Below are 57,326 nucleotides of genomic sequence, written 5' to 3'. Positions count from 1 at the left end.
AGGAATAGCCGATCGGCAGCACGAAGGAGGCGATGCGGTTGCGCACGCCGAAACGCTCCAGGCCTTCCAGCGTTTTCGGATAGGCCGCTTCGCTCGACGCGGTGGAGAAGGCCAGCAGCGCCGGGCCTTTCAGTTCGCCCATCAGGGCAAAGATGCGGCGGCCCAGGAAGATGAAGCCGGCCATGATCAGCAGGCCCCACAGCACGCCTATGCTCAGGTAGAACTCGGCCATGAACACGCCGTAGGTGCCCAGCACGCCGACACCGCTTTTGGCGATGGTGCCTGCCACGGCCGCGAACACGGCCACCGGCGCAAAGCTCATCACGTAGCCGGTGACTTTCAGCATGATGTGGGCGATGCCGTCCACCGCGTCGATCAGCGGTTCGGCCTTGACGCCCACCGCAGCGGCGGCGGTGCCGAAGAACAGCGAGAAGATCACGATCTGCAGGATTTCATTCTTGGCCATGCCGTCCACGATGGAGGCCGGCACCAGGTGGGTGATGAATTCCTTCAGCGACAGGCCGGAAGCGGCGATGCCGGAAGGTGTGGTCACCGCAGGCAGGTGGCCCACCAGCGCGTCGCCCGGACGGAACAGGTTGACCATGACGAGGCCCAGCAGCAGCGACATGACGGAGGCGATGAAGAACCAGCCCAGGGTTTTCAGGCCGATGCGGCCCACTTCCTTGGCGTCGCCCATGCGCGCAATGCCGACCACCAGCGTGGCAAATACCAGCGGAGCGATGATCATCTTGATCAAACGCAGGAAGATGGTGGTCAGATAGGACATATACTCGGCAAAGGCGCCGGGATTGGCCAGGCTGACATTGGCGAAATACCCCACGACGATGCCCAGCACCAGGCTTACCATGATGTAGGTTGTCAAATTATTGCGTGTTTTCATAGGCGGGGTTTCCTGTGGTAGTGTCTCTAAACTGCGCGCCATTGGGTAAATGGCCGGTAGAATGTTGTTGGTCTGATTAATAACTGTGCAAGTGTCGCAGTATCCTTGCGCGCCTGATGCGTGTCAAGGCAACTGTGTCGCGCGGAGTACATCGCGCGCAATACTGCCTGCGGGGGCGAATTTTAAACGCAAAAAATGATAGCCATAAAAAATCTCAACAAATGGTATGGCCAGTTCCAGGTGCTCACCGACTGCAGCACCGACGTGGCCAGGGGCGACGTCATGGTGATTTGCGGCCCGTCCGGCTCGGGAAAGTCCACTTTGATCAAGACCGTCAACGGCCTGGAACCGTTCCAGCAGGGCGAAATCATCGTCGACGGCACCTCGGTCGGCGCCAAGGGCACGGACCTGCCGGCGCTGCGCGCGCGCATCGGCATGGTGTTCCAGAATTTCGAGCTGTTCCCGCATCTGTCGGTGCGCGATAACCTCACGCTGGGCCAGATCAAGGTGCTGGGCCGCAGCAAGGACGAGGCCAATGAGCGCGGCCTGAAATACCTGGACCGCGTGGGCCTGCTGGCGCAGCAGGACAAATTCCCCAGCCAGCTGTCCGGTGGCCAGCAGCAGCGGGTGGCCATTGCGCGCGCGCTGTCCATGGACCCGATCGCCATGCTGTTTGACGAGCCGACGTCGGCGCTGGACCCGGAAATGATCAATGAAGTGCTGGATGTGATGGTGGGCCTGGCGCAGGAAGGCATGACCATGATGGTGGTTACCCACGAAATGGGCTTCGCGAAGAAGGTGGCCAACCGCGTGGTGTTCATGGACCAGGGGCGCATCCTGGAGGACTGTTCGAAAGACGACTTCTTCGGCGCGCCGCGTTCCGAGCGCGCCAGGGACTTTTTGGCGCGCATTATTCATTAGGCGGCGCTGGCGGGTTACGCGCTCTGCGCTAACCCGCCCTACGGGCCGACATCTTGTAGGGCGGGTTAGCGCGCAGCGCGTAACCCGCCATTGTGGCGCCTCACGTTGTTGAACTTCTTACCGGAGGAATCATGACGTTGAAAACACTGCTGGCTATCCTGACATGCGCGGCTTCCGTTTCGGCCGCAGCGCAAGAACTCACCGGCACCCTGGCCAAGATCAAGCGCACCGGCGCCATCACACTGGGCGTGCGCGACGCGTCGGTGCCGTTTTCCTACCTGGACGACAAGCAGCAATACCTGGGCTACTCGGTCGACCTGTGCATGAAAATCGTCACCGCCGCGCAGAAGCAGCTGGGCCTGACGTCGGTGAAGGTGACCATGAACCCGGTCACGCCCGCCAACCGCATTCCCCTCATGGCCAACGGCACCATCGACCTTGAATGCGGCTCCGCCACCAACAACGCCGAGCGCCAGAAGCAGGTGGCCTTCGCGCCCACCATGTTCGTGGTGGCCAACAAGCTGCTGGTCAAGAAGGGCTCCGGCATCCGCAGCCTGGCCGACATGAAGGGCAAGACCCTAGTGGCCACCGCCGGCACCACCACGCTCAAGCAGATGACCATCCTGAACAGCGAGATGAACCTGGGCATGACCATCATGATAGGCAAGGACCATCCCGAGTCCTTCCTGATGCTGGAAACCGGCCGCGCCGCCGCGCAGGCCAACGACGATATCCTGCTGGCCGCGCAGGTGGCCGCGTCCAAGAATCCCGGCGACTACGAGATCACCAAGGAGGCGCTGTCGGTCGAGCCCTACGGCATCATGCTGCGCCGCGACGACCCCGCCTTCAAGCAGCTGGTGGACGCCACGCTGACGCGCTTCTACCAGAGCGAGGACTTCAAGAAGCTGTACGACAAGTGGTTCATGTCGCCCATCCCGCCCAAGGGCATCAACCTGAATTTCCCCATGCCGCCGCAGTTGCAGGCCGTGCTGGCCAAGCCGACGGATTCGCCCGATCCGGCCGCCTATGTGGCCAGTGCGGCGGCGGTGCCGGCCGCGCAGCAAGCCGCCGCCAAGAAGAAGAAATAAGCCGGCGCGGGCGTCCACAGCATGAACTATCACTGGAACTGGCGCATCTTCTGGGAGGACTCGCCGGACGGCGTCCACACCTACTGGGAGACGCTGGTGGACGGCCTGCAATGGACGCTGGCCGCGTCGCTGTGCGGCTGGATCATGGCGCTGGCGCTGGGCGTATTGATCGGCACCGCGCGCACCTTGCCGCCCACGCGCAGCGGCGCGCTGCTGCGCCGCCTCGGCACCGCCTACATTGAACTGTTCCGCAACGTGCCGCTGCTGGTGCAGATGTTCCTGTGGTACTTCGTCATGCCCGAGCTGGTGCCGGCCGATACCGGCGCCTGGCTCAAGTCGCTGCCGAACGCGCCCTTCGTCACCGCCGTGATTTCGCTCGGCTTCTACACCTCGGCGCGGGTGGCTGTGCAGGTTACGGCCGGCATCGAGGCCTTGTCCGGCGGGCAGGGCACGGCGGCGCTGGCGCTGGGCCTGTCGCGCTGGCAGGCCTACCGCTACGTGCTGCTGCCGCTGGCTTTCCGCATCATCCTGCCGCCGCTCACCAGCGAATTCCTCAACATTATCAAGAACAGTTCCATCGCGCTCACCATCGGCCTGATCGAGCTTACCGCCAGCGCGCGCGCCATCCAGGAATTCTCCTTCCAGGTGTTCGAGGCGTTTTCCGCAGCCACGCTGATCTACGTCACCGTGAACATCATCGTGGTGGGGCTGATGCACCTGGTCGAACGCAAGCTGGCGCTGCCCGGCACCTTGCAGTCCGGCGGGGGACGTTGAGATGTTCGCCGGCTTTGACTTCGACGTCATCGGCCGCTCCTGGGCCTACCTGTTCCAGGTCGGCATGCTGTTCACGCTGGAGCTCACCGTATTCGCCATGCTGGGCGGCGTGGTGCTGGGCACCCTGCTGGCGTTGGGGCGCCTGTCGTCCATCCGCGCGTTGTCCCTGCTGGCCGCAGGCTATGTGAACCTGATGCGCGCGGTGCCGCTGGTGCTGGTGATCTTCTGGTTCTACTTCCTGGTGCCCTATATCGGCGCCTGGATTATCGGCTCGCCCGAGCCGGTGAAGGTGGGCGCGTTCTGGTCCGCGCTGATCACCTTCATCCTGTTCCAGGCCGCCTACTACTGCGAGATTATGCGCGGCGGCATACAGTCCGTGGCGCGCGGGCAGATGCTGGCGGCGCAGGCGCTGGGCATGGGCTACTGGCAGGTGATGGGCCACGTGATCCTGCCGCAGGCCTTCCGCAATATGCTGCCGGTGTTGCTCACTCAAACCATTGTGCTGTTCCAGGACGTGTCGCTGGTGTACGTGCTGTCGGTGGCGGACTTCGTCGGCGCCGCCAGCAAGGTGGCGCAGCGCGACGGGCGGCTGGTGGAAATGTATCTGTTCGTGGCGGTGGTGTATTTCGTGGCCTGCAGCGCCCTGTCCTGGCTGGTGCGCCGCTTGCATCGCAAAGTGGCCATCATCCGGTAATATGCGCGCACTTGAATTTTTAGGGAGCCGCCATGCCATCGATGAAAACCCTCTCCGCCGCGCTGCTCGCGCTTGGCCTGCTCGCCAGCGCGCACGCCGCCGACAAGATCGCCGCCGACCTGGTGCTGACCCAGGCCACGCTGATCGACGTTGCCGCCGGCAAGGCCGTCAAGGGCAAGTCCGTGGTGCTCAAGGGCGACACCATCCTGGCCGTGGTGGACGACAAGGCGCTGAAAAACTACGCGCCGAAAAAGACCATACGCCTGCCCGGCAAATACCTGATGCCCGGCCTGTGGGACACGCATATGCACTTCGGCGGCGGCCCCGAGCTGATCGAAGAAAACAAACAGCTCATGCCGCTGTACCTGGCGCACGGCATCACGGCGGTGCGCGACTGCGCGGGCGACCTGGCGGACACGGTGCTGGACTGGCGCGCGCAGGTGGCGTCGGGCAAGATGAGCGGCCCCACCATCTTCACGTCCGGCCAGAAGCTGGAAGGCTACAAGCCGCTGTGGAAGGGCACCATCGAAGTCGGCACGCCGGCCGAAGTGAGCGCCGCGCTGGACAAGCTGCAGGGCCAGAAAGTGGACTTCGTGAAGATCACCGAAAACACCCTCGCGCCGGCCATGTACCTGGAAGCGCTGAAGCAGGCCAGGGACCGCGGCATGCGCACGTCCGGCCACATCCCCGTGCAGCTCACGCTGGGCACCATGTTCGACGCGGGCCTGGGCACGGTGGAGCACCAGTCCTACCTGCTGCGCGCCGCCACGCCGCGCGAAGCCGAGCTGACCGCGCAGGTGGCCGACGGCAAGCTGACCGGCCGCGAAGCCGTGAAACTGAGCCTGGAAAGCTACGACGAAGCTACCGCGCGCGCCGCCTTCAAGCGCATGGCCGCCGCAGGCACCGCCGTGGTGCCCACGCTCTACGGCTCCTACGTCACCGCCTACCTGGACAAGAACGACCATAGCAAGGACGCCTACCTGCAATACATCGGCAAAGGCCTGCGCGCCACCTACGACTGGCGCGTGCAGCGCGCCGCCAAGGATGGTCCGGAAGCCATCGCCCTGCGCCACGCCATCTTTGAAAAGTCCGCCTCGCTGCTGCCGATACTGGCGCAGGAGGGCGTCAGCATCGTCGCCGGCACGGACGCGGGCTTCCTGAACTCCTTCGACTACCCCGGCCAGGCGCTGCATGACGAAATCGGCCTGTACGTGAAATACGGCCTCACGCCGGCGCAAGCGCTGCAAAGCGCCGTCGTCGCCGGTCCGCGTTTCCTGGGCAAGCTGGACCGCTACGGCAGCGTGGCCGAAGGCAAAGCCGCCGACCTGCTGGTGCTGGACGCGGACCCGCTGCAAGACATCGCCGCCACCCGCCGGATCCGCATGGTGGTCAGCCGCGGCGCCCCCTACGACCGCGCCGCGCTCGACAAGATGCTGGCCGATGTGAAAGCCTGGGTGGCTGCGCAGCCATAAGCTGCGGCGGGTATTTCACGCCATGAACGGGTAAAATGGCGGCATTCCTCACTGAGAGCAGCCGCCATGTCCAACATTGCAACCCCAGACAGCATCACCATCATCCGCCCAGACGACTGGCATTTGCACCTGCGCGACGGCGCCACCATGGCCAGCGTGCTGCCGCACAGCGCGCGCCAGTTCGGCCGCGCCATCGTCATGCCCAACCTGAAGCCGCCGGTCACCACCGTGGCCGCCGCCGAAGCCTACCGCAGCCGCATCCTGGCCGCGCTGCCGGCTGGCGTGCAGTTCGAGCCGCTGATGACGCTGTACCTGACCAATAACACCGAGCCGGACGAAATCCGCCGCGCCGTCGACAGCGGCTTTGTGCACGCCGTGAAGCTGTACCCGGCAGGCGCCACCACCAACTCGGACGCCGGCGTGACCGACCTGAAAAACTGCTACAAGACGCTGGAAGTGATGCAGGAACTGGATCTGCCTTTCCTGGTGCACGGCGAAGTGACCGATCCGGACGTGGACGTGTTCGACCGCGAGGCCGTCTTCATCGAACGCGTCATGCGTCCGCTGCGCAAGGACTTCCCGGAACTGAAAGTGGTGTTCGAGCACATCACCACGCGCCAGGCCGCCGAGTACGTGGCCGAAGCGGAAGGCCCTATCGCCGCCACCATCACCGCGCACCATCTGCTGTACAACCGCAACGAGATCTTCAAGGGCGGCATCCGTCCGCACTACTACTGCCTGCCTATCCTGAAGCGCGAAGAGCACCGCCTGGCGCTGATGACGGCCGCCACCAGCGGCGACGAGCGCTTCTTCCTGGGCACCGACTCCGCGCCGCACCCGCAAGGCCTGAAAGAGCACGCCTGCGGCTGCGCCGGCTGCTACACCGCGCTGCACGCGATGGAGCTGTACGCCGAAGCCTTCGAGCGCGCCGGCGCGCTGGACAAGCTGGAAGCCTTCGCCAGCCTGAACGGCCCTGCCTTCTACAACCTGGAGCCGAACGCAGGCACCATCACCCTGCGCCGCGAACAATGGACGCTGCCTGCCACGCTGCCGCTGGGCGACCTGGAAGTGGTGCCGCTGAACGCGGGCGAAACCATCAACTGGAAGATGGCCTGAGGCCTGTAGCCAGCGTGTTTTCAGCAATCGACTGGGCGCGCCCCTGGCTGCATTCGGTGCGCGCCGCCGCTGCGGCGGCGGGCGTCGATACGGATTTTGAATCGGACTCCGGCGCGGCCAGCATCATCCCCTTCTTCAGCGCGCAAGCAAGCGCGCGAAAATTGTGCAATCATCAAGGGCTGCCGCTGGCCTTCGTGCCGCAGAGTGCGCTGCCGGAAGGCGTGGCCTACGAGGAGTTCATCGGCGCCACGGGCGGCGTACCCACGCGCGAAAACCTGCACGACTTCTTCAACGCGCTGGTGTGGCTCAGCTTCCCGCTCATCAAGCGCCAGCTGAACGCCCTGCAGGCCGCGCAGATCGCGCAGGACGGCGTCGGCAAATCGCGCGGCCCGGCCCGCGACGCCGCCACGCTGTTCGACGAGAACGCCGCGCTGCTGGTGGTGCGCGACTGCGAGCAGGGCAGGGCGCTGGTGCAGGCGCTGCGCGGCCACGAATGGCGCGCGGCCTTCGTCGAGCTGCGCGCGCTGTTCGGCACGGACGCGCAGGTCTGGCTGTTCGGCCATGCGCTGATGGAAAAGCTGGTGGCGCCGTACAAGGCCATCACCGCCCACACGCGCATCGTGATGGCGGACGACGGCTACTTCGCGCTGGACCGCGCCGGCCAGCAAGCCTGGCTGGACGCGCAAGTGGCGCAAGCGCTGGCGCAGGAAGGGCTGAGCAAAACGGGCTTCACGCCGCTGCCGGTGCTCGGCGTGCCCGGATGGTGGCCGCAGCAGGACGAAGAATTTTATAGCGACGCGGCGGTCTTCCGCCCGAAACGAAAACCGAACGAACACGGCGTCAAAACCGTACCAACACCGTAGGGCGGGTTAGCGCGCAGCGCGTAACCCGCCAAGCGCCGCCCGAGCGGCAGAAAGTGAAAAGACAATGGACAAGGTAATCCGCTGGGGCATTCTGGGCACGGGCAAAATCGCCAAGGCGATGGCTGAAGGCCTGCGCGACACCGATGGCGCCGAATTGGTAGCGGTAGCATCGCGCACCATGGAGGGCGCGCAGCAGTTCGGCGCCGCATACGGCGTGCCGCGCTGCCACGGCAGCTACCAGGCGCTGGCCGACGACCCGGACGTGGACGTCATCTACATCGCCACGCCGCACCCCATGCACTACGAGAACGCCATCATGTGCCTGAACGCGGGCAAGGCCCTGCTGGTGGAAAAATCGTTCACCATCACGCGCTGGCAGGCCGAGGAAATCGTCGCCCTGGCGCGCGCCAAAAAACTGTTCATGATGGAAGCGATGTGGAGCCGCTTCATGCCCGCCATCGTGGAAGCCAAGCGCATCGTCGACAGCGGCGAGATCGGCAAGCCCGCCGGCGTGACGGCGGACTTCGGCTTTGCCGCCAGCGCCGGTCCCGAGCACCGCCTGTTCAACCCCGAGCTGGGCGGCGGCTCGCTGCTCGACCTGGGCATCTACCCGCTGTCGCTGTCGGCCTTCTTCCTCGGCCCCGTGGCCTCGGTGCAGGCAGTGGGCGAACTGGGCGCCACCGGCGTGGACGTGCAGGCCTCGTTCACGCTGCAGCACGAAAGCGGCGCGGTTTCGTCCTGCCTCTCCAGCCTGCGCGCCGCCTCGCCGTGCGAACTGACCATCTCCGGCGACAAGGGCTATGTGCGCCTGAACTCCCGCTTCCACTACACCAACTCCATCACCGTGGGGTTGCTGGACGGCAGCAAGACCGAATTGCATATTCCGCGCAGCGGCAACGGCTACCCGCATGAAGCGGCCGAGGTGGTGCGCTGTCTGCGCGCAGGCCTGCTGGAAAGCCCGGTCATGCCGCTGGACGAAAGCGTAGCGCTGATGGGCATACTCGACACCATGCGTGCCCAGATCGGCGTGCGTTACAGCGCCGACTCGCAGCGCTAAGCACAACAGGTAGCACAACAAAAAACAACCAGGGGACCAGCCATGTTCACATCCGACCGCGCGCCGTCGCTCAAATCCGTGCTGCTTGCCAGCGGCGTCGTGCTGACGCTGGCCATGGGCGTGCGCCACGGCTTCGGCTTCTGGATGCAGCCCATCTCGGAGGCCAACGGCTGGACCCGCGAGACCTATTCGCTGGCGCTGGCCTTGCAGAACCTGATGTGGGGCGCCTTCGGTCCCTTTGCCGGCATGGCGGCGGACCGCTTCGGCACCATGCGCGTGGTGCTGGCCGGCGCGGTCAGCTATATGGCGGGCCTGGTGTGGATGGCGCTCGTTACGCAGCCCACGCTGTTCATCGTCGGCTCAGGCGTGTTCATCGGCCTGGGACTGGCCTGCACGGCGTTTGGCGCGGTCAGCGGCATCATCGGCCGCGTGGCGCCGGTGGAGCGGCGCTCATGGGCTTTCGGCGTGTCCGGCGCGGCCAGCTCCTTCGGCCAGTTCCTCATGATGCCGCTGGAGCAGTACCTGATTTCCTCGGTGGGCTGGCAGAGCGCCTTCTACCTGCTGGCGGCGGCGGTGATTATCGCCATGGTGCCGATGGCCTTCTTCCTGCGCGAGCCGCCGGTGGTCCACGCGGGCAGCGCGCAGCAGAGCATAGGCGAGGCTTTCGGCGAGGCGCTGCGCAACCGCTCCTTCCTGTTCCTGGTGGCGGGCTATTTCGTGTGCGGCTTCCAGGTGGTGTTCATCGCGGTGCACCTGCCGGCCTACCTGAAGGACAAGGGCGTGACCGATCCCAGGATCGCCGTGATGGCGCTGGCGCTGATCGGCCTGTTCAATATTTTCGGCTCCTTCTACGCTGGCAAGTGGGGCGGCATGGTGCCCAAGCGCTACCTGCTGTCCGGGATCTACTTCATCCGTTCCATCGTGATCACGCTGTTCCTGCTGGCGCCCCTGTCGTCCATATCGGTGTACTTGTTCGCGGCTGCGATGGGCTTTATCTGGCTGTCCACGGTGCCGCTCACGAACGGCATCATCGCGGGCATTTTCGGCGTCAAGCATATGTCCATGCTGGCGGGCGTGGTGTTCTTCTCGCACCAGATAGGCAGCTTCCTCGGCGTGTGGCTGGGCGGCTATCTGTTTGCCTTGCAGGGCAATTACAACGTGGTGTGGGGGATTGCGATCGCGCTGGGCGTGATGGCGGGGCTGGCGAATCTGCCGGTGGACGAACGCGCTCTGGCGCGCGGTGCGCTCAAGCCCGCGTAGCCTGATGAAAACCTGGCTGATACGGGCGGCGGTGGCGGGCGCGCTTGCGCTTGTGTTCCTGGCTTATTTGCGGCCGGACTTCTTGCTGGACTTGGGCGCGCGGTTCGTGATGTGCTTCTGAGACGAGGCCTTGGAGGATTTGGCTTTGTCGGATTTGCCGGTCTTGCCGGTTTTTTCCGTTTTGGCGCCTTTGCCCGATTTACCTGCCTTGCCGGCTTTGGCCGGCGCCACGTAGGGCGCTTTGGTGACAAAGCTGCCGTCGGTGGAGGTGTACTGCTTTGCGCTCAGCGCGGAGGGCAGTGCGGTTTCTTCCAGGCCGGCCAGCAGGTTTTTCGGATCGGTGCGGGCGCCGTTGTAGAACGCTTCCAGGTGCAGGTGCGGGCCGGTTGAGTGCCCGGTCTTGCCGGACTGGCCGATGGATTGGCCTGCCACCACTTCGTCGCCCACTTTCACGTCGCGCGTGTTCAGGTGCGCGTACAGCGATTTGAAGCCGTTCAGGTGTTCAATCACCACCACTTCGCCGTATTTCTTGTCGCCTTCGTAGCGGTTGGTGGAGGCCACCACCACGCCGCTGTCGGTCGCCTTCACGGGCGTGCCGACCGGGGTGGAGATGTCCACGCCGCCATGGGCGCGGCGGCCGCGCAACGCGCCGAAGAAGCTGCTCACGCGCGCTTTCGCGCTTTCCAGGGGCCAGAGCCATTTCGACTTGGCCGACTTGTCCGCCGCTGCCGGCGCCGGAGTTGGCGCCGTCACGGGCACAGGCACGGCGGCAGGGGCCGCTGCGCCGGCGGGGGCTGCCGACGGCGTGGCCGCCGCCGTTGTCATGGCCGCCGTTGCCGCGCCTGCGGCCTGCTGCTCTGCGTGTGCGGACTGGGCCAGCTGCAGGCAGGCTGCGGCTACGGCCAGGGACAGGAGGGAAGTGGAAATTTTGCGCATAAGGTGGGCGAGTTTCGCACAGCCTGTTCCCGCTTGCAACTTTTTACAAGTTTTACACTTTCAGGAATTCTTCCCGTCCGCCCAGCCACCGTTCCAGGTGGGTTTCCACGATTTCCGCGCTGCCCGGGTCGTGCAGCAGGGCGTGGGCGGTGTCGCGCGCCTGGTCCACCAGCCAGCCGTCGGTTTCCAGGTCGGCGAAGCGCAGCATGGCCTGGCCGCTCTGGCGTGAGCCCAGGAATTCGCCCGGACCGCGTATCTCCAGGTCGCGCCGTGCGATCTCGAAGCCGTCCGTGGTTTCGCGCATGGTCATCAAGCGCTGCTTGGCGATCTGGCCCAGCGGGCTTTGATACAGCAGCAGGCACACGCTGGCCGCCGAGCCCCGGCCCACGCGCCCGCGCAGCTGGTGCAGCTGCGACAGGCCGAAGCGCTCGGCGTGCTCGATCACCATCAGCGAGGCGTTCGGCACGTCCACGCCCACCTCGATCACGGTGGTGGCCACCAGCACCTGCATCTCGTTGGCGCTGAAGGCGTCCATGATGGCCTGCTTCTCGGCGGGCTTGAGGCGGCCGTGCACCAGGCCCACGTTCAGGTCCGGCAGCGCTTCGGCCAGCAGCTGGTGGGTCTCGGTGGCGGTCTGCAATTGCAGCGCTTCGGATTCCTCGATCAGCGGGCAGACCCAGTACACTTGCCGCCCCTCCTGCGCCGCCGCGTGCACGCGGGCCACCACCTCGTCGCGCCGGTTCTGGTCGATGGCGCGCGTGACGATGGGCGTGCGGCCCGGCGGCAGCTCGTCGATCACGGACACTTCCAGGTCGGCGTAATAAGTCATCGCCAGCGTGCGCGGGATGGGTGTGGCGGACATCATCAGCTGGTGCGGAATGGCGCCCTCGTTGCCCTTGTTGCGCAGCGTGAGGCGCTGGCCCACGCCGAAGCGGTGCTGCTCGTCCACGATCACCAGGCCCAGGTTCTCGAACCGCACCGTGTCCTGTATCAGCGCGTGGGTGCCGATTACCAGCCGCGCCTCGCCGGATTCCACCAGTTCGGTGGCCAGCGTCTTTTCCTTTTTCTTCAGGCTGCCCGTCAGCCACACCACCTTCACGCCCAGCGGTTCCATCCACGCGGCGATCTTGCGGAAGTGCTGGTCGGCCAGGATCTCGGTGGGCGCCATCAGCGCGGCCTGGTAGCCGCTGTCGATGGCTTGCGCTGCCGCCAGCGCGGCCACCACGGTCTTGCCCGCGCCCACGTCGCCCTGCAGCAGGCGCTGCATCGGGTACTGCTGGCGCAGGTCGGCGCGTATCTCGTCCAGCACACGCTGCTGCGCATTGGTCAGCTTGAAGGGCAGCGCGGCCTGGAAGGCTTTCGACAGCTGGCCCACTTTCTTTAGCGCGGCCGCGCCCTTGGAGCGGCGCGCCTGCTGCGCGCGCTTCAAGGACAGCTGCTGCGCCAGCAGTTCGTCGAACTTCACCCGCGTCCAGGCAGGATGCGAGCGGTCCATCAGCGCGTGCTCGTCCACTTCCGGCGTGGGGTAGTGCAGCAGGCGCACGGCGGGTTCAAAGTCGCTCAGGTGCATGCGCCGCACCAGCTCCGCAGGCAGGGTGTCGGTCCAGTCCACGCGCTTCATGGCGTCGGTGATGGCGCGCCGCAGGATGTACTGCGGCAGGCCTTCGCCGGACGGGTAGACCGGCGTGAGGGAGGCGGGTAGCGGCGCGCCTTCGTTGATGACTTTATAAACCGGGTGCACCATCTCGGCGCCGAAGAAGCCATGCTTCACTTCGCCGCGCGCCCGTATCCGCGTGCCCTCGGCCAGCTGCTTGACCTGGCTGCCGTAGAAATTCATGAAGCGCAGCTGGATGTCGCCCGTTTCGTCTGCGATGTGCACCAGCAGCTGGCGGCGCGGCTTGAAGCCGATTTCGTTCTTCGTGACCACGCCTTCCACCTGCCAGGTCTGCCCGCCGCGCAGGCAGGCGTCGGCGATGGTGAAGACCTGCGTTTCGTCCTCGTAGCGCATGGGCAGGTGCAGCACCAGGTCCATATCGGTGCGCAGGCCCAGTTTGGCGAGCTTGGCTTCGGCGTTGGCGGCGGTGAGCTTGCCGCCGCTTTTGCGTACGTTAGCTGGTGGTTTTTTGACAGGTTTTTGCGTCGGTACGGGCATATTTCAGATGCTTTGCGGGCTACTAGCGTAAAATAGAGGGTTGCCCAACAGTTTCAGAAGTGCGTCATGTATTCTCTATCAGATTTCGATTTTAACTTGCCACAGGAGCGCATAGCGCAATTTCCGCTGCCGGACCGCAGCGCATCGCGCCTGCTGCACGTGGACGGACAAGGCGCAGCCTTCGCGCTGCACGACCGCCAGTTCACCGATATCCTGGACCAGCTCCAGGCCGGCGACCTGCTGGTGATGAACGACACCCGCGTGCTGAAAGCCCGTTTCTTCGGCGTCAAGGACAGCGGCGGCAAGGTCGAGGCCCTGGTTGAGCGCGTGCTGGACACCCGCACCGTGCTGGCCCAGGTGCGCGCCTCCAAGTCGCCCGGCCCCGGCGTGAAGATACGCCTGGCGGACGCTTTCGACGTCACCGTCGGCGAGCGCGCCGGCGAGTTCTACACCCTGCACTTTGAAGACGACGTGTTCGAGCTGATCGAAGCGCACGGCCGCCTGCCGCTGCCGCCCTACATCGAGCACGCCGCCGACGAATTCGACGAAACCCGCTACCAGACCGTGTTCAACAAGGTGCCGGGCGCCGTCGCCGCGCCCACGGCCGGCCTGCACTTCGACGAAGCGCTGCTGCAAAAGCTCAGGGACAAGGGCGTGAACTTCGCCTACGTCACCCTGCACGTGGGCGCCGGCACCTTCCAGCCGGTGCGCACCGAGAACCTGGCCGAGCACAAGATGCACACGGAGTGGTACACCATGCCGCAAGCCACGGTGGACGCGGCCCGCGCCGCCCGCGCCGCCGGCCGGGACGTGGTTGCCGTGGGCACCACCAGCCTGCGCGCACTGGAATCGGCCTCGCAGGGCGGCGCGCTGGAAGCGGGCAGCGGCGACACCAACCTGTTCATCACGCCCGGCTACCAGTTCAAGACGGTGACCCGGCTGATTACCAATTTCCACCTGCCGAAATCGACCCTGCTGATGCTGGTGTCGGCTTTCGCCGGTTTTGACGAGATCCGCCTGGCCTACGCCCACGCGATCGCCAACGAATACCGCTTCTTCAGCTACGGCGATGCGATGCTGCTGACCACGCAAGCCCGAGCACACTAAGGATTACTATGCTGGAATTTAAACTCATCAAGACCGACACCACCGGCTTGACCAAGGCCCGCCGCGGCACCGTGAAACTGAACCACGGCGAGGTGCAGACCCCGATTTTCATGCCGGTCGGCACCTACGGCTCGGTGAAAGCCATGTCGCCGCTGGAGCTGAAGGAAATCGGCGCCCAGATCATCCTGGGCAATACCTTCCACCTGTGGCTGCGCCCCGGCAACGACGTGATGTCCAAGTTCGGCGGCTTGCACGGCTTCATGGGCTGGGACAAGCCCATCCTGACCGACTCGGGCGGCTTCCAGGTGTTCTCGCTGGGCGATATGCGCAAGATCACGGAAGAGGGCGTGCACTTCAATTCGCCCATCAACGGCGACAAGCTGTTCCTGTCGCCGGAAATCTCGATGCAGATCCAGCGCGTGCTGAACTCGGACATCGTGATGCAGTTCGACGAATGCACGCCGTATGAAATCGACGGCCGTCCGGCCACGGTGGACGAGGCGGCCAAGTCCATGCGCATGTCGCTGCGCTGGGCGCAGCGCTCCATGGACGAGTTCAAGCGCGGCGAGAACCCGAACGCGCTGTTCGGCATCGTCCAGGGCGGCATGTTCGAGAACCTGCGCGACGAGTCGCTGGCCAAGCTGGAAGAGATCGACTTCCCCGGCCTGGCCATCGGCGGCCTGTCAGTGGGCGAGCCCAAGGAAGACATGATGCGCGTGCTGGCCCACGTCGGCCCGCGCCTGCCGGCCAACAAGCCGCACTACCTGATGGGCGTGGGCACGCCGGAAGACCTGGTGGCAGGCGTCTCGAACGGCATCGACATGTTCGACTGCGTGATGCCGACCCGGAATGCGCGCAACGGCTGGATCTTCACCCGCTTCGGCGACATCAAGATCAAGAACGCGCGTTATAAAGAAGACACGCAGCCGCTGGACGAAACCTGCTCCTGCTACGCCTGCCGCAACTTCTCGCGCGCCTATCTGCACCATCTGCACCGCTCGCAGGAGATCCTGGGCGCGCGCCTGAACACCATCCACAACCTGCATTACTACCTCGACATCATGCGCCAGATGCGCGAGGCGCTGGACGAGGACCGCTTCCCGGCCTGGGTGGCGCAATTCCACGCCGACCGCGCCCGTGGCGTGTGACGTGGCGCGGAAGCTGCAAACTTGTAAAAACATTTATAGGCCCAACATAGCCCAAACGTCTAGCCAGGACCGGCCAGTGCTAGAATACAGCGCTATTTTTTCAAACTAATATATTACTGGAGTCCCTGTGTTCATTTCCAATGCCTACGCTCAAGCCCCTACCGACATGCTCGGCCTGGGTGGCAATCTCACCAGCTTCCTGCCGCTGGTCCTGATGTTCGTGGTCATGTACTTCCTGATGATCCGTCCTCAGCAAAAACGCGCCAAGGAACAGAAGGCGATGATGGACGCGCTGGCCAAGGGCGACGAAGTCGTCACCGCCGGCGGCATCCTGGGCAAGGTCTCCAAAGTGACCGATGTCTACGTGACCCTGGAAGTGGCCGCCGGCACCGAGATCGTGGTGCAAAAGCCATCGGTCACCACGCTGCTGCCTAAGGGCACGCTGAAAGCGCTGTAAACCACACCGGGCCGCCTATCCAGCATACGCGGCCCGTTTCAGTCTCTCTGGAACGCAGAATATATGAATCGCTATCCTGTCTGGAAGTACATCGTCATCGCCATTACCGTGCTGCTGGGCGCACTGTATACGGCGCCCAACTATTTCGGCGAGTCGCCGGCGCTGCAGGTCACCAGCGGCAAGTCCACCGTCAAGGTCAGCAGCGAGCTGAGCGGCCGCGTGGACAGCCTGCTCAAGCAGGAGAAACTGGCCCATGAGGCCGTGACCCTGGACGGCACCGGCACCCACAGCTCGGTGCGCGTGCGCTTTGCCGACACCGACACCCAATTCAAGGCCAAGCTGGCGCTGGAACGCGCCCTCAATCCGGATGCGGAAGACCCGGCCTACATCGTCACCAACAACCTCACGGCCAACACGCCGCGCTGGATGCAGAGCATCCGCGCGCTGCCGATGTACCTGGGCCTGGACTTGCGCGGCGGCGTGCACTTCCTGATGCAGGTGGACGTGCAGGCCGCGCTGGACAAGCGCGTGCAGGGCATCCAGACCGCCGTGCGCAGCCAGCTGCGCGACAAGAGCGTGCGCCACGCCGGCATCGAGCGCAAGGGCAACACCGTCGAGGTGAAGTTCCGCGACGCCGCCACCCGCAGCGCCGCCCGCACCGTCATCGCCGACCAGCAGCCCGACCTGACCATGGCCGATAGCGCCGACGGCGCCGACCTGCTGCTCACGCTGAGCCTGAAGCCGGCCGCGCTGAAGGAAGCCATGGACAACGGCGTACGCCAGAACATCGCCACGCTGTCCAAGCGCGTCAATGAACTGGGCGTGTCCGAGCCGGTGATCCAGCAGCAAGGCCCGGACCGCATCGTGGTCCAGCTGCCCGGCGTGCAGGACGTGGCGCGCGCCAAGGCCATTATCGGCCGCACCGCCACCCTGGAAGTGCGCATGGTCGACGAAACCGTCACCCCCGGCACCGAGCTGCAGGCGGCCGTGCCGTTCAACTCCGAGCTGTTCACCGTCGGCAAAGGCGTGCCTGTGGTCCTGCTGAAGGACATCGTGCTGACCGGCGACTACATCTCGCGCGCCACCGCCAGCTTCGACCAGAACCAGCAGCCTGCCGTGTCGATCGACCTGAACGGCGACGGCGGCCGCAAGATGCGCGAAGCCACCCGCGAACGCGTGGGCAAGAAAATGGCCATCGTGCTGTACGAACAGAAGGGCAAGCCGGAAGTGCTGTCGGTGGCCACCATCCAGAGCGAACTGGGTAGCAGCTTCAACATCACCGGCATGGGCAATGCCGAGAACTCGGCCGAGCTGGCGCTGCTGCTGCGCTCCGGCGCGCTGTACGCCCCGATGACCGTGATCGAGGAACGCACCGTCGGTCCCGCTCTGGGCGCCGAGAACATCAAGAAGGGCCAGCTGTCCATGGTGTACGGCTTTGCCGCCATCGCCGTGTTCATGATCATCTACTACATGATGTTCGGCTTCTTCAGTGTGCTGGCGCTGGGCGTCAACCTGCTGCTGCTGATCGCGCTGCTGTCGACCATGCAGGCCACGCTGACCCTGCCGGGCATCGCCGCTATCGCGCTGGCGCTGGGCATGGCGATTGACGCCAACGTGCTGATCAACGAGCGCATCCGCGAGGAACTGCGCGCCGGCAACTCGCCGCAGGCGGCCATTGCGGCCGGCTTCGACCGCGCCTTCGCCACCATCCTGGACTCCAACGTCACCACGCTGATCGTCGGCCTGGCGCTGCTGGTGTTCGGTTCGGGCGCCGTGCGCGGCTTCGCCGTGGTGCACTGCCTGGGCATTCTGACCTCGATGTTCTCCGCCGTCTTCGTGTCGCGCGGCGTCGTTAACCTGTGGTACGGCCGCAAGAAAAAGCTGCAGTCCATCGCCATCGGCACGGTCTGGGTTCCAGGCCAGTCGAAATAACCGTACAGAAGGTAGAACAACATGGAATTTTTCCGCATTAGAAAAGACATCCCGTTCATGCGCCACGCGTTGATCTTCAACGTGGTGTCGGCGCTGACCTTCGTGGCGGCTGTCTTCTTCCTGCTGCACAAGGGCCTGAACCTGTCGATCGAGTTCAAGGGCGGCACCGTGATGGAGGTGAAATACCCGCACGCGGCCAACCTGGAAGGCGTGCGCGCCACCGTGCAGGGCCTGGGCTACGAGCATCCTGAAGTGACCAGCTTCGGCACCGCGCGCGACGTGATGCTGAAACTGCCTATCGCCCACGCGGCGGCGGGCAAGGACTCGGCCAACGCCTCGCAGAAAGTGTTCGACGCGCTGTGCAAGGCCGACGGCGGCAGCGTCAAGCGCATGGAGCTGGTCTCCGCCAAGGGCGAGCAAATCGCCAAGAACGCCTGCGTGGACGCGGCCGGCGCCGAGACCGTGCAGCTGAACAAGGTGGAGTTCGTCGGCCCGCAGGTGGGCGACGAGCTGGCCCAGAACGGCCTGAACGCGCTGGTGATGGTGATCATCGGCGTGATGATCTACCTGGCCGTGCGCTTCGAGTGGAAGTACGCGGTGGCGGCGATTATCGCGAACTTGCACGACGTGGTCATCATCCTGGGCTTCTTCGCCTACTTCGGCTGGGAATTCTCGCTGACGGTGCTGGCGGCGGTGCTGGCGGTGCTGGGCTACTCGGTCAACGAGTCGGTGGTTATTTTCGACCGTATCCGCGAAAACTTCCGCAAGCAGCGCAAGGCTTCGGTGCATGAAGTGATCGACAACGCGATCACCTCCACCATCTCGCGTACCATCATCACCCACGGCTGCACGCAGATGATGGTGCTGTCCATGCTGCTGTTCGGCGGCCCGACGCTGCACTACTTCGCGGTGGCGCTGACCATCGGTATCTGCTTCGGCATTTACTCGTCCGTGTTCGTGGCTGCGGCCGTGGCCATGTGGCTGGGCGTGAAGCGCGAAGACCTGATCAAGCCGGTCAAAGAGAAAGACGAAACCGACGGCGCCGTGGTGTAAGCCACCGGTCCCCGAGAATGCCGCCACGCGCAAGCCTGGCGGCATTTTTTATACACGAGGAAGCACATGAGCCGTACCGGACGATTATTCCAGCTGATGGACGCCATGCGCGGCAGCCGCCGCCCCGTCACGGCGGCCGCGCTGGCCGAGCAGCTGGGCGTGTCCGAGCGCACCATCTACCGCGACATGCAGACCCTGGCCGAGCTGGGCGCGCCGCTGGAAGGCGAGGCCGGCGTGGGCTACCTGCTGCGGGCCGGCTTCTTCCTGCCGCCGCTGATGTTCGGCGCCGACGAGCTGGAAGCGCTGGTGCTGGGCGCGCGCTGGGTCAAGCGCCAGGGCGACGCCGAGCTGGCGAAGGCCGCCGCCAGCGCGCTGGCCAAGATCGCCACCGCCACCCCCAAAGACTTGCGCGACGACATGGCCGAGACCAGCCTGTGGGTGCCGATAGGTTTCAACGATCACGACGACCCGCATATCCCGCCGGCGCGCCGGGCCATACGGCGCCAGCACAAGCTGCGCATCTGCTACAGCGACGAACAGGGCCGCGCCTCCGAGCGCGTGGTGTGGCCGTTCGCGCTGGCCTATTTCGAGGGCAAGCGCCTGCTGGCCGCCTTCTGCGAAATGCGCGGCGCGCTGCGCCATTTCCGCATGGACCGCATCCGGTCCGCCGAGACCATCGCCGAGCGCTATCCCACGGCGCGGCATGCGCTGCTCAAGACCTGGCGCGCGGAAAACGGCATCAGCGAGGAGAGCTAGGCACTACGTTAAACAACGCACAGAGGCGGGCGGCGCGGGGGAATATAGTGGAACTGTCTCTTTCAGGACATCCCTAGTTTTGGACTTCGCCCGCCCTTACCGGCGGGCATTTTTTTAACAAGGAAATTTAACAAACTTATCAAAGGCTACTGACAGAAACTGTCGCAGCCGTCTCCTAAGATAGCTTTATCGCACATCACTTACGGAGACAGCAATGCGCATTTACCACCACCCGATCTCGTCCAACGCCCGCCGCGTCGCCATGGTGGCAGCCCATCTGAACGCGGATGTGGAATTCGTCGAAGTGAACCTGATGAGCGCGGAAGACCGCCGCCGCCTGGGCGAACTCAATCCCAACAGCAAGATCCCGGTACTGGAGGACGACGGCTTCGTGCTGTGGGAGTCCTGCGCCATCATGCAATACCTGGCCGACAAGACGCCGGGCCAGACCGTCTACCCGCAGGACATGCGTGTGCGCGCCGACATCAACCGCTGGCTGTTCTGGGCCTGCCAGCATTTCGCGCCCGCCATCGGCGTGCTGACCTGGGAGCGGGTGTGGAAGGGCATCGTCACCGGCCAGGGACCGGATGCGCGCGAGGAAGAGCGCGGCGAGAGCGACCTGGCCGACTACGCCACCGTGCTGGACAAGCACCTGGCGGGCCGCCAGTGGGTGGTGGGCGACAGCCTGACCCTGGCCGACCTGGCGCTGGCCGCGCCGCTCATGTACACCGAGCGTGCCGCGCTGCCGCTGGACGGCTATGCCAATCTGACGGCCTGGTTCGGCCGCATGCAGCAGCTGCCCGCGTGGCGGCAAACCGCGGAGGCCTGACGCCATGTGCCTGCTATGCGAAACGGCGCGCAAGTCGCGCCAGCGGCTGGCGGCCAGGACGCCGGCCCCGCCCCGGCTTCCTCCTCCGCCGCCGCCCAGGAATGCCATTCCCGCGGGCTGAGATTTTCGCAAGGATGTTTTTGTTATAAGATGCGTAGCAGGCTACTTTCTTTATAGCAAACCCATCACTTGCGAGTCTCGAATGAACCAAATCAGCTACCTCGACCGCGCCGTCAATGCGCTGCGCACCATAGGCGTCAACCTGGGCAACCGCGAGGATGCGCCCGTCATTCCGCTGCTGGAAAAAGTGTCGAAATATGACGCGGTGAAAATCACGTCCATCGCCACCACGCTGCAGTACTCGTCCACCTTCAATGCCGCCGTGCGCGAGCAGATCCAGGGCATGGACATCTCCACCCGCTACGCCGACATCACCACCGGCTTCAACTCCATCCGCGAGGACGCCGAGAAGATGGCCGGCTGGATGGCGGACGGCAAGCTGGACTTCCAGGAACGCATCCAGATGGGCTGGATGAAAATGCGGCGCGGCTCGATTCCGGACCGCTTCAACGACATCCGCGCCACCTATCTGGACGTGGCCAAGTCGGCCAACGAACAGATCCAGCGCGAGAGCGCCATCCTGGAAGCCTACCGCGACTTCCGCATGGCGCTGAAAGCGTCCGAAGTGGAAGCGCAGCAGGTGCTGGAAGTGGCCACCAAGGCGCTGGAAGAGCGCAAGCTGGCGCTGGACGTGGCCAACAAGGCCACCGAGAACGTGGCCGACGCCGTCGAGCGCGCCCGCCTGGAACTGGTGCGCGACGAAGCGCTGCGCGCCGTGCAGGACGAGGACAAGTCCTACCAGATCGTGAAGGACATCGCCGACGACCTGAAGACCTCGTACAACACGGCCGAACTGGTGTTCGCCCGCCTGCAGCAGACCCACACCATCAAGGAGCGCATCTACCAGCGCGCCGTGACCTTCTTCGCCACCAATGAAGTGGTGTTCACCGGCCTGGCCGCGTCGTTCACCTCCATGGCCGGCCTGGCCGAAACCACCGCCACCATGGACGCCATGACCGACGGCATCAACCAGGGCCTGGAGACGCTGGCCAAGGCCGGCGGACAGCAGCTGGAAGCCGGCCTGCGCGCGGGCTACGGCTCCACGCTGAAAGCCAGCTCGGTGGGTGCGCTGGCCACCGCCATCGTCGAATTCCAGGGCAGCAGCCTGAAGCTGATCCAGGAGCTGCGCGAAGAATCGACCCGCACCTCGAAGGAAATCGAAGCGGCCACCGAGGACAGCAAGCAGCGCTTCATCGCCCTGCTGAACAAAGGCGCCGCGTAAGGGTGGCGATCGTGGCGGGAGCGTTGTCCGAGCAGCTCGGCGCGATGGCCATCATCGACGAGCTGCGCCACAAGCAGATGGTGGTGGACGAGCACCTCGACCTGCCCCGGCGGCGCGAGGAAGTGGGCGCGCGCATCCGCGAGTATTACGCCGCCAACGGCCTTGCCGTGGACGACGAGCTGATTGCCGAGGGCGTGCGCGCCTACTTCGCACAGCGCCTGGAATTCGAGCCCGGTCCCGGCGATGCCGGCGAGCGTGAAAAGGCGCTGCAATACATCGCCGCCCGGCGCGCCGGCCAGGGCCGCCCGTCGGGCTGGCGCCGTTGGCTGTCGGGGCTCGTGAAATAATATGCTTGCAACGGAATTCACCGCCGCCATCGGCGAAAACACCCGCATCTATAAGGGCAAGCTGGAAAGCTGCGACGCGCGCGCCGCCGAGGCGGGCCGCGACGAACTGGCGCTGGAGCAGAAGATAGGCGGCTTGCTGCGCCAGGTGGCCGGACTGCACCTGGCCGAGAACGACAGCATCGCCGCCGAAGCGGAGCGCGAGCTGGCCTTCCGGGCCGACGAGGAACAGGCCCTGCGCGCCGAGCTGCAAACGGTGAGCAGCGACATCGCCAACCACGTGGCGGCCATCCGCCAGCGCGGCGCGGAGATCCGCGAGGCCGCGCTGCGCCCCGGCGCGCAGATGGACGCTGCGCAGATTTTGCAGGCCGCGCGTGAGGCCTACCAGCGCGCCGAATCGGCGCACGAGGCGCAGCTGGCCATGAACGCCGAGCTGGAAGCCGAGATCAGCGCCAAGCTGGCGCGCTACAGCAGCGACGAACTGTACGCCTACCTGAAGGCCGCAGGCTACGGCACGCCGTCCTACCGCAGCGAGGACGGCGATCCTGCGAAAGACGAGTGGATTGCGGGCCTGTGCAATTTCGCGAACAACCGCCGCAACGAGAACATCCTGCTCGCCATGCAGGAAGCCTTGCCGCTGCGCGCCGAGCGCAGCGCGCAGGCCCTGGCCGAGGCGCGCGCGGAGCTGGACCGGCTGTCCTTCGCGCCGCCGCCGCCCACCATCGCCGAACGCATCGCGCAAGCCGTGGCGCCGCTGGAGGCGGCTGTCGCGCAAGCGGATGAACGCCTGCGCCGCGTGCGCGCCAGCCTGGCCGACTACGCTGCGCGGCGCGACCCGCGCTACCTGCGCGCGCAGGAACTGCAGGCCGCCAGCCTGAAGTCGCTGCCGATCGCGGAGCTGATCGCGCAGGCACGCGCCACGCCCAGCCCGGAGGACGACAAGCTGGTGCTGGAAGTGGTGAACCTGCAGGACAAGCTGGCCTGCAGCCGGCGCGACTACGAACGCGCGCTGGCCGCGCGCCAGCACGCCGAGGCGGACGCCCAGCGCGCCGAAGCGCTGGAAGCGGACCTGCGGCGCGGCGGCTTTATCGACACCAAGGAGATTGACTACCGCGACGGCCTGGACCTGCCTTCGCTGGTCGGCCGCTACATGAACGGCGAGTTGTCGCTGGGCGGCTTCACGCTGGAGCTGCAGCAGTTCGCCCGCGAGCTGCGGCCGAAATTCCGCTACGGCGAAACCGCCTGGGGCAGCGGCGCAAGCCGCAGCTAAGCGGACCTTACAACGCGCCCTGCAACTGGCGCTCCAGCGCGGCCACGCCGGCCGCCACGTCCACGTCCGCGCCCAGGTCCTTCATGGTCGAACCCAGCGCGTGCAGCGTGCGGAACAAGTGATGGGCGCGGCACTGCTCGCCCATCTGGCCGATGCGCACGATGTTCAGGCCGAAGGAGCCGGAAATCTCCACCCGGTATTTCAGCGAAATCTGCTCGCAGATCTCGGCGCGGTTGATCCCCTCCGGCACCACGATGCCCACCACCGAATTCAGGCGCGACTCCGGCTGGCCGTACAGCCGCAGCCCCATCGCCTCCACGCCGCGCTGCAGGCCCAGCGAGCAGCGCAGGTGGCGCGCGAAGCGCTGCTCCAGCGTCTCCTGGCAGATCAGGTGCAGCGCCTCGTGCAGCGCCAGGATGCCGGATACCGGCGCCGTGTAGTGGTAGGACGCGTTGTGCCAGAACTGCTCCGCCAGTTTGGCGTCCAGGCACCAGTGCGGCGGCTGCACCGGGCGCGCGTTGATGCGCTCCCAGGCGCGCTCCGAAAACGCGATCAGCGACACGCCGGGTATCGACGACAGGCCCTTCTGGCCGCCGGTCACCACCGCGTCTATCTTCCAGTTGTCCATCTCGCACGGCATGGTGCTCAGCGTGCAGACCGCGTCCACGATCACGTAGCAGCCGTACTCGCGCGCCAGCCGGGTAATCTGCGGCAGGTGGATGTTGAACACGGTGGACGAGGTTTCGCCCTGGGCGATGGTCAGCACTTCGGGACGGAAGCGCTCGAGGTGCTCGCGCACGGCCGCCACCTGGGCTGCCTCGCCGTCCGGCACGTTCAGGCATTCCACCTGGCCGCCCACGCGGGTGGCCATCTCGGCGAAGCGGCGGCCGAAGTAGCCGTTGCACACGCTCAGTACGCGGGTGCCGGGGAAGACCAGGTTGCACACGCTCATCTCCATCGCCGCCGAGCCGGGGCCGGCCACGCCCAGTATCCAGCGCGACTCGGTCTGGAACACATAGCGCGCCATTTCCTTCATCTGGTGGATGATCTTCGCCATCGTGCCGCCGAGGTGGTTGATGACGATGGAATTGGCCTGCGCCACGCTGTGCGGAATCGGCACCGGACCGGCGCCCATCATCAGCAGCGGTTCGGACGGGAGGAGGGAGTTGATGCTGTCTACGGTGGGCGGCGAGAACATGGGAAGCTTGAGTTGTAGTTAATGTTGCTACAACTATAGCGCAAACAGCGCTAAACTGCCCCGAACCTACAGCATCAGCACCGCGAACAGGGATTGCACGTCGCTGGCCGATTCACGCAGGATAGTATCCAGCGTGCCGTCGCCCACGGCGAAATCGAGGGTGCGGGCGGCGGCCGGGGTGGTGGCGCCGGGGCGCTGGTGCATGGGGGAGGGCACCGGCGCCAGGTCGTTGGCCAGCAGCAGGGTGTCGCCCAGGTTTTCCGGCGGCAGCGCGCGCAGGCCGTCCCACATGGCCTCCACGGACTGCATCACGGCCTCGGGCACCACCAGCTTGCGCAGCACGCCGCGCCCGATTTCCACCTCGCCATGCTCCACCCAGTCCTCCGGCTCGCCCTGCATGATGCCGGGGTAGGCGTCGGCCTGCGCCAGCATGTAAAACGCGCCAACCTCGTGGATAATGCCGGTAAACAGCGCCGTATCGGGATCAACATGGGTCACGCGGCGTGCAATCACCTGGGCCAGGGCCGCCACGTGGGCGGTATGCTCCCACAGCTGGGCCGACATGGCCTGCAGGGCCGGATCGACGATCTTGCTGCCGAGCTGGCGCACGATGAGCGCGGCCACCAGCGACTGCAAGGTCCGCACGCCGAGTCGCTGGACGGCCGAGCGCACGCTGGAAATTTCGGTACCTGAACGGTTGTAAGCGACCGAATTGGCGATTGCCACGGTGCGGGCCGCCAGCAATGGGTCGGCCTGTATCAGCTTGGCCGCCGCCTCGACATGGCAGTTGGGATCGCTGAGCGCCTCCTGCAGCCGGATCGATGCGTTCACATTGGTCGGGAACGCAAGGTCCCCCCGGCTCGCTTGAGCAGCGATATGCTTGAAGGCGTCCAGTCTGTCCATCAGGAAATTATACGCAAATTATTGCCTTGTGGAATTTATTTGCGACACGTTCTGCCGGGAAAGGGAGTGCGCCGCAGCGCGCTCCCTCTCTATTTTAGTCGGCTTCGCTGAAGATGGCGTCGCATCCTTCGCTGGTGCCTTCGCTGTCTTGCAGTTCGTCCACCAGGCCGAGGTCGAACAGCTCCTCGATGGCGTTCATGAAGCTGTTGTGCTTGGTGGCGCCGATCAGGCGGTAGATTTCGCCTTCTTCATTGCGCACGCCGATCAGCAGCTTTTCCTTGCGCACTTCATCGGGCGTGTCCACGTTGAGCAACAGGTTGCCGATGATGTGCTTGTCGAATTTCGCAGGCTTTTTGCCTTCGAGCAGAGAGGTTTTCAATGTCGTTCCTTGGTTGTTGGGGGGATGGGCGCGTTGGGCGCAGGGCCGGATCTCAGGCGCCGCCGGCCGATATGACCTGTTTGAGGCCGGACAGGACTTTTTCAAGGGCGGCGAAATCGTCGTCGCTGTAGTTGGCGAACACGTCGCCGCCACGGCTTATGACCTTGGGAAACACGTCGCGGAACACCTGCTCTCCTTGCGGTGTGAGACGGATGAACCACGAGCGCTTGTCGTCCAGGCTGCGCTGGCGTTCCACCAGGCCTTTCTGTTCCAGGCGCTCGATCACGCCCGTCATGGTGCCTTTGGTGATCAGGGTTTTGTCGCCGAGTTCTTTGTAGGACATGCCTTCGGTGTTGCCCAGCGTGGCGATGATATCGAATTGCGCATGGGTCAGCCCGCACTCGCGCACGTGCTCGCCGGACAGGCGTTCAAAGCCCTGCATGCACTCGGCCAGCAGCCGGATGCTTTTCAAATATCGTTCACCCATAGACCATGATTATAGCGCCTGCTGCGCGGCGGCAATCGCGGTACACTACGCGGCTAGCCAATATTACCAAACCGACATGCCGTCCCTGCCTAACCACCTCCGGGGCATCGCCGCCCTGCTGCTCGTCACCCTGGTCTGGGGCACGACCTTCCCCGCCATGAAGGACATGACCGACTACCTGTCCACCAACTGGATCGTGGTGTCGCGCTTTGCCATGGCCAGCCTGATCCTGTCGCCCTTCCTGTTGCGCGCCAAATGGGCGGACTGCCGCTACGGCCTGGCCAGCGGCCTGGTGCTGTTCTTCTGCTATCTGTTCCAGGTGGAGGGCCTGGCGCTGACCACGTCCAACCGCAACGCCTTCGTCTGCGGCCTGAACGTGCTGGTGCCGCCGCTGCTGGGCGTGTTCCTGGGCAAGCTGCCGGAACGCCGCATCGTGGCCGCCCTGGTGCTGGCGCTGGTGGGCCTGTTCGCGCTGTGCTGGGACGGCGCCTTCGTCTGGGGCAAGGGCGACACGCTGGCGCTGCTGGCCGCGCTGTGCTTCGGCTGCTACATCAAGCTGATGGAGGTGTTCACCCGCAAGACCGAGCGTCTGATGAGCCTGACCGCCGCGCAAATCCTCACCGTGGCCGTGTGCGCTGCGCTGTGGATTGCCTTCCGCGAAGTGCCGCGCGGCCCGGTGGCGGCGCCGCAGGACATGGGCGACTATTGGGAATACATCTGGCAGGGCCTGAAGCTGTACCGCTGGAACCTGATTTACCTGGGCGTGGTGGCCACGGCCCTGATTATTTCGCTGCAAACCTGGGGCCAGAGCCACAGCTCGGCCAACGAGGCGGCCGTGATCTACGCCTTCGAGCCGGGCTGCGCGGCCATTTTCGGCTATCTGTGGCTGGGCGAAACGCTGGCGTGGACGGGCCTGCTCGGCGCGATATTGTTGATCTCCGGTATGATAGTGAGCCAATGGAGCGTTGCCCGGCCACCGACCGCGCTGGCGCCCGAGTAATCAACCACCCAGCTTAGATCCGCCGATGCCGTTTTCCAATTTGTCCCGCCTGTCCCGGGAGCAGCCGCTGCGCATGCTGCTGGTCCTTGCCGGCGAGGCGGACACGCTCACCTGGGCCGGCCTGGTCCAGCCGTTGCGCCTGGCCGCGCGCAGCGTGGGCGTGCGGTTCGAGCTTGATATCCGCAGTCCGCAGCAGGTGGCCGAGGCGCCGCCGGGCGGCTGGCACGTGGCGCTGCTGGTGGCCGACGAGCAGCAGGCCGAGTCCCCGCCGGCGCAGCTGCGCCTGGTGGCCGAGCGCCTGCGCAGCGCGCCCTACTGGGGCGGAGTGGGCGCGGGCGTGCTGTGGCTGGCCGAGGCGGGCATGATGGGCGGCGTGCGCATTGCGCTGCCGTGGGCCTTGTATGCGGACACCGAGGGCATCACCGAGCGCGCCATCCTGACCCCGCACCTGTTCGAGATCGACGGGCCGCACCTGAGCTGCTGCGGCGGCTCGGCCAGCGCCGACTTCGCGCTGACCTTGATCGACGCGCTGTACGGCGCCAATGTGCAGGCCGAGGTGAAGGAGGCGCTGTGCATAGACCGCGTGCGCAGCCACGAGGAGCGCCAGCGGGTGGCCTTGCAGGCGCGCTTCGGCGCCTTGCAGCCCAAGCTGTCGGAGGCGGTGACGCTGATGGAGGCCAATATCGAGGAGCCGCTGTCCACCGACGACATCGCCAACCTGGTGGGCCTGTCGCGCAGGCAGCTGGAGCGGCTGTTCAAGCAATACCTGGGCAGCTTGCCCTCGCGCTACTACCTGGAGCTGCGGCTGCAGCGCGCGCGCCAGCTGCTGCTGGAAACCAATTCGTCCATCGTGCAGGTGGGGCTGATGTGCGGCTTCTCGTCCGGCTCGCATTTCTCCACCGCCTTCGGCACCCTGTTCGGCAACACTCCGCGCGAGGAGCGGCAGCGCAAGCTCAACGGCTGAACCGGCGGGTTACGCCGCGTTGCGGCTAACCCGCCCTACGGTTTTCATGCGATGGGACGTCGTTATAGCGGAGGGCGGGTTAGGCGGAGCCGTAACCCGCCGATGCCGTCGCGGGCAGCGCCACGATGCCATGCGTGGCGCTGGCCGTGCCTGCGGTGGGTTCCGGCGCCACCAGCGGCAGGGTCAGCTCGAAGCGCGTGCCCTTGCCGTCCTCGCTGTGCAGCGCGATGGCGCCGCCCAGCACGCCCGACACCAGCGTCTGCACAATGTACAGCCCCAGTCCCGAGCCCCCCTGGCCCATGCGGGTGGTGAAGAAGGGGTCGTACACCTTGTTGCGGTGCTCGGCCGGAATGCCGGCGCCGTCGTCCATATAGCTGAGCTGCACGCGCTCGCCGGCCGGCGTGGCCGTAATCCGCACGGTGCCGCCCGGATGGTTTGCGAAGCCGTGCACCAGCGTGTTCTCCAGCAGGTTGGACAGTACTTGTGCCAGCGGCCCGGGGAAGCTGTCCAGCTCGATATCGGCGGCGATCTCGACCACGATGCGGTGCGGCGTGCCCTTCCAGGCGTTGTGGTGGGTGGCCACCACTTCGCGCACGATGTGCGCCAGGCCGAAGCGGCGCCGCCGCACGCTGGCCTGGTCCACCGCGATTTCCTTGAAGTTGTCGATCAGCGCCGAGGCGCGGTAGGCGTTGCGCTCGATAATGCCGCAGGCCTGCTGGCACTGCTGCACAAACTGGTCGGCCTGCGAGCGGCGCAGCCCGCCGCTGGCCAGGGCGCCGCCGAACTCGCGCACCAGGTCGTGCAGCGAGGTGGCGGCGGTCAAGGTGCTGCCCAGCGGCGTGTTCAGTTCGTGCGCCATGCCGGCCACCAGCCGTCCCAGTGAGGCCACTTTCTCGGTCTGCACCAGCTGCTCGGCGGCCAGGCGCAGTTCGTCGTTGGCGCGGCTCAGCTGCATGGTGCGCTGCTCCACGCGCAGTTCCAGCGCCGCGTTCAGCAGCTGGATCTCGTCCTCGCGCGCGCGCCGCATCGACACTTCCTGCTGCAGCTCGGCGGTGCGGCGTTTGACCATCACGCGCAGCTGCACGATGAACACCACCGCCACCAGCACCGCCACCAGCAGCGCGCCCAGCGGGCGGTAGTCGATCTCGTGCGCGTATTGCACCGTGGCCCATTTCTGGCGGATGGCGTCGCGCTCGGTGCGTGGAATGGCGTCGAGCGCCAGGTCCAGTATCGGCAGCAGCTCCGGCCAGTCGGCCCGCACGCCGTAGCCGATGTGGTACTGGTAATCCGTTTCGCCGGCCACGCGGATGTCGCTCGCGCCTTGTTCCACCAGCTGGTGGGTGCCGGTGATCAGCGGGCCGACAAAGGCTTCGATCTTGCCGCTGCGCAGCAGGTCTGCGGCCTGCTGGAAATTGTCCGTGGGCACAGCCTGGATGCCGGGCCAGTCATGCCGCAGCAGGCCCGCCACGCTGGTGCGGGCCGACACGCCCACCGGCTTGCCGGTCAGCCCGCCCAGTCCGCCCGGCGGCGGCGTGCCGACCCGGTTGAAGATCACGATGGGCGTGGTCATGAAGGGCTGCGTCACGTTCAGGTAGGCGCGCCGCTCGGGCGCCTGGGTGATGGCCGAGACGATGTCCACTTCCTTGTTCTGCAGCCTGGCCAGCTGCTCGGCCACGCTCTTGCTGGGCACCAGCTCGAAGCGCACGCCCAGCATTTCCTCCATGCGGTGCAGGAAATCGAGCGAGATGCCGCGTTGCTTGCCGTCCTCGCCGCGCCATTCGATGGGGGCGCGGCCGCCGTCCATGGCCACGCGCAGCACCGGATGGGCGGCCAGCCAGTCGCGCTGGGCCGGTGTGAGCGGCAGCTCGCGCTGCACGTGCACGCCGTCGGCCGCTGCCAGCCAGCGCGAGCGTATCAGTTCGTGCTCGGCCGGGGTGATGGCGGCCAGCCCCTTGTTAACGATGGACAGCAGTTCGGGCGCGTCGTTGCGCAGGGCGAAGCGCACCGTGGCCGCTTCCGAGTAGTAGTACAGCAGGCTGATCTTGAGCTGGCCGGCGCTGCCCAGCATGCGCTGGATCACGGGCAGGTCGTCGAACAGGCCGTCGGCCTCGCCCTTGAGCACGCGCGCCGCGCCTTCCTGCACGTCCGCCACCTCCACCAGCTTGCAGGCCGGGCAGCGTTCGCGCAGCACAGGCACCCGCACCGTGTTCCTCACCACGGCGATGCGCTGCCCGGCGAAGGCGGACAGGGTGCGCGCGGCCGGGTGGTCGGGCCGGGTGGCCAGCGCGATGGGCAGTTCCAAATAGGGCGTGGAGAAATTGAGCCGGGTCTTGCGTTCGGGCCGTTCGCGCGCGCACAGCACGCCGTCCACCTCGTGCGCCATGCCTTTGCGCAGCGCCTCGTCCCAGGTGGAGCCGGCGAACTGGAACTTCAGGCCGGTGTTGCGCGCCACCAGCTGCGCGTATTCGATGGAGGCGCCGGCGAAGGAGCTTGCGCCGCCGTCTTCGCGGCGGAAGTTGAGCGGGGCGTTGTACTGGTCCAGCGCCAGCGTCAGCTGTGGATGGGCTTGCATCCAGGCCTGTTCCTCGGGCGTCAGCGCGACCAGCTGCGCGTGCGCAGGCGCGGCGTGTAGCACACTGGCAACTGCCAGCAGCCACAAGCCGTATAGCCAGCCAGCAAAATGTGTTCGACCAGTTCGCATTGGAGTAACCTTGGGCAGACGCCGTCTGGACAGCATAGCCGAGTATGCAGGACGGAAACAAGGCCCGTCGCAGAATCGTATCCGGGAGTGCACAATGCGGTATCTGTTATTGCTTTCATGCATGCCCAGCCTGGCCTGCGCCCAGCAGGCCGTCACCGTGTTCGGCGTGGCGGACACCTATGTGGCGCAGGTGCGGGCCGACGGCCTGGCCGCCGCCAACCGGGCCGACGCCAGCGGCCTGCTGGCCAGCCGCATCGGCCTGCGGGGGCGGGAAGACCTGGGCGGCGGACTGGCCGCCAATTTCCTGCTGGAGGCCGGCCTGAACAGCGACGACGGCAGCCAGGCCGACGGCAACCGCCTGTTCAACCGGCAGGCCTGGGCCGGGCTGTCCGGGCCGTGGGGCGAGCTGCGCCTGGGACGGCAGAACACCCCGCAGTTTTATATGAACGGCAAGTTTGACGCTTTCACCAGCGGCACCTACGCGTCCGGCTGGAACAATCTGTTCGGCGCGCCGCCGCGCGCGGACAATGCGGTCGGCCTGTTTTCGCCCAGCATGGGCGGCGTGCGCCTGCAGGCGCTGCTGGCGCGCGGCGCCACCGGCGGGGCCGCGCCGCTGGACGAGGCCGCCGCCAACCGCAACCTCCACCTGGCCGCCGAGTACGAGGGGCAGGGCCTGTACCTGGGCGCCAACTGGCAGACGGTGCGCACGGCGGCCTCGGGCACGGTGGCCCGCCGCGCCAGCGCGGGCGGCTCCTATGCGCTGGCCGGCGCCGGGGCCAGCCGGGGCTGGACGCTGTACGCGTCGGCGGGCCGCGAAAGCCGCGCCGACGGCACGCAAAGCACGCGCCTGCTGCAATTGTCGGCCCAGTACCGCTTCAGCCCCCAGGCCGCGCTCGGCTTCGGCTGGGCCGGCCTGCATGACAAGGTTGATTCCAGGAAATTACCTGGCCACGGCGACGCCCGGCAGCTGGGCTTGCTATATCGCTACTGGCTGTCGTCCCGCACCACGCTGTACGGCGCGCTGGCGCAGCTGCGCCAGGACCAGGGCCGCAGCAGCTTCGCGCTGCTGGGCGCCGCCGTGGTGGCGCCGGCGGCCCAGGTACGCTCGCCGCTGCCCGGCGGGGACATCCGGGGCGCGCAAGCGGGCATCCTGCATACCTTCTGAATTATGAAAATCCTTGTCGCATCCGCAAAAGAGTTTTAGCATCCCGCTTTTTATAATGTCGTACCACCCGTAGCCGCCTGGTTGCGGCCGTACCTCTATACATTGATAGGGAATGCCATGAACGCAAAGCTTGATTCGACTGTAACCACTCGCCCTGTCACCCGGCAGACTTTTGACGAAGTACTGGTTCCAACCTACGCGCCAGCCGCGATGGTGCCGGTACGCGCATCGGGCCTGGACCTGTGGGACCAGAACGGCAAGCATTACCTGGACTTCACCTCCGGCATCGCCGTGACGGCGCTGGGCCATTGCAACCCTGTCATCGTCGAAGCGCTGACCCGGCAGGCCAACACCCTGTGGCACCTGGGTAACGGCTACACCAACGAGCCGGTGCTGCGCCTGGGCCTGGCCCTGACCGAAGCCACCTTCGCCGACCGCGCCTTCTTCTGCAACTCCGGCGCCGAAGCCAACGAAGCGGCCCTGAAGCTGGCCCGCAAGCACGCGCACGCCAAGTTCGGCGCGCACAAGTCGCGCATCATCTCGTGCTTCAGCTCCTTCCACGGCCGCACGCTGTTCACCGTGTCCGTAGGCGGCCAGTCCAAGTACACCGAAGGCTTCGAGCCGCTGCCGCCGGCCATCGACCACATTGAATACAACGACATCGCTGCGGCGCGCGCCGCCATCGGCGACGACGTCTGCGCCGTGATCGTGGAACCGATCCAGGGCGAAGGCGGCGTGCTGCCGGGCGACAAAGCCTTCCTGCAAGAGCTGCGCGACCTGTGCGACAAGACCGGCGCCGTGCTGATCTTCGATGAAGTACAGTCGGGCATGGGCCGCACCGGCCACCTGTTCGCCTACCAGGGCTACGGCATCACCCCGGACATCCTGACCTCGGCCAAGGCGCTGGGCAACGGTTACCCGGTGGCGGCCATGCTGACCACCAACGAGCTGGCCGCTTCGCTGGGCGTCGGCTCGCACGGCACCACCTACGGCGGCAACCCGCTGGCCGCCACCGTGGCGCTGGCCGTGGTCAATGTGATCAACCAGCCGGCCTTCCTGGCGCGCGTGCGCGAAGCGTCGGCCAAGATGGTGGCGCTGCTCGAAGGCCTGGCCAAGGACTACCCGGCCATCCTGTCGACGGTGCGCGGCAGCGGCCTGCTGCTGGGCGTGGTGGTGGCCGACGCGTGGAAAGGCCGCTCCAAGGACATCCAGAAGGCAGCCGAAGCGCAAGGCCTGATGGTGCTGATCGCCGGCACCGATGTGGTGCGTTTCGCACCGGCGCTGGTCGTGACCGACGAGCAGATCGCCGAAGCCGGCCGCCTGCTGCGCGCAGCGCTGGACAGCCTGGCTGCGTAATACCGGCGGGTTACGCTGCGCTAACCCGCCCTACGCCCGCTTTATGGCGCGTAGGGCGGGTTAGGCGGCACGCCGCAACCCGCCATGCCCGCAGCACCCGTAAGTATAAAAACAAAGGAGTTCACATGTATGTTGTCCGTCCGGTAGAACTTGCGGATATCGCAGCGCTGGAAAAGCTGGCTGCGGTAAGCATGCCGGGTGTCCATACCTTGCCCAAGACGCGCGACAAGATCGCGCAGGCGGTCGAGGCTTCGATCGCATCCTTCAGCGCCCACGTGGACATCCCCAGCGAGGAGTCCTACCTGTTCGTGCTGGAGTCCCTGGCGGACCACGGCATCGTGGGCACCGCCGCCATTTTCGCGTCGGCCGGTTCCAACGGCACGTACTTCTCCTTCCGGAACGACGTGATCCAGCAGGTCTCGCGCGACCTGAACATCAGCCATAGCGTGCACGCCCTGACGCTGTGCTCCGAGCTGACCGCGTATTCGCAGCTGTCCAGTTTCTACGTCAACGAAGCGGTGCAGAACCGCCCCGAAGCGGCGCTGCTGTCGCGCGCGCGCCTGCTGTTTGCCGCCATGGCGCCGCAGCGCTTTGCGGACCGCTTCTTCGTGCCCCTGGCCGGCGCCACCGGCGCAAACGGCGAGTCGCCGTTCTGGGACGCCGTGGGCCGCAAATTCTTCCAGATGGATTTCCTCGACGCCGAACGCACCATAGGCGGCGCCCGCAACCGCACGCTCATCGTCGAGCTCATGCCGCACTACCCGGTCTATGTGCCGCTGCTGCCGGGCGACGCGCAGGCCGTCATGGGCCAGATCCACCCGTCCGGCGAGCTGGCTTTCAGCCTGCTGACGGCCGAAGGCTTCGAGGCCGACGACTATATCGACATCTTCGACGGCGGCCCTATCCTGCAGGCGCACAAGCACGCGCTGCGCACCTGCACCTCGTCGCTCCAGCGCACCGTGGCCACGCCGCGTCCTTCGCGCTCCGGCGAGCCGGTGGTGCCTTACGCGGTGGCCGCCAACGCGGGGCAGGAGTTCCGCGCCGTGGTGGTGGCCGTGCCTGCCATTGAAGGCAGCGCCACCATAGCCCTGCCGGTGGAAGTGCAGGAAGTGCTGCAGGTTGCCGAAGGCGGCAACGTGATTTGTGTACGCATCTGAAAAAGAGACCTTTATGCTAGTAGTACGCGCCATACAAGCCACCGACCTGGACGCCCTGTATGACATGGCCAGCCAGGTCGGCTCCGGCATGACCACGCTCAAGCCGGACATGAAGATGCTGGGCGACCGCGTGGAAATCGCCGTCGCCTCCTTTGCCGAAACCATCCCGCCCGAAAAGCGCGACTACATGTTCGTGATGGAAGACACCGACAGCGGCCGCCTGGCCGGCGTGTGCGCCATCAAGGGCTCGGTGGGCCTGGACGAGCCGTTCTACAATTACCGCATCGGCACCCTGGTGCATTCCAGCCGCGAGCTGAAAGTGTTCACGCGCATGGAAACGCTGTACCTGTCGAACGACCTGACCGGCAGCACCGAACTGTGCTCGCTGTTCCTGAACCCGGACTACCGCCACGGCAACAACGGCAAGTTCCTGTCCAAGTGCCGCTTCCTGTTCATCGCCCAGTTCCCGCACCTGTTCACCGAAAAGCTGATAGCGGAAATGCGCGGCTACCAGGAGTCCAGCGGGCGCTCGCCGTTCTACGAAGGCCTGGGCCGCCACTTCTTCAAGATGGAGTTCGACCATGTCGATGCGCTCACCGCGCAGGGCAAGAAGTCCTTCATCGCCGAGCTGATGCCGCGCCAGCCGCTGTACGTGGCCTATCTGCCGCAGGACGCGCAGGACGTGGTGGGCAAGGTGCACACGTCCACCGTGCCGGCGCGCCGCCTGCTCGAGCAGGAGGGCATGCACTTTGAAGGCTATGTCGACATCTTCGACGCGGGGCCGGTGCTGCAGGGCCGCGTGTCCGAACTGCGGGCGGTGCGCGACAGCGCCCTGGCCGTGGTCGATGTGGACACCGACATGACGCACGCCTGCGCGCCGCAGATGGAGCCGGTGCTGGTGTCGAACACCAACCTGAAGGATTTCCGCATGGTCCTGTCCGAAGCCGCTGCGGTGAACGGCAAGATCGACCTGTCCGCCGACGACCAGAAGCTGCTGCGCGTGCACGCCGGCGACGTCGTGCGCACCCTGACTCTCAACGTGAGGAAGAACACCCATGTCTGACGCATCCAGCAACACACTCAGTAACTTCATCAACGGCCAGTGGTCCGCCGGCCACGGCGCCGAACTGGTGACCATCGACCCATCGAACGGCAAGCAGACCTGGGCCAGCCGCGAAGCCACCGCCGAAGACGTGGCCGCCGCCGCCGGCGCAGCGCGCGCCGCCTTTGAAGGCTGGGCGCTCGCGCCGCTGGAGCAGCGCGTGGCCGTCGTCACCCGCTTCCGCGACCTGCTGAAGGAAAACGCCGAAGCGCTGGCGCTGCTGATCGCCGAGGAGGTGGGCAAGCCGCTGTGGGAGGCGCGCACCGAAGTGACCACCATGGCCAACAAGGTGGACATCTCCCTCCAGGCCTACGGCGCGCGCACTGGCGAAACGCGCAGCAAGGTGGCGGACGGCGAAGCCGTGCTGCGCCACCGTCCGCATGGCGTGTTCGGCGTGTTCGGCCCTTACAACTTCCCCGGCCATCTGCCCAACGGCCACATCGTGCCGGCCCTCATCGCGGGCAACACCGTGGTGTTCAAACCTAGTGAATACGCGCCGCGCACCGCCGTGAAAACCGTGCAGCTGTGGGAGCAGGCAGGCCTGCCTGCCGGTGTGCTGAACCTGGTGAACGGCGGCCGCGACACCGGCATCGCCCTGGGCCAGAACAAGGATATCGACGGCGTGCTGTTCACCGGCAGCAGCCAGACCGGCGCCGCGCTGCACCGCCAGTTCGCGGGCCAGACCGGCAAGCTGCTGGCGCTGGAAATGGGCGGCAACAATCCGCTGGTGGTGTGGGACATCAAGGACGTGGACGCCGCCGTGTTCATGGCCGTGTCGTCCGCCTTCATCTCGGCCGGCCAGCGCTGCACCTGCGCGCGCCGCCTGGTGGTGCAGGCCGGTCCGGCGGGCGACGCCTTCGTGGCGCGTCTGGTGGACGTGGCGTCCAAGCTGGTGGTGGGCGCGTCGAACGCCGAGCCGCAGCCTTTCATGGGTCCCGTTGTGTCGGCGCCCATCGCCGCGCGCCTGGTGCAGGCTCAGCACGACATGGTGGCCAAGGGCGGCAAGCTGCTGCTGGAAATGAAGCAGCTGCAGGAAGGCACGGGCTTTGTTTCGGCCGGTATCGTGGACACCACCAATGCCAAGGGCATCCCGGACGAGGAGTGGTTTGGCCCGCTGCTGCAGATCATCCGCGTGGACGATTTCGACAGCGCCATCAAGGTGGCCAACGCCACCGAATACGGCCTGGCCGCCGCGCTGGTCTCGAACAACGAAGCGCTGTGGAACAAGTTCCAGGTGCTGGCGCGTGCCGGTATCGTCAACTGGAACCGTCCCACCACGGGCGCGGCCAGCAGCGCGCCGTTCGGCGGCGTGGGCAAGTCGGGCAACCACCGTCCGAGCGCCTACTACGCGGCGGACTACTGCGCCTATCCAGTCGCATCGATCGAGAACAGCGTGCTTGAAATGCCGGCCAAGCTGTCTCCAGGCATGAACTTCTAAGGAAACGACACCATGCGGCAAGCACGTGAATTCAACTTCGACGGCCTGGTAGGCCCATCCCACAACTACGCCGGCCTGTCCTTCGGCAACGTGGCTTCGTTCAACAACGTCAAGAGCGCGTCGAACCCGAAGCAGGCCGCCTTGCAGGGACTGGCGAAGATGCGCGCGCTGGCGCAGCGCGGCTTTGCGCAAGCGCTGCTGCCGCCGCAGGACCGTCCGAATTTCCGCCTGCTGCGCAGCCTGGGCTTCACCGGCAGCGACGCCGATGTGCTGGCCAAGGCCTACAAGGAAGCGCCGGTGATCCTGGCCTGCGCCTACTCGGCCTCGCCGATGTGGACCGCCAACGCCGCCACCGTCAGCCCGTCTGCGGACACCGGCGACGGCCGCGTGCATTTCACGCCCGCCAATCTGAACAACAAGCTGCACCGCGCTTTCGAACACGCGCAGTCGGCACGCAGCCTGCGCGCCATCTTCAACAACCCGCGTTACTTCGCCGTGCATGATGCGCTGCCCGGCACGCCGGCCTTTGGCGATGAAGGCGCGGCCAACCACACCCGCCTGTGCGCCGCGCACGGGGCCGAAGCAGTCGAGATGTTCGTCTACGGCCGCGTGGAGTTCGACGCTGCCGCGCCTGCGCCCAAGCGCTTCCCCGCGCGCCAGACGCTGGAGGCATCGCAAGCCGTGGCGCGCCTGCACGGCCTGGCTGCGGAGCGCACCGTCTACATCCAGCAGAATCCAGACGTGATCGACCAGGGCGTGTTCCATAACGACGTGATCGCGGTCGGCAACGGCAACGTGCTGTTCTACCACGAGCAGGCCTTCGCCGACGAAGCGGCCACGCTGGCGTCGCTGCGCGCGGCCATGGCCGATGTGGGCGCGGACCTGCAGGCGGTGCGCGTGGACACCGGCGCCGTGGCCGTGGCGGACGCCGTGCACAGCTATCTGTTCAACTCCCAACTGCTGTCCAAGCACGACGGCAAGATGGCGCTGGTGATACCGCAGGAGTGCCAGGAAAACGCCGCCGTGGCGCGCTACCTGGAAAGCCTGGTGGCCAGCGGCGGCCCGGTGAATGAACTGATCCACTTCGATTTGCGCCAGTCCATGCGCAACGGCGGCGGCCCCGCGTGCCTGCGCCTGCGCGTGGCGCTGACGGACGAGGAATCGTCGGCCATGCACCAGGGTGTGATCATGACCGAGGCGCTGTACCATACGCTGGTGGCGTGGGTGGAGAAACACTACCGCGACCAGCTGGAACCGAAAGACCTGGCCGACCCCGCGCTGGCGCTGGAAGTGCACGCCGCGCTGGAGGAGCTGAGCCGCATCCTCGGCCTGCCAGGGCTGTATGATCTGTAAGTTGTAGAAAACCGGATTCATCCCCATATGGTGCCGGGGCCAACCCCCGCCACCGAACAAAAGCGTCGCCCGCCGTCCAGCCACAAGCCCCACGGTGAGACGGATACTTACAACGTATTGGAGAAGCAACGATGACACAAATGCCACAAGACCTGCGCAAACAGACGCTGGACCTGATCAACGCGAACAAATCGGCCGACAGCGGACAAGTCTCCGCCCTGATCGGCGCCTGGCTCGCGGCCATAGACGAAGAAGACCTGGCCGGCGTTGCGCCGGACAGCCTGGTGCCGGTGCTATGGGAAGGGTTCACGCAGGCGGCCAAGCGCAGCGCGGCAGGTGTGCAGATCGCCAAATTGCGCTACGCCGACGGCCGTGGCGGCAAGGCGACCGCGTTGCTGATACTGAACGACGACATGCCTTACCTGGTGGACTCCATCGTCATGGCCCTGCGCAAGCAGCGCCTGATCGCCAATGGCGTGCTGAACGCCGTGCTGCCTGTGGCGCGCGGCGCCGACGGCGTGGCGACGGCTGTGGGCGGTGCTGGAGACAAACTCGAATCCTACGTGCTGGTGCTGCTGGCCGACGACCTCGCCGAAGGCGACCTGGCGGCCCTGGTGGCGCGCCTGGAAATGGTGGCGCGCGACGCCGCCGTGGTGCGCCGCGACCTGGACGCCATGAAAGAGCGCTTCACCAGCGTGGGCGCGGCCGCTGCCGCCAACGGCGGCGAGCAAGGGCAGGAAGTGGCCGCCTTCCTGGACTGGGCGCGCACCGAAGGCTTCGAGCCATTCGGCTACGCCTACTACCAGGTGAAGCCGGGCGTGCGCGAACTGGAACGCGACATCCCCAGCCGCATCGGCGTGCTGCAGGACACCTCGCATCCGGTCTACGGCACCTGCCTGGCCAGCATTCCCGGCGACTTCGACACGCTGTCCAAGCGCCCGCACACCCTGTCCATCGTCAAGGCCGACGTGGAAGGCACGCTGCACCGCGACCAGCAGCTGGACTTCATCGGCGTGCGCAACACCGACGCCAACGGCGCCATCCTGGGCGAGCACTGCTTCGTGGGCCTGTTCACCCGCGCCGCCACCATTACCCCGCTGACCCGCATGCCCTTCGCGCGCGGCCGCATTGCGCAAGTGCTGCAGATTGCAGGCGTGCGCAAGGAAGGCTTCCGCGCCGAGAAATTCGTCGAGATCCTGGAATCGCTGCCGCGCACCGAAGCGCTGGAAGCGGAACCGCAATGGCTGGCCGATGTGTGCGGCGCCGTGGTGTCGCTGTACAAGCAGCCGCGCACCAAGGTGTTCGCCCGCCGCGACGTGTACGCGCGCCACCTGAACGTGCTGGTCTACCTGCCGCGCGAACGTTACAGCGCCTCGGTGGCGCACGCGCTGGCCAAGGCCCTGCAGCAAAGCTCGGGCGCTTCGCATGTCAGCTCGCAGACCCTGGTAGCCGACGGCCCGCTGGCCCGCGTCTACCTGATTGCGCATGCCGCGCGCTACCCGCTGGACCTGGAATCCGACATCCAGCGTCCGCTGCTCTCCATCCTGGACGGCTGGCACAACAGCTTCTCCGCGCTGGCAGACGCCGTGTTTGAAGAAACCACCCGCGCCAGCCTGCGCAAGCTGTGCGCCACGCTGCCGGTGGACTACGTGAACGCCACCGCGCCCGCCGTGGCCTTCCATGACCTGGGCGCCATGCTGCGCCAGGGCGAAGCGGGCCGCGTGGCCGCGCGCGTGGAACTGGCGTCGGCCGACAGTGCCGCCACCACCATCCGCCTGTATTCGGTGGAGCGCGTGCCGTCGCTGTCCAACATCCTGCCGGCGCTGCATAACGCAGGCGTGGCGATCGACCGCGAGCAGACCTACGCCATCCACGCCGCCGACGGCAAGCGCCACTTCGTCACCAGCCTGCTGGTGGACGCGGACAGCGCCGCCAAGCTGGCGCAGCCCGGCGTGGCCGAAGTGGTGCAGGACCTTGTCACTTCGCTGTTCAACAATGAAGCCGAAGACGGCCGCCTGAACGGCCTGGTCATCGAAGGCGGCTTGAGCACCCGCCAGGTGCAGCTGGTGCGCGCCTACGCGAGCTACTGGCGCCAGGCGGGCAGCCGCTTCTCCGTGCGCTATGTGGCCGAAACGCTGCGCAAGCAGCCCTTGCTGGTGAAGGAGCTGGTGGACGCCTTCGAGCAGCGCTTCAATCCCGCGCTGCCGGAAAGCGAGCGCGCGGCGGTGCTGGACAAGCTGGCCGCCATCAAGTCGCGCCTGCCGTCCGTGAACCACGCGGACACCGAGGAAATCATGGCCGCCATGGTGGACCTGGTGGCCGCCACGCTGCGCACCAACTACTACCAGAACAAGCAGCAGGGCGACAAGATCATCTTCAAGTTCGACACCAGCAACCTGGCGCTGGTGCCGGAGCCGCGTCCGTTCCGCGAGATCTTCGTGTTCTCGCGCCGCTTCGAAGGCGTGCATCTGCGCGGCGGCCCTGTGGCGCGCGGCGGCCTGCGCTGGTCTGACCGCATGGAAGACTACCGCACCGAGGTGCTGGGCCTGGTGAAAGCGCAGATGGTGAAGAACGCCGTCATCGTGCCGGCCGGCGCCAAGGGCGGCTTCGTCTGCAAGATGATGCCGAAGGACGCCGTGCGCGAAACCATTGCCGCTGAAGGCGAAGCAGTGTACCGCCTGTTCATTTCCAGCCTGCTGGAAGTGACCGACAACCGCGTGCTGGGCAAGATCGTGTCGCCTGCCGACACCATCTGCTACGACGGCAACGATCCTTACCTGGTGGTGGCCGCCGACAAGGGCACCGCGACCTTCTCCGACATCGCCAACGGCATCGCCGTGCAGCGCGGCTTCTGGCTGGGCGACGCCTTCGCCTCGGGCGGCTCGAACGGCTACGACCACAAGAAGATGGGCATTACCGCCAAGGGTGCGTTCGAAGCGGTCAAGCGCCACTTCTACGAAATGGACCACAACATGGAGACCACGCCGTTCACCCTGGTGGGCGTGGGCGACATGTCGGGCGACGTGTTCGGCAACGGCGTGCTGCTGTCGAACCAGATCAAGCTGCTGGCCGCGTTCGACCACCGCCACATCTTCCTGGACCCGAATCCGGACACCGCCGTTTCCTTCGCCGAACGCCAGCGCATGTTCGCGCTGCCGCGCTCCTCGTGGGAAGACTACAACAAGGAACTGATCTCGCAGGGCGGCGGCGTGTTCCCGCGCAGCGCCCGTTCCATCGAACTGTCGCCGCAGATCCGCGCCGCGCTGGACATCGAAGAGACCGCGCTGTCGCCTGAAGAGCTGATGCACCGCATCCTGCTGGCGCCGGTGGACCTGTTCTACAACGGCGGCATCGGCACCTACATCAAGTCGTCCACCGAGTCGCATGCGCAAGTGAAGGACCGCGCCAACGACAACATCCGCGTCAACGGCAACGAGCTGCGCTGCAAGATCGTGGCCGAAGGCGGCAACCTGGGCGCGACCCAGGCCGGCCGTATCGAGTTCGCGCTGTCCGGCGGCCGCATCTTCACCGATGCGATCGACAACTCGGCAGGCGTGGACTGCTCGGACCACGAAGTGAACGCGAAGATGTGGCTGGACGTGGAAATGAATGCCGGCCAGTTGTCCGAAACGGACCGCAACCGCATCCTGAACGAAATGACCGGCGACATCGAACGCCTGGTCCTGCGCGACAACACGCTGCAAACCCACTTGCTGGTGCGCGAGCAGCAGGCCCAGTCCGAAGCTGCGGTGCAGGACGGCTATGCCGCGCTGATCGCCAGCCTGGAAGAAGAGGGCGCGCTGTCGCGCGAACTCGAGCAGCTGCCCAGCGTGGCCGAACTGGCGCGCCGCAAGCTCGATGGCCGTGGCCTGACCACGCCGGAACTGGCGGTGGTGATCGCCAACGTGAAGAACCGCTACAAGCGCATGCTGTCCGCGCTGCCGCTGACGGAGGAGAGCTGGGCCGAGGCGGTGCTGAAGCCTTACTTCCCGGACCTGCTGGTGGCCACCCGTCCTGCGCTGGCGCACCCGCTGGCCAACGCCATCCTGGCCACCGTGCTGGCCAACGAATCGGTGAACCGCTGCGGTCCGCTGATGCTGCGCGAACTGGCCGCTGAACACAGCGCCGGCGAGGCGGACGTGATCCTGGCCTGGGGCCAGGCATGGTCCGCGCTGAACCTGGCGCCGGTGTTCGAGGCGCTGGATGCGGATGCGCTGAGCGTGCCGCGCGCGGTGTCGATCAAGGTTGACGGCCGCACCCGCAGCCTGCAGCGCGCCGTGATCCAGGGCGTGCTGTCGGTGCCAGGCGAGCAGCTGCGCGCAGCCGGCGGCGTGGACGAGCTGACCCGCTTGTTCGCCCAGCCGGACATGCTGAAGAAACTGGTGCCGGCCGATGGCCAGTCCGAAGCCGACACCACGCCGGGCCTGCGCCCAGCGTTTGTCCACGCGTGGAAAGCGGTGGACGCGGTGGAAGCCGTGGCGGCCTTCGTGTTCGCGGCGCTGTCGGTCAAGCGTCCGGGCGGCATGGACCTGCCGGCCTTCCTGCAAGTGGGCATGGCCCTGCGCAGCCAGGCCGGCATCGATACGCTGGAACGCGGCCTGAAGCTGCCTGCGCAAACCCGCTCGCAAGAGCAGCTGCGCAGCTACGCCCAGCACGCCCTGCGCCGTACCCAGCAGCGCCTGCTGACGCAAGTGCTGGCCCGCGCCACCAACGGCCACGACGCCACCGAAGCCGTAGAAGTCGTGACCAACACGCTGGGCCTGTCCGGCTACGCCACCTCGGCGGACCTGGAGCAGGCGATGCTGGACGTGTGGGCGCTGTCCGAAGCGGCGAACGCCGTTCCGCTGGCGGCGTAAGCGCATGGCGATGTTGCCTGAAGCAGTGCGGGCGCTGGCCGAGGCGGACTTCAGCGCCGTCGCGGCCCGCTTCGCGGCGGCCGGTTTTGCGGTGGCGCAGCCGGCCGACGGCATCCTCACGGTAACGCGTCCGGAAGCTGGCGCCGCCCGCCCGGCGGTGCTGGTCTCCGTCGGCGTGCATGGCGACGAGACCGGCCCGATCGAAGTGGTGGCGTATTTGCTGGACGCCTTGTCACGTCAGCCTTCCGCGCTGGCGGTGGACCTGATGCTCTGCGTCGGCAACATCGGCGCCATCCGCGCCGGCAAGCGCTTTATCGACGCGGACCTGAACCGCATGTTCCGCGCCGAGAGGGGCACGCTGGAAGGTACGGCCGAAGCTGCGCGCGCCGACGTGATGGTGGCCGCCACCAGCGCCTTCTTCAAGCATGCAGGCCCGGTGCGCTGGCACCTGGACCTGCACACCGCCATCCGCCCGTCGGTCTACCCGACCTTCGCCATCGTCCCCGAAATCATCGAGGACGGTGCGAGGCAAAAGCTGATCGGCTGGCTGGGGCAGGCGGCGATAGGCGCCGTCATCATGAATCCTGCATCGGTGGGAACGTATAGCTACTACTCGGCCGAGCACCACGCGGCGGCCGGAACCACCATAGAACTGGGCCGCATCGGCACGCTGGGCGAGAACAACCTGGAGCAGTTTGCAGAGGCCTCGCAGGCGCTGGACGATCTGCTGCGCGGTGCGGAGCCGAAGCACGCGAAACAGGCGCCCCACGTGTACGCCACCGCGCGCCAGATCATCAAGCTGAGCGACCAGTTCCAAATGGCGTTTGGCAAGGACACCTGGAATTTCACGCCGCTCAAGCAGGGCGACGAAATCGCGCGCGACGGCGACACGGTCTACACCGTGCAGCACCCGGAAGAGATGGTGGTCTTCCCCAATCCCGATGTCCGCATCGGCCTGCGCGCAGGCCTGATGGTGGTGCGGCTCTCTTAACGCGGTTTAGTCCAGCTCAGTTCAACATAATCACGCGGTCGCCCGGTCCGGCTTCGCATCCTGCGGCGGTCGGCGTCCATCCCTTGTGCACCACTACCTGCCGCGTATTGTGGCAGATCTCCGTGCGTTCGCTGGCAGGGTAGCGCTGCTGCACAAAGGCCTCCAGCGTGGACGGCAGGCTCACCTTCAATTTCATTTCATAGCGGTCTTGCGGCGGATGGTCGTCCAGGTGCACATGCGGCACGAAGTACGAGGCCAGCATGAGGAAGGGCGAGTTCACATCCACGCCCTGCGGCGCATAGCCCGACTCGCGCAGCCACGCCTGCGCGCGCATGCGCACGTCGTCGCCGGTGGCGAGGTTGCCCCACGCGGCCGCCAGCAGCTCGGCCACCCATTGATTGCAGTTCTGGTATTGCAGGCCGAAGGCGTAGGCATTCGCGCTGTAGGTGCCCGCCAGCAGGCCAAGTGCTATCTGCCCGTCCAGCGACGCCAGGCGCGCCGCGTTGGCCGCTTCCGCAGGCAGGCGCACCACGGAGATGTAGCCCAGCTTGGGATCGTCCGTGCCCATGACGAAGCCCGCCACGCCCTGGTCGAAGATGCGCGGACGGCTTTCGTCGCAGGAGTAGTAGAGCTGGCGCGTGGTCCAGGCGCCGCTGTCGCCGCGCCAGCCTATCGAGGCGTGGGAGTAGCGGATGTCGAAGCGGGACAGGTCAAGTCCTGAACGGCTCACCAGCGCGGCGCTGCCGCCGGGCTGGCCCAGTTCCTCGCGCACCACGGCGGCAAAGCGCAGCAGGCGGTCCTGCTCTGCGGCGGTGAGGGCGTTGGCGCGGTCGCAGAAGGTGGCGGCCTGCGCGCCGGAGGCCGGCGCCAACGTGGCCAGCACCGAAGCGGCCAGCGGCAGCGCGGCGGTCAGTCCGCGCGCGCGTGCCGCCAGGCGGGAAAAGCTCACAGATTGACGGGGCGCGCCGCCAGCTCGCTGTGCCAGTCGTCTTCCAGCACCAGGAAGAAGGCCTTCTGCGTGTCCGCGTGCGCGAACTCGAAGCCGTAGGAACGCGGCTGCGTCAGCACCACGCCGCCCAGCTCCAGGCCTTCCTTGGCGGCGATGGCCGCAGGCAGGTCCAGCACCAGCTGCTGTCCGTTTGCGTCGTGCTGCATGGTCAGGCGGGTGGTGTTGGCCTTGCCCGGTGCTGCCGCCATCTGGATGATGTGGTAAGGGCCGCCGGCGGTCTTCTTGTCGCCGCTGGAGCTGTTGCTCGAACCGTTCAGCGAGGTGGAGATGCTGCCGCTGGATGCGGAACCGGCGCTCGATGCGGACGAAGCGAAGCTGTCGGCCTGCGCGTTCATGGCCAGGGTGGCGGCGGCAACCGCAGTTGCCGACATGGCGGCTGCCTTGAATATCGATGCAAACTTCATTGTCAGTCCTATAATTACGCTGCTGCGAGCGAAAACCAGATAATACACGTATGATTTCCCGCTCACTACTATCGAAGGAAAAGCCATGTCCCTATCCATGTACCAGGTGTCGGTTCCGGTGTTTGTGCGCGGCCTCAAAGTGCTGTCCACGCTGCTGAAGAAGGGCGAGGAGCATGCCGATGCAAGTGGCATGGTGCCGGACATGCTGCTGGGCGCGCGCCTGGCCGAAGACATGCTGCCGCTGTCAGCACAGGTGCAGCGCGCCAGCGACGCGTCCAAGCTGTGCGTGGCGCGCCTGTGCGGCGTGGATGCGCCCAAGTTCGAAGACAACGAGGCCAGCTTCCAGCAACTGCAGGAGCGCATCGCCAAGACCATCGCGTATATGGAAAGCGTGCCGCAGGCGCAGTTCGACGGCGCGGACGGGAGGGACGTGACGCTAACCTTCGGCGCCTTCAGCCAGTCCTTCACCGGCCAGGGCTATCTGCTCACCTTCGCGCTGCCGAACTTCTACTTCCACATCACCACCGCCCACGGCATTCTGCGCGCGCAGGGCGTGAAGATCGGCAAGCTGGATTACCTCGGGCCTTTCTGATTCAGCTGCCTGCTGCCACCGGCCACACCATCTCCAGTTCCATGCCGATGGAGCGCGCCAGGCCGTCCAGGTCCGGGAACAGCGTGGCGTTGGTGATGTTCATGCGGTACAGGGCTTTCATGGCCTCGTCGCGCATGGACTGCGGCAGCACGATCTGCTTGAGCAGGGCGCCGCTGTCGCCGTAGGCGGGCAGGATCTCGTCCAGCGGCTTGTCCAGCATGCCCGGCACCACCAGCGTGCCGGACTGCGCCACCAGGCGCCGGTCCATCTCGGTCGGCTCGCCGATCCAGATGATGGCGTGGCTGTTGGGCAGATAGAAGCGCGTGAAGTTGCCGCTCTCGCGCGGGTCGATATGGTCGCGGTCCATGCCGGGATCGGTGTGCGGCGCGGCGGTCCACAGGCGCGGCGTGTTCAGCGCGTACACGGCGGCGTCGCCGGTGGCGCGTTCCAGCGCGAAGAAGGCCGCCACGAAGGGCGACTTGGTGAAGTCCAGCAAACGGGTGGGCGCGCCGTGGTGCTGCATCAGCGCCAGGCAGCGCAGCGCGTTGTCCAGCACGGACGGATCGGTGAGGTAGTTGTGCGCCTTGCGGCGGAAGATGCGGATGGCGCGTTCCTCCCGTGCGCGCCAGCTGGCGCGGTCGGGGATGTAGGCGCTCAGGTAGCGCGACAATGACGTCATCAGCGGCCAGCGCACGTCCTGCTGGCCACGGAACGCCCAGCCGTCCAGCTCCGCGCTGAGGGCCATGAACTCGTTCCAGTTGCTGACGCTGATCTGTTCCATACGCTTCTCCTTTGGCGGGTTACGTGCTGCGCACTACCCCGCCCTACGTTACAGCAGGGCCACCGTAGGGCGGGTTAGCCGCGCAGCGGCGTAACCCGCCGCACGCGGCACCAGCCCATGCACCCCGTCGCCCGCGTTCAGCCGGAATACGCTCACCAGCCGCGCCAGTTCGGCTGCCCGGTCCTGCAGCGCCTGCGCCGCCGCCGCTGCCTGCTCCACCAGCGCCGCGTTCTGCTGCGTGGTTTCATCCATCTGCACCACCGCCTGGTTCACCTGCGCCAGGCCGCTGCTTTGCTCGGCGCTGGCCGATGCAATCTCGCTGATCGAATCGGCCACCTGCGCCACGCTGCTGACCACATTATGCATCGTCGCGCCGGCCTGCTGCGCCAGTTTGCCGCCGGTGGTCACGCTGGCGGTGGAGGCGTCGATCAGGTGCTTGATGTCCTTCGCCGCCGCCGCCGAACGCTGCGCCAGCGTGCGCACTTCGGACGCCACCACCGCGAAGCCGCGTCCCTGTTCGCCCGCGCGCGCCGCTTCCACGGCGGCGTTGAGCGCCAGGATATTGGTCTGGAACGCGATGCCGTCGATGACCCCGATGATATCGCCAATCTGGCGCGAGGACGCGCTGATGGCGTCCATCGTCGCCACCACCTGCTCCACCACCGAGCTGCTGCCCGTCGCGATGCCGGATGCGCCGTGCGCGCGCTCGCGCGCCTGCCGCGCATGCTCCGCGTTCTGGCTCACCGTGGCGGACAGCTCCTCCATGGCGGACGCGGTTTCCTCCAGCGCGCTGGCCTGCTGCTCGGTGCGGCCGGACAGGTCCAGGTTGCCCTGTGCGATCTCGCTGGCCGCGCCGGCGATGGCGTCGGTCCCGCTGCGCACTTCGCTGACGATGTTGCGCAAGCTGCCGTTCATCTCCTTGAGCGCCTGCAGCAGCTGGCCCACTTCGTCCTGCGAGCGCACTTCGATATCGCTGCTCAGGTCTCCGCTGGCCACGGTGCGCGCCACCCGCACCGCTTCGTGCAGCGGGCCGGTGATGGAGCGCGTGATCCACAGCCCGAAGCCCACCGCCAGCGCGCACGCCGCGCCGGCCAGCAGCAGGATGTGCAGGCGCTTGCGCTGGTACAGCTCCGCCGCTTCGCGTCCGCTCTTTTCCATCAGCTTGCCGCCGCCGGCCAGGAAGCCCTTCATGCGCGCGGTGTAGGCCAGCTGGTCTTCGCGCAGCGTGGTCATGAGCAGCGTGGACGCGTCTATGGTGCCGCCGCTGCCCGCCAGTTTCATGAACTCGGCCTGGCCCGCCTGGTACTTGGCGCGCAGCGCCTGCATGTCCGCGTAGGCCTTGCGGCCCGCGTCGCTGGACAGCATGCCTTCCAGCTTGTTGAGCCCATCGGCAATGGCTTTCTCGCCCGCCGCGATGGAGGCGGTTTCCGCTTTCAGCATGTCCGGATTATCGGCCAGCAGCATATTGCGCATGGAGATGGCGTTTTCGTTCACCTGCATCAGCAGGCTGGTGGTCAGCACCACTTGCGGATAGCGGTCGTCGACGATCTCGCTGGTGGCCTGGTGCAGGCTGGCCAGGCTTTGCACCGCCATCAGGACTATGCCGCCCAGCAGCACGATGATGGCGCCAAAGCCAGCCGCCAGCCGGGTGCCGATTTTGAGATTTGCAAACATGTGTAACTCCATGGAGAACGCCGCGCGGTCCCTGGCTAAGCCCGGACGGCGCGGCGTGTTGCTGCGAACGGGATCAGAACGAGTGGTGCACGCCCACCGTGGTCACCAGCTGGTTCTTGCCGTCAGCCGCGCCGGTGTTGTTCTGCAGCGCGAAGCGCGCCGTGCCGCTGGCCTTCTGGTAAGCCGTCTGCACATAGAACTCGCTGCGCTTGGACAGCGCGTAGGCGTTGCCGATGCTGAACTGGTTGTACTTGGCGCCGCCCAGCTTGGAGTTGGTGAAGCCGAGGTTCAGCGTGTTGAGCGGGTTGTAGTTCCAGGCCGCGCCCAGGTCCGCGTTCTTCTGCTTGAAGCTGGACGCCGGCAGGTCCACCGTGTTCTGCGTGTACAGCGCGTTCAGGCGCCAGTCGCCAACCTTGTAGCCGCCGCCGGCCGCCCAGGTGGTCAGGCTGTTGAACACCGTTCCCGCATTGCCCAGGCCCAGCGTGCCGAGGAAGGTGCCGGCGTAGCCAGCCGCGCGGTCGTTCTGTTTGCTGTAGGCCAGCGCCAGGCGCAGCGGGCCGTTCACGTAGCTGGCGCCGGCGCTGGTGTTGCGGCCCTTGCTGCTGTCGCCCGGCTGTTCGCCCATGCCCACCATGGCGCTCACGGTCAGGCCGTTCATCGACGGCGAGGTGTAGCGCACGGCGTTGGTGAACTGGTAGGTGTTGGCCAGCGTGTCCAGGTTACCGGGGTGGAAAAGGTAGAAGTTCGTCAGCTGGAAGCCGTTGCTCAATTTGCCCGCGTAGTCGAACACGATGTCCGGCATATTGCCCAGGGTGACGCTGCCGAAATTGCCGGACAGGCCGACCATGGAAGTGCGGTTGAAGATCTTGCTGGCGTTGATGCTGGCGCCGGTGTCGGTGGCGAAGCCGCCTTCCAGCTGGAACACGGCTTTCAGGCCGCCGCCCAGGTCTTCCACGCCGCGGAAGCCGAAGCGGTCCGGCTGCATGGTGCCCTGGTCCACGCGCACGGTGGACTGGCCATTCAGGTTGCTCACGTAGGCCACGCCTGCATCCAGGCTGCCGTAGACGGTGACATTGCTTTGCGCCTGGGCCGCGCCGCCGGTGATGGCGGCGACGGTTGCTGCTGCTGCGTAGATGTGCTTCTTCATCGGAACTCCCCTTTTGTTATGGGCGGCATGAGCCGCGTTTCATGGATAAAACGTCGTTTCAAACTTGAATTGGGCGCAAAAAAAACCGGACGGATGCCGGTGGCGGGCTTTGGCGGGTTACGCGCTGCGCGCTAACCCGCCCTACGGGGCCTGTGCGTGGACATGTGCGTAGGGCGGGTTAGCCGCGCAGCGGCGTAACCCGCCATCACAGGCCGAGCACAAGCCGGTTCCCCTTGCAGCCGGACACGCAGACCATCATGGTCTTGCCCGACTCGCGTTCGGCCTTGGTCAGCACGCCGTCGCGGTGTTCCGGCACGCCGTCCAGCACCGCCGTTTCGCACGAGCCGCACACGCCTTCGCGGCAGCTGTGGTCCACGTCGATGCCTGCTTCCAGCAGCGCGTCGAGCAGCGACTTCCCGGCCGGGACCATCACCATCTTCTGCGACTTGGCCAGCTGGCATTCGTACTCGCTGCCCTGCATGGCCACCACCGGCTCGGCCGGGGCAAAGCGCTCGATGTGCACATTGGGCAGCTTCAGCTCCGCGCAGATGCTTTCAAAGGCATTGAGCATCGGCGTGGGGCCGCAGCAGTAGAAGTGCGCCGCTGCGGACTTGCTGGCCAGATAGCCGCGCAGGTCCGGCGGGCCGCCCGCTTCCTGGTCGAAGTGGGTTTGCGCGCGGCCTTCGGCCACCAGCTGGTCGACAAAGGCCGCCTCCTTGCGGCTGCGCGCGCAATACAGCAGCTCCACCGACTTGCCCATGCGGCGCAGCTCATTGAGCATGCTGTAGATGGGCGTGATGCCGATGCCGCCGGCGATCAGCACTGTGTGCGCGGCCGTCTCGTCGAGCGGGAAGTTGTTGCGCGGCGCGCCTATCTGTATCGTGGAGCCCACCCGCAGCTGCTCGTGCACATAGCGCGAGCCGCCGCGCGAGTTACGGTCTTGCAGCACGCCGATCACGTAGCGGCGCCGCTCCAGCGGAGAGTTCGACAGCGAGTAGCTGCGCACCACGCCGTTCGGCAGGTGCAGGTCGATGTGCGAACCGGCCGCGAAGGCTGGCAGTTCGGCGCCTTCCGGCGACACCAGCTCCACGCTGACGATGCCCTGCGCTTCGAAGCGCATGGCCTGCACGCGCACGGTGATTTGTTGGGTGTTACTCATGGCGGTTGCTCCCGATACTCTCGTAAGTCTTAGGCAGTCTTTTCTTCAGCGGCGGCGATCTGCGCCTTGGCCAGGCCGCGCAGGTGGCGGCGCAGGCGCACGATGCCCATGTCGTGCTGGTACAGCATCTCGCGCTGGTTGGCGTCCGGCTCCATCGCCTCCAGGATCTCGCGATCCTGTTCCAGCACGTGCCAGTGGCGCGCTTCCAGGCGGTTCTTGTACAGGAAGCGCCAGGTGTCGCGCTGCCAGCCTTCCACCTTGCGCACGCGCCAGAAGAACACGGCGGTGGCGCCTTCCTCCATCGGCGCATAGCCGCCGATGATGATGAAGTTGCCGCCCGGGCCGCCGGTCTTCGGATACGGGATTTCCAGGCGCATCCACTGGATGCCGGTTTCGGCGTATTCGGTCCAGTCGAAGTTCACGCCGCGCTGGCCTTCCTTCTCGAAGACGAAGCCGGTGTCGGTGTCGCGCACGCGGAAGGCGGCGGTCGATTCGCCTTCGGCCATGGAGTGCGACTGCTTGTGCAGGAAGGTGCCGTGCATCGGGTCGAGCACGTTGTCCAGCACGTAGCGGTAGTCGCCGTTCCACTCGGCGTAGCACAGGAAGTTGGAGTACTCGGGCGCGGTCAGTTCAGGCGGCAGTTCGAGCGGCGGCGGCTGGTCCACGTCCTTGCTGGCGTTGTAGAGGAAGATGGCGCCGGCTGCTTCCTGCACGTGGAAGGAGCGGGTGGCTTTTGCGCCTTCCAGCTTGCATCCGGGGCTGCCCGGCACGCTGGTCACCACGCCGTCGAAGCGCACTTGTACGCCGTGGTAGCCGCAGGCGATACGGTCGCCCAGCACGATGCCTTTCGACAGCGGCGCGCCACGGTGCGGGCAGTGGTCTTCCAGCGCGTGCAGCTTGCCGCTCGCTTCGCGCCACAGCACGAATTTGCGGCCCAGGCGGCGCAGCGAGACGGGACGTTCGGCGACAAAGCCCGACGGGCAGATGGGGTACCACAGGTCTTTCAGGCCGGCTGCGAGGACGGCGTCTACTGGGTCGTTGGCTACGGTTCTCATGGCTTGTCCTTCCTGATCAGCATTCAGCGGCCAGGCGCGCAACTTCGGCCTGGTATCCTTCTTCGGTCCACGCGCCGCCGCCGGGGAAGCCGGGGCCGGTGCGGTTCAAGTGCGCCACCAGCGCGGCGAGGTCGGCGATGCCGGACGCGAAAGCGCGTTCGATGGAATCGCCCAGCAGGTCCTCGTAGCCGGTGGGTTCACGGCGGCGGGTCTGGTGCACGGTGAGATAACGTTCTTGCATGATGATTCTCCGTTCAGGACTTTGGTTTGTCGGTCAGGAATTTGCCTTCTGGGGCTTTCGCGTTGCGTTGCCTGCGCGTGTTGCCATCCAGGCCGCCTTCGATGGCCCACTCGGCGAACACCGTGGGGCCGGGTTCGAATTCGCGCGGTTCCCAGTGCTCGTCCAGCTGGTCTTCGTCGGCGTAGTACTCGATCAGGCCGCCGGCCGGATTCTTGAAGTACCAGAAGTAGGCCGACGAAATCGGATGGCGTCCCGGTCCCAGCTGCGTGTCCCAGCCCCGGCGCGACATGTGCATGCCGCCGCCGAACACTTCGTGGATGTCGCGCACGGTGAAGGCCACGTGGTTCAGGCCCGCCTTCGGGTCCGGCGTTTGCAGCAGGAAGATGTCGTGGTGGCCGCCCACGTCGGCGCAGCGCAGGAAGGCGCCGCGGCCAGGGTAGCTGTCCGACTGCACAAAGCCGAAGTGCTTGCGGTAGAAGGCTTCGCAGGCCGCCACGTCCTTCACGAAGAACACCACGTGGCCCACTTCGATAGGCGTGGCGCGCTCGTAGGCCGGGCTGCGCTGGTTCACGCGCGGGCGGTGCGACCAGGTGTTCATCTCGGCGCATTCCACGTCCACGTCCTGCTTGCGGGTCACCTGGAAGCGTACGGCCAGGCCGTTCGGGTCGGTGCAGCCGATACGGCCGGCGGCGGCGTTTTCGTAGGCGCCGTGCAGGCCGCGCACGATGGCGCCGAAGCGGTCCATCACTTCAGCCGAGGACACGCCCCACACCACTTCGCGCAGCGTCGGGCCGGCTTCGATGGCGGGCGGCAGCGCCGGGTCGTCCGAGCGGCGCACCAGCACGCGGCAGCCGTTCAGCGTTTCGAATGCCAGCAGGCCTTCGTTTTCCTCCACCAGCTTCAGGCCCCAGTCGGAGAAGAAGGTTTTGCAGGCGGGCAGGTCGTCCGCGCCGTAGGTGATTTCATCAATGCCAAGGACATCCATTATTTCGCTCCCTGCGCCCACGGCAGCGGCATGTCGTTCATGCCCCAGTAGACGCTTTTCTGTTCCATGTATTGCAGAATGCCGAGACGGCCCTTTTCGCGTCCCAGGCCGCTGTCGCGCCAGCCGCCGAACGGGGTCGAAATCGAAAACTGCTTATAGGTGTTGATCCACACGTTCCCGGCCTGCACCGCGCGGGCGTAGCGCCAGGCCTTCTTGTAGTCCTGGGTCCAGATGCCGGCCGCCAGCGCATACACGCTGTCGTTGGCCTGCTTGATCAGGTCTTCCTCGTCGCTGAAGGGCATGGCCACCAGCACCGGGCCGAAGATCTCCTCCTGGCAGATGCGCCAGTCGTTCTTCACGCCTTCGATAATGGTGGGCAGGTAGTAATTGCCCTTGTCGAAAGGGGCGCCTTGCGGACGCATGCCGCCCACGCGGATGCGGCCGCCCTCGGCCACGCCCAGCGCCACATAGGACTCGATGCTGTCGCGGTGGCGCGCGGTGATCAGCGGGCCGAGCTGGGTTTTCTCGTCGGCCGGGTCGCCCACGCGCAGCGCGGCGGCGCCTGCGGCCAGGCGTTCCATGAAGCTGTCGTAGATGCTGTGCGCCACGAACAGGCGCGAGCCGGCGATGCACGATTCGCCCGAGCTGCTGAAGATCCCGTACAGCACGCCGGCCACGGCGTGGTCCAGGTCCGCGTCTTCGAACACGATGGTGGGCGACTTGCCGCCCAGTTCCAGCGATACCGGCATCATCTTGTCCGCCGCGATATGGGCGATGTGCTTGCCGGTGCTGGTGCCGCCGGTGAAGGACACGCGCTTGACCAGCGGATGCAGGGTGATGGCGTCGCCGATGACCGAGCCTTTGCCGGGCAACACGCTGATCAGGCCGGCCGGCACGCCGGCTTCGATGCAGATGCGCGCCAGTTCCAGCGCGGCCAGCGGCGTCAATTCGGCAGGCTTCACCACCACAGCGTTGCCGGCCGCCAGTGCGGGCGCCATCTTCTGCGCTTCACTGGCGATGGGCGAGTTCCACGGCGTGATGGCGGCCACCACGCCCATGGGCTCATACACGCTCATGGTGAGGTTGTCTCCGCGCGCCGGGGTGATGGTTTCCTCCAGCGTTTCGCAGGCTGCGGCGAAGAACTGGAAGGTGGCGGCGGCGCTGGCCACCAGGTTGCGCGTTTCGGTGATCGGCTTGCCGTTGTCCAGGCGCTGCATCTGCGCCAGTTCCTCGCCGCGTTCGCGTATCAGCTGCGCCACCTTGTTCAGCACGGCGGCGCGCTCGTGCGGCTTGCGCTGCGCCCAGCCGCTGGTGCGGAAGGCATGGTCGGCGCGCTCGATGGCTTCGTTCACGTCGTCCACGCTGGCGGCGTTCAGGTAGGCCACCGGTTCGCCGGTGGCCGGATACAGCGTGGCGTACTTGTCGCCGCCGCCGAGGCGCCATTCGCCTGCGACGCAGATTTGTTGAGTGATGTTCGGGTTCATCTGTCTTCCCTTAGATCGAGAGGGCGTGCGCGCGGTTGTTCAGTGCGCGCACCACGCTGAATACCGTCAGCGCGGAAGTCTTGGGATTGGCCGCCAGCGGCTTGCCGCGCATGGTCAGCTCGAAGCCGCCGAAGGCGCCGCTGGCTTCCACGTGGTGCACGTTCTCCGTCACGCCGGGGTCGGCCAGCAGGCGCACCTGCGTGTGGTCCAGGCCCAGGCCCGCCAGCGACAGCGTGGCCGCCACGTTGGCGTTCTTCGGATACAGGCGCGCCGCTTCGCGCGCCGTGCCTTCGAAGATCACGGTGGCCTGCGTCAGCGCGTCCAGGTCCACCACTTTTTCCGCAGGGGTGTCCTTCCACGCGCCGGGCGGCTTGCGGCCGGTGTACACCACCGAATCGAGGCCGCCGATGCGGGCCGCCGACAGCGCGTCGATGGCGCCGATGGCGCCGGACAGCAGCTGCACCTGGGTCTTGCCGCGCTGCGCCGCCTGTTCCAGCTTGTCAGCCAGGCCGTATTCGGACAGCGCGCCCACCGACACCACCATGCACGGAATGCCGCTTTCCAGCGCAGGGATGATGTGCTCCTCGATGGCGAGGTGGCCCGCGCATTCGATCAGCAGGTCGGGACGGCTGCCGTTCAGGCCCACGTCCACCCGGGTGTGCGGGCACAGTTCGCGCACCGTGGCGCCGGCGTGTTCCAGGCCGGACTGCGGCACGATCACCAGGTCGAACACCACCTCGGGATCCGTCTTGAGCAGCTCCATCACGCCGACGCCGATGGCGCCGCAACCTATCATCGATACATGCAGCATGGCGGTTCCTTAAGCGGTGGCTTCGGCAGGCGTTTCGGTTTTCACCGGAGGACCGGCGAAGGCGGTCTTGAAGCTGCCGATCGACAGCATGTCGATCTCCAGCAGGAAGGGGCCCGGTTCGGCCAGCGCGGTGCGCAATGCCTCGCCTGCGTCGGCCAGCTTGCTCACGCGGGCGTGGCGCAGCTGCAACGAATGCGACAGCTCGGCGTAGTCCGGCGTGTGCAGGTCCACGTAGTGGCGGCGGCCGCCGTACTGCACGTCCTGGATGTTCTTGATCACGCCGTAGCCCTTGTCGTTCATCAGCACGATGACCATGTCCGCCTTCTCCTGCACGGCGGTCGCCAGCTCGCCCAGGTTCAGGATGAAGCCGCCGTCGCCGGCCAGCGTGAAGGTCTTCTTGCCCGAGTTGGTGACGGCCGCGCCGATGGCCGCGCCTATGCCCATGGCCAGGCCCTGGCCGATGCCGCCGCCCAGCGCGTGCACACCTGCCAGCGGGTCGAAGATGCGCAGGTAGCGGTTGCCCCAGGTGGAGTTGGACACCGTCACGTCGCGCACCCAGTTGAAGCGGCGGCCTGCGGCTTGCTGCAGCTGGTCCACCAGCGCGCTGTAAGGGCCAAGGCCGTCAACCAGTCCCGCCACGGCGCTGTCGCGCGCTTTTTGCAGGTCGCCGATGAAGCCCGGGTCCACTTGCATCTTGCCTTCCAGGCGGTCTGCCAGCGCCTCCAGCGCCAGCTCGGCGTCGCCGCAGACGAAGTAGTCGCTCTTGTAGCAGCGGCCTTCGGCGGCGGGGTCGGCGTCGATGCGGTACAGCGCGCGCGGCAGTTTCAGTTCGTACTTCAGCGTCTCATTGCCGCGCAGGCGGGAGCCCACCACCAGCATGGCGTCGCAGGTCTGGTAGAAGTTCTCGACAGGCTTGTGCAGGTTGAAGGCGCCCAGCGAACGCGGGTCGTCTTCCGCCACCACGCCACGGCCCTGGGTGGTGGTGACCACGCCGAAGCCCATGTCCAGCAGGCGCTGCACCTGCCTGGCCGCGCCACGGCTGCCGCCGCCCAGCCACAGCATGGGGCGCTTGGCGTTTTTCAGCTGCGCGGCCAGTTCGTCCAGCGCGTGCACGGACGGTTCGTTGCGCTGGATGGGCAGCGGCTTGAAGTCGGACGGCATGTCGATCAGCGCGGCCTGGATGTCGATCGGGATCTCAACGCTGACGGGACCCATGGGCGGCGTCAGCGCGATCTGGACGGCCTGCTTGACGGTGCTCAGCGCGGTGTCCGTGCTGCGGATGCGGAAGGCGGCTTTCGACACGGCCTTCAGCATGGTCAGCTGGTCCGGCGCTTCGTGGATATAGGACAGGCTCTGGTCCAGGTAGGGCGTTTCAATCTGGCCGGTCAGGTGCAGCAGCGGCGTGCCTGCGGTCAGCGCTTCCACCATGGCGCCGGCGGCGTTGCCCGCCGCGGTGCCGGTC

At 66.3% G+C, this 57,326-nt stretch carries 50 protein-coding genes (2 of these 50 cut by a window edge); 30 read left to right on the top strand and 20 right to left on the bottom strand.

What is annotated here, in order from left to right:
* Positions 1-901, bottom strand: the 5' portion of a protein-coding gene (locus tag KT882_RS30295) for a dicarboxylate/amino acid:cation symporter (protein ID WP_228894042.1). Its footprint begins 359 nt before the window's first position; the window shows 901 of its 1,260 coding nt (coding positions 1-901); it begins with the start codon at positions 899-901; the stop codon falls past the left edge of the window.
* A gap of 195 nt (positions 902-1,096) precedes the next feature.
* Here KT882_RS30295 and KT882_RS30290 point away from each other — a divergent pair, with 195 nt between their 5' ends.
* The 9 genes from KT882_RS30290 (at position 1,097) to KT882_RS30250 (ending at position 10,146) form a co-directional block, all read left to right on the top strand.
* Entirely contained in the window at positions 1,097-1,822 is a 726-nt protein-coding gene (locus KT882_RS30290; protein WP_161071090.1) for an amino acid ABC transporter ATP-binding protein, read from the top strand.
* Positions 1,823-1,953: 131 nt separating this feature from the next.
* Positions 1,954-2,910 carry an amino acid ABC transporter substrate-binding protein gene (locus KT882_RS30285; RefSeq protein ID WP_161071089.1) on the top strand — a complete coding sequence of 319 codons (957 nt, stop codon included), beginning with the start codon at positions 1,954-1,956 and terminating at the stop codon, positions 2,908-2,910.
* Positions 2,911-2,931: 21 nt separating this feature from the next.
* Entirely contained in the window at positions 2,932-3,684 is a 753-nt protein-coding gene (locus tag KT882_RS30280; protein ID WP_161071088.1) for an amino acid ABC transporter permease, read from the top strand.
* Between the two features lies 1 nt (position 3,685).
* Positions 3,686-4,378, top strand: a complete 693-nt coding sequence (locus KT882_RS30275; RefSeq protein ID WP_228894041.1) for an amino acid ABC transporter permease — start codon at positions 3,686-3,688, stop codon at positions 4,376-4,378.
* Positions 4,379-4,410: 32 nt separating this feature from the next.
* A complete protein-coding gene (locus tag KT882_RS30270) occupies positions 4,411-5,850 on the top strand; it encodes an amidohydrolase family protein (protein ID WP_187358607.1) in 1,440 nt (479 codons plus the stop codon).
* Positions 5,851-5,916: 66 nt separating this feature from the next.
* Positions 5,917-6,966, top strand: a complete 1,050-nt coding sequence (gene pyrC / locus KT882_RS30265) for a dihydroorotase (RefSeq protein ID WP_161071086.1) — start codon at positions 5,917-5,919, stop codon at positions 6,964-6,966.
* A gap of 14 nt (positions 6,967-6,980) precedes the next feature.
* Positions 6,981-7,829 carry a DUF3025 domain-containing protein gene (locus tag KT882_RS30260; RefSeq protein WP_161071085.1) on the top strand — a complete coding sequence of 283 codons (849 nt, stop codon included), beginning with the start codon at positions 6,981-6,983 and terminating at the stop codon, positions 7,827-7,829.
* A gap of 64 nt (positions 7,830-7,893) precedes the next feature.
* The gene (locus tag KT882_RS30255) at positions 7,894-8,886 is read left to right on the top strand and encodes a Gfo/Idh/MocA family protein (protein ID WP_161071084.1); all 993 of its coding nucleotides are present in this window, start codon (positions 7,894-7,896) and stop codon (positions 8,884-8,886) included.
* A 42-nt stretch (positions 8,887-8,928) separates the two neighbouring features.
* Positions 8,929-10,146, top strand: coding sequence for an MFS transporter (locus KT882_RS30250; protein WP_161071083.1), 1,218 nt, complete (start codon positions 8,929-8,931; stop codon positions 10,144-10,146).
* Positions 10,147-10,209: 63 nt separating this feature from the next.
* Here KT882_RS30250 and KT882_RS30245 read toward each other — a convergent pair whose 3' ends face one another.
* Complete coding sequence (locus tag KT882_RS30245; RefSeq protein ID WP_161071082.1) at positions 10,210-11,082, bottom strand: M23 family metallopeptidase; 873 nt, start codon at positions 11,080-11,082, stop codon at positions 10,210-10,212.
* Positions 11,083-11,134: 52 nt separating this feature from the next.
* On the bottom strand, positions 11,135-13,234 hold the full coding sequence (gene recG / locus KT882_RS30240; RefSeq protein ID WP_161071081.1) for an ATP-dependent DNA helicase RecG: 2,100 nt from the start codon (positions 13,232-13,234) through the stop codon (positions 11,135-11,137).
* Between the two features lie 66 nt (positions 13,235-13,300).
* On the opposite strand from recG, the gene queA reads away from it, so the two are divergent.
* The 10 genes from queA (at position 13,301) to KT882_RS30190 (ending at position 23,472) form a co-directional block, all read left to right on the top strand.
* Entirely contained in the window at positions 13,301-14,341 is a 1,041-nt protein-coding gene (queA, locus tag KT882_RS30235; protein ID WP_161071080.1) for a tRNA preQ1(34) S-adenosylmethionine ribosyltransferase-isomerase QueA, read from the top strand.
* A gap of 8 nt (positions 14,342-14,349) precedes the next feature.
* Entirely contained in the window at positions 14,350-15,489 is a 1,140-nt protein-coding gene (gene tgt / locus KT882_RS30230) for a tRNA guanosine(34) transglycosylase Tgt (RefSeq protein ID WP_228894040.1), read from the top strand.
* A 127-nt stretch (positions 15,490-15,616) separates the two neighbouring features.
* Positions 15,617-15,946: a preprotein translocase subunit YajC gene (gene yajC / locus KT882_RS30225; RefSeq protein WP_161071078.1), complete on the top strand. Its 330-nt coding sequence runs from the start codon at positions 15,617-15,619 to the stop codon at positions 15,944-15,946.
* A 63-nt stretch (positions 15,947-16,009) separates the two neighbouring features.
* Positions 16,010-17,878: a protein translocase subunit SecD gene (gene secD, locus KT882_RS30220; protein WP_228894039.1), complete on the top strand. Its 1,869-nt coding sequence runs from the start codon at positions 16,010-16,012 to the stop codon at positions 17,876-17,878.
* A 21-nt stretch (positions 17,879-17,899) separates the two neighbouring features.
* The gene (secF, locus tag KT882_RS30215) at positions 17,900-18,931 is read left to right on the top strand and encodes a protein translocase subunit SecF (RefSeq protein WP_161071076.1); all 1,032 of its coding nucleotides are present in this window, start codon (positions 17,900-17,902) and stop codon (positions 18,929-18,931) included.
* Positions 18,932-18,997: 66 nt separating this feature from the next.
* Positions 18,998-19,687 carry a helix-turn-helix transcriptional regulator gene (locus KT882_RS30210; protein WP_187358605.1) on the top strand — a complete coding sequence of 230 codons (690 nt, stop codon included), beginning with the start codon at positions 18,998-19,000 and terminating at the stop codon, positions 19,685-19,687.
* Between the two features lie 214 nt (positions 19,688-19,901).
* Positions 19,902-20,516, top strand: a complete 615-nt coding sequence (locus KT882_RS30205) for a glutathione S-transferase family protein (protein WP_161071075.1) — start codon at positions 19,902-19,904, stop codon at positions 20,514-20,516.
* Positions 20,517-20,718: 202 nt separating this feature from the next.
* Entirely contained in the window at positions 20,719-21,858 is a 1,140-nt protein-coding gene (locus tag KT882_RS30200) for a merozoite surface protein 3b (RefSeq protein WP_161071074.1), read from the top strand.
* 23 nt (positions 21,859-21,881) lie between these two features.
* Complete coding sequence (locus KT882_RS30195) at positions 21,882-22,205, top strand: DUF6384 family protein (protein ID WP_161071073.1); 324 nt, start codon at positions 21,882-21,884, stop codon at positions 22,203-22,205.
* A 1-nt stretch (position 22,206) separates the two neighbouring features.
* Positions 22,207-23,472 carry a coiled-coil domain-containing protein gene (locus KT882_RS30190; RefSeq protein ID WP_228894038.1) on the top strand — a complete coding sequence of 422 codons (1,266 nt, stop codon included), beginning with the start codon at positions 22,207-22,209 and terminating at the stop codon, positions 23,470-23,472.
* Positions 23,473-23,479: 7 nt separating this feature from the next.
* On the opposite strand, the gene KT882_RS30185 is transcribed toward KT882_RS30190, so the two are convergent.
* From KT882_RS30185 to KT882_RS30170, 4 genes are all read right to left on the bottom strand, one after another.
* Positions 23,480-24,670: a pyridoxal-phosphate-dependent aminotransferase family protein gene (locus KT882_RS30185; RefSeq protein ID WP_161071071.1), complete on the bottom strand. Its 1,191-nt coding sequence runs from the start codon at positions 24,668-24,670 to the stop codon at positions 23,480-23,482.
* Between the two features lie 66 nt (positions 24,671-24,736).
* Positions 24,737-25,573 carry an HDOD domain-containing protein gene (locus KT882_RS30180; RefSeq protein WP_161071070.1) on the bottom strand — a complete coding sequence of 279 codons (837 nt, stop codon included), beginning with the start codon at positions 25,571-25,573 and terminating at the stop codon, positions 24,737-24,739.
* Between the two features lie 94 nt (positions 25,574-25,667).
* The gene (locus KT882_RS30175; protein ID WP_161071069.1) at positions 25,668-25,952 is read right to left on the bottom strand and encodes a hypothetical protein; all 285 of its coding nucleotides are present in this window, start codon (positions 25,950-25,952) and stop codon (positions 25,668-25,670) included.
* A 52-nt stretch (positions 25,953-26,004) separates the two neighbouring features.
* On the bottom strand, positions 26,005-26,439 hold the full coding sequence (locus tag KT882_RS30170) for a MarR family winged helix-turn-helix transcriptional regulator (protein WP_161071068.1): 435 nt from the start codon (positions 26,437-26,439) through the stop codon (positions 26,005-26,007).
* A gap of 76 nt (positions 26,440-26,515) precedes the next feature.
* Between KT882_RS30170 and KT882_RS30165 the strand changes: the two genes are divergently transcribed.
* Together KT882_RS30165 and KT882_RS30160 are read left to right on the top strand one after the other, a co-directional pair.
* Positions 26,516-27,439, top strand: a complete 924-nt coding sequence (locus KT882_RS30165) for a DMT family transporter (RefSeq protein ID WP_161071067.1) — start codon at positions 26,516-26,518, stop codon at positions 27,437-27,439.
* A gap of 25 nt (positions 27,440-27,464) precedes the next feature.
* Positions 27,465-28,403, top strand: a complete 939-nt coding sequence (locus KT882_RS30160) for a GlxA family transcriptional regulator (RefSeq protein WP_228894037.1) — start codon at positions 27,465-27,467, stop codon at positions 28,401-28,403.
* A 79-nt stretch (positions 28,404-28,482) separates the two neighbouring features.
* Here KT882_RS30160 and KT882_RS30155 read toward each other — a convergent pair whose 3' ends face one another.
* Positions 28,483-31,062 carry a transporter substrate-binding domain-containing protein gene (locus KT882_RS30155; RefSeq protein ID WP_228894036.1) on the bottom strand — a complete coding sequence of 860 codons (2,580 nt, stop codon included), beginning with the start codon at positions 31,060-31,062 and terminating at the stop codon, positions 28,483-28,485.
* 136 nt (positions 31,063-31,198) lie between these two features.
* On the opposite strand from KT882_RS30155, the gene KT882_RS30150 reads away from it, so the two are divergent.
* The 8 genes from KT882_RS30150 to KT882_RS30115 all read left to right on the top strand — a co-directional run bounded on the left by KT882_RS30150 (position 31,199) and on the right by KT882_RS30115 (position 44,522).
* On the top strand, positions 31,199-32,269 hold the full coding sequence (locus KT882_RS30150; protein ID WP_228894035.1) for a porin: 1,071 nt from the start codon (positions 31,199-31,201) through the stop codon (positions 32,267-32,269).
* Positions 32,270-32,386: 117 nt separating this feature from the next.
* Positions 32,387-33,625, top strand: coding sequence for an acetylornithine/succinyldiaminopimelate transaminase (locus KT882_RS30145; RefSeq protein WP_161071063.1), 1,239 nt, complete (start codon positions 32,387-32,389; stop codon positions 33,623-33,625).
* A 125-nt stretch (positions 33,626-33,750) separates the two neighbouring features.
* Positions 33,751-34,782, top strand: a complete 1,032-nt coding sequence (locus KT882_RS30140; protein ID WP_161071062.1) for an arginine N-succinyltransferase — start codon at positions 33,751-33,753, stop codon at positions 34,780-34,782.
* A 13-nt stretch (positions 34,783-34,795) separates the two neighbouring features.
* Entirely contained in the window at positions 34,796-35,845 is a 1,050-nt protein-coding gene (astA, locus tag KT882_RS30135) for an arginine N-succinyltransferase (protein ID WP_161071061.1), read from the top strand.
* On the top strand, positions 35,838-37,322 hold the full coding sequence (gene astD / locus KT882_RS30130; RefSeq protein ID WP_161071060.1) for a succinylglutamate-semialdehyde dehydrogenase: 1,485 nt from the start codon (positions 35,838-35,840) through the stop codon (positions 37,320-37,322). The genes astA and astD overlap by 8 nt, the downstream gene beginning before the upstream one ends.
* A 12-nt stretch (positions 37,323-37,334) precedes the next feature.
* Entirely contained in the window at positions 37,335-38,675 is a 1,341-nt protein-coding gene (astB, locus tag KT882_RS30125; RefSeq protein WP_161071059.1) for an N-succinylarginine dihydrolase, read from the top strand.
* 131 nt (positions 38,676-38,806) lie between these two features.
* Positions 38,807-43,531: an NAD-glutamate dehydrogenase domain-containing protein gene (locus KT882_RS30120; RefSeq protein WP_228894034.1), complete on the top strand. Its 4,725-nt coding sequence runs from the start codon at positions 38,807-38,809 to the stop codon at positions 43,529-43,531.
* Between the two features lie 4 nt (positions 43,532-43,535).
* Entirely contained in the window at positions 43,536-44,522 is a 987-nt protein-coding gene (locus KT882_RS30115; protein WP_228894033.1) for a succinylglutamate desuccinylase, read from the top strand.
* Between the two features lie 16 nt (positions 44,523-44,538).
* Here KT882_RS30115 and KT882_RS30110 read toward each other — a convergent pair whose 3' ends face one another.
* Both KT882_RS30110 and KT882_RS30105 read right to left on the bottom strand, forming a co-directional pair.
* Positions 44,539-45,471 carry a DUF2145 domain-containing protein gene (locus KT882_RS30110; protein ID WP_228894032.1) on the bottom strand — a complete coding sequence of 311 codons (933 nt, stop codon included), beginning with the start codon at positions 45,469-45,471 and terminating at the stop codon, positions 44,539-44,541.
* A complete protein-coding gene (locus tag KT882_RS30105; RefSeq protein ID WP_407682027.1) occupies positions 45,468-45,935 on the bottom strand; it encodes a hypothetical protein in 468 nt (155 codons plus the stop codon). The genes KT882_RS30110 and KT882_RS30105 overlap by 4 nt, the downstream gene beginning before the upstream one ends.
* Before the next feature lie 85 nt (positions 45,936-46,020).
* Between KT882_RS30105 and KT882_RS30100 the strand changes: the two genes are divergently transcribed.
* Positions 46,021-46,527 (top strand): DUF1993 domain-containing protein, encoded by a 507-nt coding sequence (locus tag KT882_RS30100; protein ID WP_228894031.1) that lies wholly within the window; start codon positions 46,021-46,023, stop codon positions 46,525-46,527.
* 1 nt (position 46,528) lies between these two features.
* Here KT882_RS30100 and KT882_RS30095 read toward each other — a convergent pair whose 3' ends face one another.
* The 10 genes from KT882_RS30095 to KT882_RS30045 all read right to left on the bottom strand — a co-directional run.
* The gene (locus KT882_RS30095) at positions 46,529-47,308 is read right to left on the bottom strand and encodes an FRG domain-containing protein (RefSeq protein ID WP_161071054.1); all 780 of its coding nucleotides are present in this window, start codon (positions 47,306-47,308) and stop codon (positions 46,529-46,531) included.
* Between the two features lie 48 nt (positions 47,309-47,356).
* The gene (locus KT882_RS30860) at positions 47,357-48,982 is read right to left on the bottom strand and encodes a methyl-accepting chemotaxis protein (RefSeq protein ID WP_321170313.1); all 1,626 of its coding nucleotides are present in this window, start codon (positions 48,980-48,982) and stop codon (positions 47,357-47,359) included.
* Between the two features lie 73 nt (positions 48,983-49,055).
* Complete coding sequence (locus KT882_RS30080) at positions 49,056-50,129, bottom strand: porin (RefSeq protein WP_228894030.1); 1,074 nt, start codon at positions 50,127-50,129, stop codon at positions 49,056-49,058.
* Positions 50,130-50,334: 205 nt separating this feature from the next.
* Entirely contained in the window at positions 50,335-51,288 is a 954-nt protein-coding gene (locus tag KT882_RS30075; RefSeq protein WP_228894029.1) for a PDR/VanB family oxidoreductase, read from the bottom strand.
* 29 nt (positions 51,289-51,317) lie between these two features.
* Positions 51,318-52,343, bottom strand: coding sequence for an aromatic ring-hydroxylating oxygenase subunit alpha (locus KT882_RS30070; RefSeq protein WP_161071050.1), 1,026 nt, complete (start codon positions 52,341-52,343; stop codon positions 51,318-51,320).
* A 16-nt stretch (positions 52,344-52,359) separates the two neighbouring features.
* The gene (locus tag KT882_RS30065; protein ID WP_161071049.1) at positions 52,360-52,584 is read right to left on the bottom strand and encodes a recombinase-like helix-turn-helix domain-containing protein; all 225 of its coding nucleotides are present in this window, start codon (positions 52,582-52,584) and stop codon (positions 52,360-52,362) included.
* Between the two features lie 13 nt (positions 52,585-52,597).
* Positions 52,598-53,569, bottom strand: coding sequence for a VOC family protein (locus KT882_RS30060; RefSeq protein WP_228894028.1), 972 nt, complete (start codon positions 53,567-53,569; stop codon positions 52,598-52,600).
* Entirely contained in the window at positions 53,569-55,053 is a 1,485-nt protein-coding gene (locus KT882_RS30055) for an aldehyde dehydrogenase (protein WP_228894027.1), read from the bottom strand. Before KT882_RS30055 ends, KT882_RS30060 begins: the two co-directional genes overlap by 1 nt.
* Positions 55,054-55,063: 10 nt before the next feature.
* Positions 55,064-55,864 carry an aspartate dehydrogenase gene (locus KT882_RS30050; RefSeq protein WP_161071046.1) on the bottom strand — a complete coding sequence of 267 codons (801 nt, stop codon included), beginning with the start codon at positions 55,862-55,864 and terminating at the stop codon, positions 55,064-55,066.
* A gap of 9 nt (positions 55,865-55,873) precedes the next feature.
* Positions 55,874-57,326, bottom strand: partial view of a thiamine pyrophosphate-binding protein gene (locus KT882_RS30045; RefSeq protein WP_228894026.1) — the 3' portion only. It continues 230 nt past the right edge of the window; the window shows 1,453 of its 1,683 coding nt (coding positions 231-1,683); the start codon falls outside the window, past its right edge; its stop codon occupies positions 55,874-55,876.

It is taken from the genome of Pseudoduganella aquatica (assembly GCF_020865585.1).
Classification (GTDB): domain Bacteria; phylum Pseudomonadota; class Gammaproteobacteria; order Burkholderiales; family Burkholderiaceae_D; genus Rugamonas; species Rugamonas aquatica_A.
Note: the sequence above shows the minus strand (reverse complement) of the source record. Positions and strands in the feature narration are given on the sequence as shown.

Excerpts from the sequence above, each read along its gene's own strand:
- astA (WP_161071061.1), top strand. The coding sequence starts at position 34,796 with ATGCTAGTAGTACGCGCCATACAAGCCACCGACCTGGACGCCCTGTAT.
- KT882_RS30140 (WP_161071062.1), top strand. The coding sequence starts at position 33,751 with ATGTATGTTGTCCGTCCGGTAGAACTTGCGGATATCGCAGCGCTGGAA.
- astB (WP_161071059.1), top strand. The coding sequence starts at position 37,335 with ATGCGGCAAGCACGTGAATTCAACTTCGACGGCCTGGTAGGCCCATCC.
- KT882_RS30165 (WP_161071067.1), top strand. The coding sequence starts at position 26,516 with ATGCCGTCCCTGCCTAACCACCTCCGGGGCATCGCCGCCCTGCTGCTC.
- KT882_RS30285 (WP_161071089.1), top strand. The coding sequence starts at position 1,954 with ATGACGTTGAAAACACTGCTGGCTATCCTGACATGCGCGGCTTCCGTT.
- KT882_RS30180 (WP_161071070.1), bottom strand. The coding sequence starts at position 25,573 with ATGGACAGACTGGACGCCTTCAAGCATATCGCTGCTCAAGCGAGCCGG.
- KT882_RS30275 (WP_228894041.1), top strand. The coding sequence starts at position 3,686 with ATGTTCGCCGGCTTTGACTTCGACGTCATCGGCCGCTCCTGGGCCTAC.
- KT882_RS30105 (WP_407682027.1), bottom strand. The coding sequence starts at position 45,935 with ATGAAGTTTGCATCGATATTCAAGGCAGCCGCCATGTCGGCAACTGCG.
- KT882_RS30190 (WP_228894038.1), top strand. The coding sequence starts at position 22,207 with ATGCTTGCAACGGAATTCACCGCCGCCATCGGCGAAAACACCCGCATC.
- KT882_RS30160 (WP_228894037.1), top strand. The coding sequence starts at position 27,465 with ATGCCGTTTTCCAATTTGTCCCGCCTGTCCCGGGAGCAGCCGCTGCGC.
- KT882_RS30255 (WP_161071084.1), top strand. The coding sequence starts at position 7,894 with ATGGACAAGGTAATCCGCTGGGGCATTCTGGGCACGGGCAAAATCGCC.
- queA (WP_161071080.1), top strand. The coding sequence starts at position 13,301 with ATGTATTCTCTATCAGATTTCGATTTTAACTTGCCACAGGAGCGCATA.
- KT882_RS30120 (WP_228894034.1), top strand. The coding sequence starts at position 38,807 with ATGACACAAATGCCACAAGACCTGCGCAAACAGACGCTGGACCTGATC.
- KT882_RS30075 (WP_228894029.1), bottom strand. The coding sequence starts at position 51,288 with ATGAGTAACACCCAACAAATCACCGTGCGCGTGCAGGCCATGCGCTTC.
- KT882_RS30290 (WP_161071090.1), top strand. The coding sequence starts at position 1,097 with ATGATAGCCATAAAAAATCTCAACAAATGGTATGGCCAGTTCCAGGTG.
- KT882_RS30055 (WP_228894027.1), bottom strand. The coding sequence starts at position 55,053 with ATGAACCCGAACATCACTCAACAAATCTGCGTCGCAGGCGAATGGCGC.
- KT882_RS30065 (WP_161071049.1), bottom strand. The coding sequence starts at position 52,584 with ATGCAAGAACGTTATCTCACCGTGCACCAGACCCGCCGCCGTGAACCC.
- secD (WP_228894039.1), top strand. The coding sequence starts at position 16,010 with ATGAATCGCTATCCTGTCTGGAAGTACATCGTCATCGCCATTACCGTG.
- tgt (WP_228894040.1), top strand. The coding sequence starts at position 14,350 with ATGCTGGAATTTAAACTCATCAAGACCGACACCACCGGCTTGACCAAG.
- KT882_RS30100 (WP_228894031.1), top strand. The coding sequence starts at position 46,021 with ATGTCCCTATCCATGTACCAGGTGTCGGTTCCGGTGTTTGTGCGCGGC.
- KT882_RS30170 (WP_161071068.1), bottom strand. The coding sequence starts at position 26,439 with ATGGGTGAACGATATTTGAAAAGCATCCGGCTGCTGGCCGAGTGCATG.
- KT882_RS30270 (WP_187358607.1), top strand. The coding sequence starts at position 4,411 with ATGCCATCGATGAAAACCCTCTCCGCCGCGCTGCTCGCGCTTGGCCTG.
- KT882_RS30050 (WP_161071046.1), bottom strand. The coding sequence starts at position 55,864 with ATGCTGCATGTATCGATGATAGGTTGCGGCGCCATCGGCGTCGGCGTG.
- KT882_RS30095 (WP_161071054.1), bottom strand. The coding sequence starts at position 47,308 with ATGGAACAGATCAGCGTCAGCAACTGGAACGAGTTCATGGCCCTCAGC.
- pyrC (WP_161071086.1), top strand. The coding sequence starts at position 5,917 with ATGTCCAACATTGCAACCCCAGACAGCATCACCATCATCCGCCCAGAC.
- KT882_RS30860 (WP_321170313.1), bottom strand. The coding sequence starts at position 48,982 with ATGTTTGCAAATCTCAAAATCGGCACCCGGCTGGCGGCTGGCTTTGGC.
- KT882_RS30080 (WP_228894030.1), bottom strand. The coding sequence starts at position 50,129 with ATGAAGAAGCACATCTACGCAGCAGCAGCAACCGTCGCCGCCATCACC.
- astD (WP_161071060.1), top strand. The coding sequence starts at position 35,838 with ATGTCTGACGCATCCAGCAACACACTCAGTAACTTCATCAACGGCCAG.
- KT882_RS30145 (WP_161071063.1), top strand. The coding sequence starts at position 32,387 with ATGAACGCAAAGCTTGATTCGACTGTAACCACTCGCCCTGTCACCCGG.
- KT882_RS30210 (WP_187358605.1), top strand. The coding sequence starts at position 18,998 with ATGAGCCGTACCGGACGATTATTCCAGCTGATGGACGCCATGCGCGGC.
- KT882_RS30115 (WP_228894033.1), top strand. The coding sequence starts at position 43,536 with ATGGCGATGTTGCCTGAAGCAGTGCGGGCGCTGGCCGAGGCGGACTTC.
- KT882_RS30205 (WP_161071075.1), top strand. The coding sequence starts at position 19,902 with ATGCGCATTTACCACCACCCGATCTCGTCCAACGCCCGCCGCGTCGCC.
- KT882_RS30245 (WP_161071082.1), bottom strand. The coding sequence starts at position 11,082 with ATGCGCAAAATTTCCACTTCCCTCCTGTCCCTGGCCGTAGCCGCAGCC.
- KT882_RS30280 (WP_161071088.1), top strand. The coding sequence starts at position 2,932 with ATGAACTATCACTGGAACTGGCGCATCTTCTGGGAGGACTCGCCGGAC.
- KT882_RS30060 (WP_228894028.1), bottom strand. The coding sequence starts at position 53,569 with ATGGATGTCCTTGGCATTGATGAAATCACCTACGGCGCGGACGACCTG.
- KT882_RS30250 (WP_161071083.1), top strand. The coding sequence starts at position 8,929 with ATGTTCACATCCGACCGCGCGCCGTCGCTCAAATCCGTGCTGCTTGCC.
- KT882_RS30070 (WP_161071050.1), bottom strand. The coding sequence starts at position 52,343 with ATGAGAACCGTAGCCAACGACCCAGTAGACGCCGTCCTCGCAGCCGGC.
- KT882_RS30185 (WP_161071071.1), bottom strand. The coding sequence starts at position 24,670 with ATGTTCTCGCCGCCCACCGTAGACAGCATCAACTCCCTCCTCCCGTCC.
- recG (WP_161071081.1), bottom strand. The coding sequence starts at position 13,234 with ATGCCCGTACCGACGCAAAAACCTGTCAAAAAACCACCAGCTAACGTA.
- KT882_RS30150 (WP_228894035.1), top strand. The coding sequence starts at position 31,199 with ATGCGGTATCTGTTATTGCTTTCATGCATGCCCAGCCTGGCCTGCGCC.
- KT882_RS30200 (WP_161071074.1), top strand. The coding sequence starts at position 20,719 with ATGAACCAAATCAGCTACCTCGACCGCGCCGTCAATGCGCTGCGCACC.
- secF (WP_161071076.1), top strand. The coding sequence starts at position 17,900 with ATGGAATTTTTCCGCATTAGAAAAGACATCCCGTTCATGCGCCACGCG.